We start from the raw sequence: 57,671 nt of genomic DNA, 5'->3' as shown, positions 1-57,671 counted from the left end.
CACCGTCGGCCGGTTCTGCGGCGGCGCGCAGAGCAGCTTGCGCTTCTCCATCCGGCCGTCGTCGGGCAGCATGAGGCGGGTGGCGTTGCCGAACGGCACCTTGCTGAAGATCGCGATGCCGCTCTGCGAGTAGTTGCAACTGCCGTCGTCCCCGGTCGGGTTCGTCTTCTCGAAGCGTGAGAAGTTTTCCGGGTCCTGCATCCAGTTACGGCGACGCAGCTCCTCGATCACCGCCGTGTACTGGCCCCGGCAGAGCTCGTTGAGTGCGAAGAAGTCGACGTTGGCGTTCTGCGCGGCGTTGACGACGACCTTGGCGAGTCCGTTGGTCGTGGAGCCCCGGTGCAGCTTCCAGCCGGCGACGTTCCAGGTCATCACCCGGTAGGTCACCTGCTCGGCGGCGGACGCCGGCGCGGATTGGACCGCGACGACGTTGAAGGGTGTGATCAGGGCCAGGGCGGCGACGATCACCGCGGCTCTCCTGGGCAGGCGCATCACGTTCTCCGTTCTCTCCTGCTCGGGTCGGTCTATCGCACAGGAAGTCGACAGTGGACACCGGTGAGCCCGCGGAGGACCGCAGCGAATCGAATGACTGGTCGACGTCCGGGGTGGTGCTCGGAGTGGCAGGGCTCGGCTCCACCCGTGCGCTGGCAATGGTCGCAAACCTGAGCGCCCTTGGCAATATCCTACGTAGAGCTCCCGCTCGCTGAAGGAAAGCTTAAAGCGACGAAGTCGACAATTCACCATCGCCTGGTCCTTCCTGGTCCGCCGTCCCCCTGGTCACCATTGATCATCTTTGCTGGTGGGTTGCGTCCACAGGTCCCGTAACTGCAAACTACTGCCAGTGCTAGGTCGACCCCGGTAAATATTCTCCACCGTTGGCCTATGGTGATTGGGAGCATCGCAATGACTGTCTCTCGCGCACGCTCCACTCGTGACCCCGACCTCGGGGAAGCGGACTCGATGGACTTCCGAATCCTGGGCTCCTTCGAGTTGCTGATCTCCGGTCGGCCGGTCGAGCTGACCTCGCCCAAGCAGCGGGCACTGCTGGTTGCCGGGCTGCTCCAGGCCAACCAGGTGATCTCGGTCGCCCGGCTCGTCGACGCCATCTGGGGCGAGAACCCTCCGGCGACGGCCCCCGCACTGGTGCACACCTATGTCTCGGCCCTGCGTCGGGTGCTCCGTCGGCCGACGCGACAGCCGGTGATCGTGACTCGGTCACCGGGTTACGTCGTCTCGGCCGAGCCGCACCAACTCGACCTGCACCGGTTCTCGGTGTTGCTGGAGCGAGGTCGCGACGCCGCGAAGCGTGGCGATCACCAAGCCGCCGCGACAGCGCTGCGCCTCGCGCTCGACCAGTGGCACGGTCCCGCGTTGGACGGCCTGGACACCCCCCTGCTGCGCACCGAGGCCGTCCGACTCGACGAGTTGCGGATAGCCACCGTGGAGGAGCGGATATCCGCCGAACTGAAACTCGGCCACCTCAGCCCGCTCGCGGCCGAACTCACCGGGCTGGTGGCCACGTACCCACTGCGGGAAACCCTGCGTCTCCAGCTGATGCTCGTACTGCACCAACTCGGCCGCCGGGCAGAGGCGTTGCAGGTCTATCAGCAGGGGCGCGACGTACTCCGGCGCGAACTGGGTCTGGATCCCAACGCGGAGTTGCAACGGCTGCACCGGGCGATCCTGCGCACGGATCCCACCGCGCTCCTCCCGGTGCCACGGGAAACGGCTGTCTCACCCATCCCCGTACCCGTGGCGGCGCGACGGGTCGGTGGTGCCGACCTGCCCGGCGCCCCGGTGCCGCCGACGGACCGCCGCAGCCGCACCGGCACCCCCACCCCGGCGCAGCTGCCTCCGCCGGGCCCGCCGATCCCCGGCCGGGACAGAGCGCTGTACGAGGTGTGTAAGGCGCTGCTCTCCGCCGGCACCGCGCACCGGCCGGTGGTCTGCTCGATCTCCGGTCGAGCCGGCGCCGGGAAGACCGCCCTCGCGCTACAGGCTGGGCACCGGGTCCGACAGGCGTTCCCCGACGGGCAACTCTTCGTCTCACTGCGCGCCGGCTCGCACACCGCCGATCCCCGCGCGGCTCTGCACCGGATGCTGGCCGCCCTCGGGATCGGCGAAGAGAGCCTTCCCGGCGGCCAGGACGAGGCAGCCGCGCTGCTACGCAGCCTGCTCTCCGGGCGCAGGGTGCTCATCGTGCTCGACGACGCGGCGGGAGAGGCCCAGGTCCGGCCGTTGCTGCCGGCCCAGCCGGGCTGCGCGCTGCTGGTGACCAGTCGTCCGGCGCTGCCCGGACTGGACTGCCAGGCACGGCTCGTCGTCGACGCGCTGTCCGAGGCGGACGCGGTGGTGCTGCTCGGCCGGTTGGCGGGCGAGGAGCGTGTCCACCTCGACTCGGCCGCCGCCGCCGAGATCGTGCGGCTCTGCGGAAACCTGCCACTCGCGGTACGCATCATCGGGGCCCGGCTCGCCGCCCGGCGGGACTGGCCGTTGTCCATACTCGCAAACCGGTTGCGGGACGACCGTCGCCGGCTGGACGAGCTCTGTGTGGGCGATCTCGCCGTACGGTCCAGTCTCGACCTCAGCTACCAGGCCGTTCCCGAACCGGATCGTCTCGCGCTCCGGCGGCTCGGGCTGCTCGACGTGTCGGATTTCGCTGGCTGGCTGCTGGCGCCACTGGCGAGGGTTCCGATCGTGGAAGGCGAACAACTGGCGGAACGGCTGGCCAACGCCAGGCTCCTGGATCACATCGGAGTCGGGCCGGACGGGCATGCCCGGTACGCCATAGACGACCTGGTCCGGCTCTACGCTCGGGAGCGGGCCGAGGCCGAGGAACCGGCGGACGAGCGAGCCCGGGCGGTACGGCGGGTGCTGCGATGCGCGACGGATCTAGCCCTCGCCGCCCGGGGCTGTTGGCTACCGAACCGGGCCGGTCACACGTGGTGGCGGGGATTCCGGCGGGGCACCCGGTACCGGTTCGACCGGGAATCGGTCGCCCGTCTGGTCCGTAGCCCGGACGACTGGCTCCGCGCCAACCGCAAGACCCTTGCCGACCTCGGCCGGCAGACCGGCGGTTCGGGTCTGACGCGGGAGGCGAGGTCACTGGAGAACGCGCTGTCCTCGCCGGCATCCGCCGTCGGTGCGGACGGCGGGTGCCTGTCCCAGGCTCCGGGCGCATCCTCCGTGCCGTCAGGCCGGTGGGAGAGCCGGCTGGAATGGCCGTCGGCCCGGTCCAGGGGGTTGGACCGGGCCGACGCCACCGGCCGAGACGCCTGTTGTAATACCTGACGATCAGCGGAAGTTGCCGACGCCGGCCCAGTCGGGGGCGCCGATGCCTGGGCCTCGGCGTTGGGTCCAGTTGGTGAAGGTGGTGCCGTTGGATTCGGCGCTGTGGATTGTTTCGTTGGGGTAGAAGTAGAAGAGGTCGTCTTTGCCGTCGTGGTTGTGGTCGCCGACGCCTGCCCATTTGGGTATGCCGATGCCGGTTACTTCGCCGACGGTGGCGAAGGTGGGTCCGCGTAGGGTGAAGACGGTTCCGCCTTGTTGCCAGGCGATTTCGTCTCGTTGGCCGTCGCCGTTGAAGTCTCCGACGCCGGCCCAGTCGGGGGTTCCTAGTCCGGGGCCTCGGCGGCGGGTCCAGTTGATGAAGGTGGTGCCGTTGGATTCGGCGCTGTGGATTGTTCCGTCGGAGTAGTAGTAGAAGAGGTCGTCTTTGCCGTCGCGGTTGTAGTCGCCGACGCCTGCCCATTTGGGTATGCCGATGCCGGTTACTTCGCCGACGGTGGCGAAGGTGGGTCCGCGTAGGGTGAAGACGGTTCCGCCTTGTTGCCAGGCGATTTCGTCTCGGAAGCCGTCGCCGTTGAAGTCTCCGACGCCTGCCCAGTCGGGGGCGCCGATGCCTGGGCCTCGGCGTTGGGCCCAGTTGATGAAGGTGGTGCCGTTGGATTCGGCGCTGTGGATTGTTTCGTTGGGGTAGAACCAGAAGAGGTCGTTTCGGCCGTCGCGGTTGTAGTCGCCGACGCCTGCCCATTTTGGTATGCCGATGCCGTTGACGGAGCCGACGGTGGCGAAGGTGGGTCCGGTGAGTGTGTAGATCGTGTCGCCCTGCAACCAGGCCACATCACCACCGGTCCGGCTCCGACCGGTGTACGGCCACACGTTGTCGACGATGATCTGCGCGTCACCGGCCTGCGGCTGGTACCGGCTGGGATACGCCGACACCTGGACCCGTTGGCAGATCTCACCGATAGGGGCGCTCATCCAGCCGTTGTTCGGGTACAGCGCCAGCATCCGGTTGAGGAACGCATTGGTGGCCCACGTCGGATCGAGGCGCTGGGCGGCGGAACCCCAGGACGCGCGCTGCTGGAAGAGACCGAGGCTGTCGTGATCGACCGTCTCCGCCACGTTGTCGATGCTGCTCTCGACGATTGTCGTCGTGATGGCGATGACCGCCGCCCGCTGGTGCAGGCCACGGTCCCGTACCGCCCTGACGACCATCCGGGCACAGGAGACCCGGTACGCCGTCATGTAGCCGCGCATCTTGGCGCCGAGCTGCTGGTTGAGTCGATTGGCCACAGTGGCGTCGGCTGCGGTGGGTCCGGCCGGATCGCACGGTGCCGTTCGGTACGCCACCCCGATGTCTGTGATACCCGGGACGTCAGGATGGGGTTCGGCCGCGGCCGGGGCGGCGGGCAGGACCAACCCCGCCGCGATCAGGACGCCGGCCAACGCATGTCGGACGAGATGGTGCCGGACCATGGGTGCCTCCCGAGGTCAGATCGGGCGCCGTCCCGGCGCCCGGATGCCGTTCCCCGCGACCGGGGACGGGATGTGCCGGGGAAATACTGGGGCGCGACCCTCCAGCGCCCCTGTATTCCGGCGGTAGCGTCACTGCAGGCGATTTCCGGGTCGGTAGGTAGGGCTCGGATCCGCCCGGCTGCCACCGGCTCTGCCGATCCGGGCGCCCGCCATTTCTCAGGCGCCCGGAGGGGATTCAGCGGAAGTTGCCGACGCCGGCCCAGTCGGGGGCGCCGATGCCTGGGCCTCGGCGTTGGGTCCAGTTGGTGAAGGTGGTGCCGTTGGATTCGGCGCTGTGGATTGTTTCGTTGGGGTAGAAGTAGAAGAGGTCGTCTTTGCCGTCGTGGTTGTGGTCGCCGACGCCTGCCCATTTGGGTATGCCGATGCCGGTTACTTCGCCGACGGTGGCGAAGGTGGGTCCGCGTAGGGTGAAGACGGTTCCGCCTTGTTGCCAGGCGATTTCGTCTCGTTGGCCGTCGCCGTTGAAGTCTCCGACGCCGGCCCAGTCGGGGGTTCCTAGTCCGGGGCCTCGGCGGCGGGTCCAGTTGATGAAGGTGGTGCCGTTGGATTCGGCGCTGTGGATTGTTCCGTCGGAGTAGTAGTAGAAGAGGTCGTCTTTGCCGTCGCGGTTGTAGTCGCCGACGCCTGCCCATTTGGGTATGCCGATGCCGGTTACTTCGCCGACGGTGGCGAAGGTGGGTCCGCGTAGGGTGAAGACGGTTCCGCCTTGTTGCCAGGCGATTTCGTCTCGGAAGCCGTCGCCGTTGAAGTCTCCGACGCCTGCCCAGTCGGGGGCGCCGATGCCTGGGCCTCGGCGTTGGGCCCAGTTGATGAAGGTGGTGCCGTTGGATTCGGCGCTGTGGATTGTTTCGTTGGGGTAGAACCAGAAGAGGTCGTTTCGGCCGTCGCGGTTGTAGTCGCCGACGCCTGCCCATTTTGGTATGCCGATGCCGTTGACGGAGCCGACGGTGGCGAAGGTTGGTCCGGTGAGTGTGTAGATCGTGTCGCCCTGCAACCAGGCCACATCACCACCGGTTCCCCGCGTACCGCAGTTCCGGCTGGTGATGGTCTGTCCGGCGCCCACCCGGATGGTGACCTCGCTGCCGTTGAAGATGGATCGTACGGTGTTGGACGGACTGTCCGCCCACTGCTGGTAGTGCAGGTGCGGTCCGCTGCTGTCGCCGGTACTGCCCACCCGGCCGATCTGCTGGCCCTGGGCCACGTTGTCACCGGCCTTCACCGCCGGTCGTTCGATCATGTGCAGATAGGTGGTGCCCCATCCGTTCGCGTGGGCGATGTTCACCATGTTGCCGCCGCCGGAGTCCCAGCCGGCGTACGTGACCCGGCCGGCCGCGGACGCCACGATGGGACTGCCGTTCGTCGTTCCACCTACCCGGGTGAAGTCGATGCTGTTCACGTTCGGGGAGTGGCCGTTGTACGTCTGGCCGAGCCATTGCTGGCCACACGGGAACGGCATCTGGAACAGGGGCCGGACACCCGCCGCCGATGCGGGCGCCACCGGTGCCGCCACACCGATCATGGCCGCCACGACGGCGAATGCCACCCGTTTGAGCGTTCTCACCTTCACCGATCGACTCCTCTCCTCGCCGGGATCCAGGTTCTGGCCCCGTCAGTGAAGGGGAGGAGACTGCAAGCGCACTCCAGTCGTCATGACGGCGCCTGTAGTCGCGCTACCGGGAGATTGCAGAGTTTCGCGACAGGATCCCGCCCACAGCAGTCGGTGCGTGCCGTGGGGCGGAGGCTGCGTGCCGTGGGGCGGAAACCAGGACACCGTCGACAACGGTTACCGGAACGGCCTCGGTTCAGGTTCGTGTCCAGGCGACGACGCCGTCGGGGCCCGGCCCGGCATGCCGTGGCTCCGATACCGCTGGCGGCCGGCGAGCAGGGCCGCGAAGACCTCGTGGAGCGCGGGTGCGGCACCGTCCGGCGGCCGGGAGACCGTTCGGGTCAGCCGCCGCTCGGAGAGCGGCCCGCCGAAGAACGGTCCGACGTTGCGGAAGACGACGTACCGCTGGCGGTCGGCGTACACCCGGACCTGGCCGTTGCGAATCCCCATCAGCAGGTCGACATGGGCGATCCGCGACCAGTCCAGGTGCTGCCGGCGGACGATCCCGGTCCAGGTGATCCCGGCTCCGTCGACATACAGGCGGCGCTGGGAGGCCCGCCAGCAGAGCACGGCCAGCGCCGAGAACAGCACGGCGAAACCGGCCGTCATCGCCGCGTCCGCCGGGGTGAAGTCCGGCGCCCAGATCGACGGTGACCGCGAGTCGCGCCAGCTCCGGACTCCGGCGACGACGGCGGTCCCGGCCAGCAGGAGCAGTGCGGTGGCGACCAGTCGGTAGCCGAAGTCGAGGGTACGGCTGCGGAAGATCAACATGGCCCGGCCAGCTTAGATCCGGGCCCGGCTCCAGCGCACGCGCAGGTGGGCACGGACCGGGGCCAGATTGTCGGCCGGCGGTCCACTGCCGTCAGTCGTCCGCGGTGGCGGATGCGTAGACGCCGGCTCGGGCCGCTGCCGCCGCCGCCTCGGCGGCCCGGTCCGCCGCTGCCTGGTCGACGGGATCTCCGCTGACCAGCAGGCGGTAGTAGAGGGGCGCCGAGACGGCACGGACGACCTCGGCCGCGTCCGTACCCGGTGGCAGTTCCCCCCGTTCCACGGCCTGTCGCACGCAGGGAGCCCACTCGGCGATGCGGACGGCGTAGAAGCGGTGCAGCGCCTCGGCGGCCCGGTCGTCACAGGTCGCGGCGACGATCACCGCCCGGAACAGCGCGCCCTGGCGTGGGTCGGCCAGGGTGCGCTGCACGAGCCGGGCGTTTGCGCGCAGATCCTCGATCAGCGAGCCGTTGTCGGTCCGTGGCAACGACTGCTCCGCCATCTCCACGAGCAGGTCGGCGACGAGACCGGCGACCGTACCCCAGCGGCGGTAGACGGTCGTCTTGCCCACCTCGGCCCGGCGGGCCACGTCGGCGAGGTCGAGACGGTCGAACCCGTGCTCGACGAGCGCGTCGCCGGCGGCGCGGAGCACGGCGGCGCGGACCCGGGCGGTGCGTCCTCCGGGCCGGATCGTGCCGAAGGTCATAACGGGTCTCCAGTTCCCTTAAGTGCCGGTCGCCTGCTAGCGTACCCAGCGTCTTAAAGGAACTGTAGTTCTATTAGCAACCGGAGGGCGTTATCGTGGAGTACCGACGACTTGGGGCATCCGGGCTCACCGTGCCCGCGCTGAGCTTCGGCGCCGGCACCTTCGGCGGTTCCGGACCGCTCTTCGGCGCCTGGGGCAACACCGACGCCCGCGAGGCACGACGCCTCGTGGACATCTGCCTGGACGCCGGCATCACCATGTTCGACACCGCCGACGTCTACTCCGACGGCGCCTCCGAGGAGGTGCTGGGGCAGGCGATCAAGGGCCGGCGCGACGCCGTTCTCATCTCGACCAAGAGCGGCCTGCCCACCGGGGACGGGCCGAACGACGCGGGCACGTCACGAGCCCGGCTCATCGGGTCGGTCGACGCGGCGCTGCGCCGACTCGGCACCGACCACATCGACCTGTTCCAACTGCACGCCTTCGACGCCGGAACCCCGGTGGAAGAGGTGGTGTCGACACTGGACGACCTGGTCCGGGCCGGCAAGATCCGCTACCTCGGCGCCTCCAACTTCGCCGGCTGGCAGCTCATGAAGTCGCTCGCCGTCGCCGACCGGGACCATCGCCAGCGGTACGTGGCGCACCAGGTCTACTACTCGCTGATCGGCCGGGACTACGAGTGGGAACTGATGCCGCTGGGTCTGGACCAGGGCGTCGGAGCCGTGGTGTGGAGCCCGCTCGGCTGGGGACGACTCACCGGCAGAATCCGGCGTGACACGCCACCACCGTCCGCGAGCCGGCTGCACGCGACCGCCGCCTACGGACCGCCGGTCGACGACGAGCAGCTGTTCCAGGTCGTCGACGTCCTGGAGGAACTGTCCAGGGAAACCGGCCGGGCGGTACCGCAGATCGCGGTGAACTGGCTGCTCGGACGACCCACTGTGGCGACCGTCATCATCGGTGCCCGCAACGAGGAGCAACTGCGGCAGAACATCGACGCCGTCGGCTGGGCACTCACGCCCGAGCAGACAGCCCGACTCGACGCCGCCAGTGCCCGGAGCGCGCCCTACCCGTACTTCCCCTACCAGCGGCAGGAGGGCTTCGCGAGGCTCAACCCCTCGCCGGTCCCGGTGGCCAGCTGAATTCGGCACCGGCCGGCGCCCACCCGCGTACCCGGTGGGCGCCGGCCGGCGTGGTCGCGGCTGACCGTGCGGTCGGACGGCGACCCGTGGCTCTGCCGGCGCGGTGTTCAGTCGCGGGCCACGGCGTAGCCGAGCATCACGGCGGCGGAGACGACGATGTGGTCCGGGCGAGATCCTGGTACAGCTCGGCCTCTGCTCGGGCAGCGGCGACGGCCTTGCGTCGGGCCTCGGCCCGTAGCTCGCGCTTGGCGACGACGTCGAAGTCGACCCCCTCGATCTCGTTGGCGCCGGGCGCGACCCGGTGCGGGAAGGCGGGAGTTCTCAGTGCAGGCCGAGGCGGAAGACCTCGAACCCGGCCGCGTACCTGACGCCCAGGCGGTTGCCGGTCTGCCGGGAGATGCCCTCCAGGAACTCCTCGGGGTCGAAGTCACCGGTGCCGAGGCCGCGCAGGTAGGCACCGTGCGCCTCGAGTGAACGGACACCCAGCTCGAACGTGTCGGTGGTGTCGACCGCGTGCCTCGACAGCGGTGAACCGGCCGCCCACACCTCCCGGACCCCGCCCCACCGCTCCAGACCCTCGTCGAGCTGCTCGCGGAACACCCAGCGGTTGGCCGCGTCGCGCACCGCGTCGAGTACGGCCCGACCGGTGACGATGTGGTCGGACATGTTCAGCGCGTCTCCGCCCTCGTCCCAACTGTCCCGGAAGTTGTTGGTGATCACGATCTCCGGCCGGTACCTCCGGATCACCCGGCTCAGGTCGCGGCGCAGCGCCACACCGTACTCCAGTACGCCGTCGGGCAGCCCGAGGAAGTCGACCTGGGACACCCCGACGATCGCCGCGGAGGCGCGCTGCTCCTCCTCGCGAACCGGCCCGGCCTCGGCCGGATCCATCCCGTCGATGCCCGCCTCCCCGCTGGTGAGCAGCACGTAGGTGATCTCCTTGCCCTGCCGCGTCCAGCGGGCGACGGCCGCGGCGGCGCCGAACTCCAGGTCGTCAGGGTGGGCGACGATGGCGAGCCCGCGCTGCCAGTCCTCGTCGACCGGTCGCAGCGGGTTGGGGACCGTGGGCGTGTCAGCAGTCATGGGAACCATCTTTACTCGATGCCGGCCCGTGCCCGTGCCGTGGACCCGTGCTCGGCGGCGGTGCGGATCCCTGCTCGGCGGTGGGGATTCGTGCCCGGCGGTGCGGATCCGTACTCAGCGGCGTGGGTCGACGTGGATCTTCGGGGCGGCACCCCAGGCGGGATCACGCTCGCCGCGCAGTATGCCCGCCACCTCCGGCAACCCCACCGTCGCCGCCACCAGCGGGCGCGGGTCGACCGCCCCCGAGGCGTACAGCTCGATGGTGCCGGCGAGTCCGCCGGAGGCGCTGAGTACCCCGACCGCCGTCACGTCAGTGAGCACCAGTTCGCGGGTGTCGAGCAGGCTCGGGCGCTCGGCGAGACCGATGTAGACGATCCGGCCACCGGGCTCCACCCGTCGCGCCGCGTACCCGGGCATCCGCTCGTCGTTTGTGGCGTCGACCACCGCGTCGAAGGCGAGTTCCGCCGGACCCGGCAGGGTCTGCGCCGTCCAGGCGTACCCGAGGCCGAGCCGGCGGGCGAGGTCGAGTGCGGGCTCGTCCCGGCCGAGCAGGTGCACCTCGGCGCCCCGGGCCGCCGCGATCTGCGCCACCAGCAGCCCGATGGTGCCCGGTCCGAGCACCAGCAGCCGGCGGTCGGGACCGACCTGTGCCGCCTCGACCGCCCGCAACGCGTTGCCGCCCGGCTCGACCAGCGCGCCGAGCGTGGCGTCGACCTGGTCGGGGAGCGGGTGCAGGGCACGGACGGGTACCGGCAGCCGCTCGGCGAGCGCACCCGGCCAGCCGCCCCGGATACCGATCTCGTGCCGGTCGGCGCAGAGGTGCTGCCGCCCGCCGAGACACCGCGTGCACCGGCCGCAGCCGAGCATGGTGTCTCCGGTGACCCGCCGCCCCAGCCAGTCCTCCGGCACACCGGGTCCGACCGACGACACCACACCGCACCACTCGTGGCCGATCCGCAGTGGATAGTGGGCGTCACCGCTGTGCAGGTACGCCATCTGCCCGGAGAAGAACTCGGCGTCGGTGCCACAGACACCGGCCCGCAGTACGTCGACGACGACCTCGCCCGGACCGGCGACCGGGGCCGCGACCTCGCGTACCTCGGCGACACCCGGGCCGGTCACCACGAAGGCACGCACCGTCAGACCACCGCCCCGGACCCGACCCGACGCTGCGCTGCCGGTGCGATCCGGCGAGGACGGCGTAGCCCGTACCCGAAATTGTTCTTGATAATGGAGAGTATGCCTGCACTCCGGAGCGACCAGTGGTACGCCGGCTCGGACCGCAACGCCTACCTGCACCGCGCGTGGATGCGCCGTGGTGTGCCGGACTCGGCGTTCCAGGGACGGCCGCAGATCGCGATCGCCAACACCGCGTCGGACCTCACCCCCTGCAACCGGCACCTCGACGAGGTCGCGGCCAGTGTCGCGAACGGGATCTGGGAGGCCGGCGGTGTGCCGCTGAACCTGCCTGTGGTGTCGATCGGGGAGACGCAGGTCAGGCCGACCGCGATGCTGTGGCGCAACATGGCCGCGATGGCGATCGAGGAGATGATCCGGGCCAACCCGATCGACGGGGTGGTGCTGCTCGGCGGCTGTGACAAGACGATCCCGGCGCTGCTGATGGGTGCCGCCTCGGTCGATCTGCCGGCGGTGGTGGTGCCGGGCGGCCCGATGCTGACCGGCACGTTCCGGGGCGTGCCGCTCGGCTGCGGCACCGATGTGTGGCGGCTCTCCGAGGAGGTACGTGCCGGCACGCTCTCCCCGGAGGGCTTCCTCGACTCCGAGTCGTCCATGATCCGCAGCCGGGGCCACTGCAACACGATGGGTACGGCCTCCACGATGGGCCTGCTCGCCGAGGTACTCGGGATGACCCTGCCGGGCACCGCCGGCCTGCCCGCCCCGGACAGTCGGCTGCTGGCCCGGTCGCACGGCACCGGCAGGCTGATCGTGGAGATGGTCGCGGCACAGCGCCGGCCGAGTCAGGTGTTGACCGAGGCGTCCTTCCGGAACGCGATCGTCGCGCTCGCCGCGCTGGGCGGTTCGACGAACGCGGTCGTGCACCTGCTGGCGATCGCCGGTCGGCTGGGCGTGCCGATCACCCTGGACGACGTCGACCGGCTCGGCAGCGGGGTACCGCTGCTGGTCGACCTGCAACCGGCCGGCCGCTTCCTGATGGAGGACTTTCACCGGGCCGGTGGGCTGCCGGCGGTGCTGAACCAGGTTGCCGAGCTGCTGGACCCGGCCGCGCTGACGGTGACCGGCCGGCCGATCGGCGACTATCTGGCCGGGCACGAGATCAGTGACCCGGAGGTGATCCGCACCCGCAGCGCGCCGCTGATGCCGGACGCGGGGATCGCGGTGCTGCGCGGCAGTCTGGCACCGGCCGGCGCCATCATCAAACCCGCCGCCGCCTCGGCACACCTGCTGCGGCACCGGGGCCGGGCGGTGGTCTTCGACTCGGTCGAGGACCTGCACGCCCGGCTCGACGACCCGGATCTCGACGTGGACGCCGACTCGGTACTGGTGCTGCGCGGCTGCGGACCGAAGGGCTATCCGGGGATGCCGGAGGTGGCCAACCTGCCGCTGCCGGAGAAGCTGCTCCGCCAGGGGGTACGCGACATGGTGCGGATCTGCGACGGCCGGATGAGCGGTACCGCGTACGGGACTGTGGTGCTGCACGTGGCGCCGGAGGCCGCCGCCGGTGGGCCGTTGGGTCGGGTACGGACCGGTGACCCGATCGTGCTCGACGTGCAGGCGCGCCGGCTCGACGTGGACATCCCGGCGGCCGAGTTGGCGGCCCGGCCGGTCGCCGAGGCGATGGCGAACGCGTTCGCCCAGCCGACCCGGGGCTGGGAACGGCTCTACGTCGACACCGTGCTCGGCGCCGACACCGGTGCCGACCTGGCCTTCCTCGTCGGGGGCAGCGGCGACCGGGTGGCCCGCGAGTCACACTGACCCGCGGGCTCCGGGGTCGAGCGGACCGCCCGGACACCGCCCGCTGGCCACGGCGGACGGTGTCCGGGCGGTTGCCCTCGCTACAGTCTGGCGCCGGTGTTACCGGTAGGTGAGGTCGGACGAGGAGTAGATGCAGTTGGTACCGTCGGCGCCGGTGCCGACCTGGGTGGGTTCGTCACCGTCGTCGTTGCCGTTGTACTTGCGGCAGATCACCATCGACCGGCCGGAGTCGTTGACGATGGTGATCCCGCTGAACCGGGCGGTGTCGCCGTAGTTCACGTTGATTCCGGCGATCGTGTTGCCGGGCCGGGTCAGCGTGACGTTGCGGATGACGACGTTGCGCCGGTGCTGGGTCGAGCAGTTGCCGCAGGACCGGTAGAAGGTGCCGAAGTTGCTGGCCTGGAAGTTCTGGATGGTCAGCGTGCCGGGCCCGTTGTGCTGGAAGACCTTGTCGCTGGCGCTACGCGCGCCGCCGCCGTCGACCAGGAAGCTCGGCGAACCGCTGCCCCGGAAGGTGGCGGCGTCCTCGCCGACGTCCTCCCACCAGACGTTGCGCAGGGTGCACGGGCCGGAGCAGTGCACCCCGTCCCCGGCGGGGGCGCCGATGATGACGTTCTGCAGTGTGGCGCCGGAGGCGAGGCTGAACATCGGATCCTGGTCCTCTTCCTGGCCGCCGTCGCCGATGCAGCAGTACCGGCGCATGCCGCCGTCGAGGGTGCCGGAGACCGAGATGGTGCCGTTGACCCCGACCTGCCCGGTCGGGGTGGGCCAGCTACCGGTCGGCGGGGGGTTCGTCGGCGTACCGCCGCCGCTGACGGTGTTCAGCCGCCACTGCTGGTTGGCGCCGTTGAGGTCGGCGAACTGGGCGATCGGGGCGCCGTCGGCGGTCGACCACTCCCAGACGTCGAGTGCCTTGTTGCTGTGTCGGTTGATGAACCGGACGTGGCCGCCGTCGGAGTCGGCCAGCCGGAAATGCTGCCGGGTGTTGTTGTTGTCGGTCATCTGGACCAGCCGGGCGCCGTCGTCGGCGTTCGGCAGTTCCAGCACCTTGCCGCTGTGCACGGAGCGGATCCGGTAGTAGCCGCTGCCGGCGTCGACGAACCGCCACTGCTGGACGGCCAGGTCGTTGCGGGCGTACTGGACGATCGGCGCACCGTCGTTGGTGGCCCAGTTGTAGACGTCGAGCGCCTTGCCGCTGTGCCGGGAGACGATCACGTAGGTGGCGTTGGTGTCGACGGTCGCGGCCGAGGCGGTACCGACGTCGACGACGCCGATCGTCGCCACCGCGGCGAGTGTGGTCGCGCCGGCCAGGACTGCCGCCCGCCAGCGTCTGGCGGGCCGGGCGATGCCGGCCGGCGCCATGGACTGTGTCATTTCGGAGGACCTCCGGGAGCGTGGGTGGTGGGTCGGGACTAGGAACGCGCTTTCCTGTCGATGTCGGAATTTCCCCTGGCGATCAACCTCCATTGCTGGTCGTGCGGCCCGGAGCCGGGACACCGGCTCGTCAGCTGGCCGGGGCGTCGGACCTGATCCTCACCCGGTGGTCCGGCCACCGATGGTGGCGCCGGGACCGACCGTTCAGGGCGGCCGCCGTGTCGGCGCCGCTGGAGCGGGACTGTAGTAGAGCCATCGACGGTCGTCCAGATGACAGCAAACTTTCACCTGCTAGGCGACGTGGTCCGAATGGGACGGACCGTCGGGAACGCCGCCCGCGCCGACCCGGGTGGCGCCGCAACGGCCCGCCGGCTACGTACGACATGGACCGACATGCAGGCCGTTGCCCGGTTGGACGGTTGTGTGATGTCGAAAGGACAACGGTGGTTGTCCATGGCCGTGACGTCGCATAACGTCCCTGTCGTTGCCCGAGTATCCGGACGGATGCGGGCGGTGATCGCTTCGCCACACACGCGCGGAAGGGGAGGGACGTGCAACGACTGACAGCCAGCGGGGGGAAGAGATGGGCAGGCGGGCGAACGCGCCTGCTCGCGGCGTCGGTGCCCGTGCTCCTGGTCGCGGCGGCCGGGATGGCGGTCAGCGGCGCCGGGCCGGCGAACGCTGACCGGGGGGCCCGGTTCACGCCGACCGAGCGGGACTACTACATCAACTACGTCGACCCGAAGGTCGAGCGGCCCAGCGACGGCCCCGAGGTGGTGGTGAAGGACGGCAAGCGCGAGGTCAAGCGGGCCAAGCCGGACCCGGTCACCGCGTTCGGCCGGAAGTTCGCCGAGGGCAACCCGGTGGCGGCCCGGAGCCTGGCCAGGACCGAGGCCGAGGCGATCCGGACCGGAAAGAACCCCCGGCACATCCGCTACAAGCAGGCCGAGGAGACACAGGTCGCGAAACTGCTGACCATCCTGGTCGAGTTCAATCCCGACGCGGACGACGACTTCACCGGCGTGATGGTGCCGCGGGCCACCTTCGACGACGCGACCACGCCGGAGAACGAGCGCGAGTGCGTGCCCGGCAACGTCCAGAACGGGCCGCTGCACAACAACATCCCGAACCCGGCGAAGGCCTCCCACCCGGACAACAACTCGATGTGGGTGCCGGACTTCTCGACCGAGTTCTACAACAAGATGCTCTACAGCCGGGAGGGCATCACCGAGCGGGTCCGCACGGACCTGCGCGGCCCGGACGGCCGGCGCGGCATCGACCTGCGCGGCTACACGATGCGCAACATGTACCTGGAGATGTCCAAGGGCGCCTACACGGTCGCCGGCGAGGCGACCCCCTGGGTGACCGTGCCGCACTCCGAGGCGTGGTACGGCGCCGACACCTGCACCCAGGCCGACGGTGAGTGGGTGGCCGGAGCCAGCCAGGACATGAACGGGCACCCGGACAACCCGGCCGGCCCCGGCGCGCTCGGCGTCGACGCGGTGAACGTGCTGGCCGCGCAGAACCCGGACTTCCCGTGGGCCGACTACGACATCGAGGACGTGGCGGACGCCGACGGCGACGGCAACCTCAACGAGCCGGACGGCGTCATCGACCACCTGGTGCTGGTGCACGCGGGTGAGGACAAGTCCGGCGGTGGCGGCGCCGAGGGGCCGTACGCGATCTGGGCGCACTCGTCCGCGATCGTGCCCGGCCACACCATTCCGGGTACCGACAAGATGATCAGTAACTACATCGTCCAGCCGGAGGACTCCGGCGTCGGTGTCTTCGCCCACGAGTACGGCCACGACCTCGGCCTGCCCGACCTCTACGACGTCGGCTCCGGCGGTGACTCGGACGTCGACTTCTGGGACCTGATGTCGTCCGGCTCGCACACCGGCCCGATCTTCCAGGGCATCCCGACCCACATGGGACTCTGGGACAAGTTCGTGCTCGGTTGGGCCGACCCGGTGATCCTCAACCCCGGTGACGACCCGGCCCGGGTCAAGATCGGGCAGACCTCGCGGACCCCGGTCGGCACCGAGGACGGGGTCCGGGTGAACCTGCCGACCAAGCAGATCACCCTCTCCACCCCGCACAGCGGCGAGGGGCAGTGGTGGACCAACAACGACCAGTCCTGGGCCGACGTCCGGCTGACCCGCACCCTCCAGGTGCCGGCCGGCTCCGACGTGCGGTTCTGGCTCTGGAACAACTACTCCATCGAGGAGGACTGGGACTACGGCTTCGTCGAGGTCTCCACCGACGGTGGCAGCACCTGGGCCGAGCAGAAGGTCTTCGACGCGGCCGGCAACCTCGTCTCCACCGACGACGGTGACCCGGACCCGAACGGCCGGCTGCACGACTACGGCGACAAGAAGTACGGCCTGACCGGCAGCACCGGCGGGCAGTGGCGGCACGACTACGTCAGTCTGAGCGGCTTCGCCGGCCAGACCGTCCAACTGCGGCTGCGGTACGCCACCGACGCCGCGTTCGAGGACACCGGCTGGTTCACCGACGACTTCTCGGTCACCGCCGACGGTACGACCGTCTGGTCGGACGACGTGGAGAGCGGTGCCAACGGCTGGACCGCGACCGTCGGCACCTTCACCAACACCACCGGCACCGGCTGGGCCATCTCGCCCGGCGAGTTTTCCTACGCGCACTACTACCTCGCCGAGTGGCGTAACCACGACGGCTTCGACGAGGGCCTGAAGTACGCGTACCAGACGAACTACAACCGGGACGGTGCCTGGAAGGTGGACCGGGTGCCGTACAACGCCCCGGGCATGCTGGTCTGGTACCGGGACACCAGCTACGGCAACCTCAACCTGGTGCTGAACAACCTGTACGACCCGCCGAGCATCGGTGCCAAGGGCGGTCTGCTGATCGTGGACTCGCACTTCGACCCGTACCGCCGGCAGGGCACGGCTGCGGAGAAGGACCCGTCGGGGCTGAACAACCTGCCCTCCCGGCCGCAGTCGTCGAACGCGGCGTTCGGCTTCGGCAGGACCTATCCGTTCACCGAGTGTTACGAGGCGCCGAACGAGCCGTTCAGCGCGTACTGCACCAAGTTCAAGGCCCAGCCCGGAGTCAGGGCGTTCACCGACGCCAAGGGCTGGTACCCGGGCATCGAGTACCGGCCGGACCTGGACGCGGAGAGCCCGCTCTTCTTCCGGGACGCCGACGCGTCGGTCGTGGTGCCCTCCGAGGGCAACGCGCCCTACTCGGTGCGGACCGTGGACCGCAACGGCAAGCCGGCACGCAGCCAGTACGGCCTGGACCTGGGTGGCGGTGTCGTCACCGGTACCGGCAACCCGGGTGACGCCGGAGTGAACCTCGGCGTCCGGTTCGAACTGCTCCAGCCCGGTCACCGCAACCAGTGGGCGGTGGTGCGGGTGGTCCCACCCGCCGCACCGTAACCACCCACTACCGGCCAGATCCACCGGTCTCCAGGGGCCGCCGCCAGCATCCAGCCGGCGGCGGCCCCGCCCGTTCTGCGTTCCTCGTGTCCGGCCGGCGGCGACGGTGCTTCCAACACCGGTCAGGAGTTGCCGCTTCTCCTCGGCGCTTCAGGTCGCCTCATCCGCCCGGCCCCGGCCGCCCTGGTGTCCTCGGCACCTCCCGGCGACGGGGGAGGTAGCGGCAGCGCCCGGGGCGGCACCGGGGTGGAGACCACTATCGAGGTGGTCGTCTGTCCGAAGAGGAGGAACCGGTCGATGATCTCCTCCAGCTCGCCGATCGACGGGGCGTGCACCTTGAGGACGAAGCAGTCCTCGCCGGTGAGCCGGTGGCACTCCACCACCTGCGGCGTCTCCCGGGCGGCCTGGCTGACCCGGGGAACCTGACCGGGGCCGGGTCGGATGCGCACCAGAGCGGTCACCGACATGCCGAGCGCGGCGGGGTCGACCTCCATCCGGTAGCCGGTGATCACGCCGGCCGACTCCAGCCGCTGCACCCGCTCGGTGACCGCCGGGGCGGAGAGCCCGACCCGGCGGGCGAGTTCCGACATCGACAGTCGCGGGTCGTCGTGCAGTTCCGTCAGCAGGCGCAGGTTGCGGTCGTCCAGGAGGCGCGACCGGGCGTCGAAAGAGTTGTCGCCATTCGGCCTGGGATCTGTAGGCAAGTCGCCTCTCCCGCCTTGATTTTGACATTCACAGCTCGGGCACTGGTTCGGAAGATACTCCTATGCAGGACGTACGGGAAAACTCTGGGCCGCCCCGACCCGCTCCACCGGCCGGCCGGCTGTACCGGCTGCCGGTCCCGGCCTTCGTCGCGGCGCTGCCGGTACCGGCGGTCCTTGCGGTCAGCGCCGTCTTCCACTATCTCGGTCCGGCGTTCGCCGTGCTGCTCTTCGCCCGGCTGGACGTCCTCGGGGTCGTCTGGCTGCGGATCGCCAGCGCTGCCGTGGTGTTCGCGGTCTGGCGTCGGCCGTGGCGCCTGCTGCGCAGGTCGACGGCACGGCAACGCCGGATCCTGCTCGCGCTCGGTGCGGTGCTGGCGGCGATGAACACCATGTTCTACCTGGCGATCGAGCGGCTTCCGCTGGCCACGGTCGGCGCGGTCGAGTTTCTCGGCGTCATCCTGCTGGCCGCCGCCGGGGTACGGAGCCGGCGCAACGCGGTCGCGCTCGGGCTCGCCGTGGCAGGCGTCGCCGTACTCACCGAGATCCGGCTGGCCGGCGAGCCGCTCGGGTTCGTCTTCGCCTTCGCCAACTGCGCGCTCTTCGTGCTCTACGTGATGCTCGGACACCGGGTCGCCAACCAGGACCTGGGCGACGGCCCCAGTGGACTCGACCAACTCGGCGCGGCGATGCTTGTCGCCGCCGTGCTGACCGCTCCGCTCGGCCTCGCCGCCGCCCCCGCGTTCGGCGATCCCACCCTGCTGCTCGCCGCGATCGCCGTGGGGATCTGCTCCTCGGTCATCCCGTACGTCGCGGACCAGTTCGCGATGGCCCGGCTGCGCCGGGCGACCTTTGCCCTGATGTTGAGCGTCCTGCCAGCCTCCGCCACGGTCGTCGGCCTGCTCGTCCTCGCCCAACCGCCGACCGGCGGGGACCTGCTCGGGGTGGCGCTGGTGATCGCCGCGCTCGTGGTGCACCAGCAGCCGGCCGAGCCCTCACCAGCCATACCGCACCGGCAACCGCGCAACCGCCCCGACCGGCGGCGCCCCGGTTAGTCCCCACCCGCCTACCGGACCGTTCGGAGGCCGTCGAGTGCCGCCCGGAGCAGGGCGACCGCCGGCGGGATCTCGGCATCGGTGATGTTGCCGTAGCCGAGGACGAGTGCAGGTGACCCGCCCCGCCGCACCCGGTACGCGTCGAGGTCGGCCAGCCGCAGTCCGGTCTTCTCGGCCCCGGCAACCACCGCCGAGGTGTCGGTGCCGTCCGGCAGGTGCAGCAGGACGTGCAGCCCGGCGGCGGTGCCGGCCACCCGGCCCTCCGGCACCCGGGCGGCGAGTTCGCGCAGCAGCAGGTCGCGGCGGGTACGGAACCGGCGTCGGGCAGCCCGCAGGTGCGTGTCGTACCAGCCACGGTCGATGAAGGTGGCCAGGGCGAGCTGATCCAGCACCGGCGGGGGTACCGCGACGGCGTTCGCCGCCCGCAGCGCCGGCGACAGGGCCGGTGGCGCCACTGTCCAGCCCAGGCCGAGGGCGGGGGAGAGGGTCTTGCTGACCGAGCCGACCAGGAAGACCCGGCGCGGGTCCAGGCCCTGCATCACCGCGATCGGCCGGCGGTCGTAGCGGAACTCGGCGTCGTAGTCGTCCTCGACGACGTACCCGTCGACCGCCCGGGCCCAGCGCACCAGTTCGGCCCGGCGGTCGGGGCTGAGCATCGCCCCGGTCGGAAACTGGTGTGCGGCGCCGACCACGACCGCCCGCACCCCGGCGGTCCGGTTCAGCTCGGCCACCCGCAGCCCGTCGTCGTCCACCGGGACCGGGACGGTGCGCAGCCCGGCGCTCACCGCCGCCTCCTGGAGCCGGCCCCAGCCCGGTTCCTCCACCGCCACCTCGGCGATCCCCTCCGCCCGCAGCATCCGGCAGATCCGGACCAGTCCGTCGGTGATGCCGGAGCAGACCAGCACCGACCCGGGCTGTGCGTCGGCGCCGCGTGAGCGCCGCAGGTATTCGGCGAGCGTGCCCCGCAGCGCCGGATGGCCGGCCGGATCGGGTGGGCCGAGGTCGTAGCGCGCGGCCGAACCGGTGACCGTGTGCACCGCCTCGGTCCAGCGGCGACGGGGGAAGGCGCGCAGGTCGGGCAGGCCGGGCGCCAGGTCGAAGCGCAGCGGTGGCAGTACCGGCCCGGGCACCGCGCGGCGGCGTGCCGGCGCGGTCTCCGGTGACCACGAGACCCGGGTGGCCGAGCCGACCCGGGCCGCGAGGTATCCCTCGGCGACCAGTTGCGCGTACGCCTCGGTCACCACCCAGCGCGAACAGTCGAGTTCCTCGGCGAGCGCCCGGCTGGGCGGTACGGCGGCGCCGGTGGCGAGCCGGCCGTCCCGGATCGCGGCCCGCAACGCCCGGGTCAGCCGGTCGTGCAGGGGGCGCCGGACCCGCTCCCGGGACTCGATCTCCAGCAGGGTGGCCCAGGCGGAATTGGTCTGGAAATCTGCCACGACATTGGAGCGTACCGCCCGTCCGATCGCGCCTACCGTTCCAGTCATGACCTACAACATCGCGCTTGGCGCCATGCTCTTCGGCACCGTCCAGGACGAGCGGCGTTCCTTCGAGCTCCTGGACCACTTCGTCGAGGCCGGCGGCACCTGGATCGACACGGCGAACTGCTACGCCTTCTGGGCCGACCCCAGCGGGTACGGCGGGCAGAGCGAGGAACTGCTCGGGCGCTGGCTGGCCCGGCGCCCTGGGGTACGCGACCGGATCAAGATCAGCACGAAGGTGGGTTGCGAGCCCACCGTGGCCGGCCGGTTCCCGGAGACCGCGGAGGGCCTGTCGGCGTCGGCGATCAAGAACGGTATCGACGGCAGCCTCCGCCGGCTCGGAGTGGACCACGTCGACCTCTACTGGGCACACATGGAGGACCGCCGTACCCCGTTGGCGGAGACGGTCGCCGCCTTCGACGAACTCGTCTCCGCCGGTACGGTCGGCGCGCTCGGCTGCTCCAACCACGCGATCTGGCGGGTGGAGCGGGCCCGGGAGATCGCCCGGTCGAACGGGATGACCGGGTTCACGGCGGTGCAGCAGCAGCTCAGCTACCTCAAGCCACGCCCCGGGACCCGACCGAGCGTGGTGCACCGGTTCGGTGCGGTGAGCGACGAGGTGGTCGACTACCTGGAGTCACACCCCGAGATGTCGCTCTGGGCGTACACGCCGTTGCTCGGCGGCCAGTACACCCGGGCGGACAAGCCGCTGCCGCCGGAGTACGAGCACCCGGGCACCGAGCGCCGGCTCGCGGTACTGGACGAGATCGCCGCCGAGACCGGCTCCACCCGCAACCACGTCGTACTCGCCTGGCTGACCGGTGGGAACCCGGCCGCCACCCCGATCGTCGGGGTGAGCACCGTCGAGCAGTTGCGGGAGGCGCTGGCCGGAGTGGCCCTGGTGCTCACCCCCGAACAGCGGGCCCGGCTCGACGCCGCCGCCTGACCGGGCTGCCTGGCCCGGTGCATCGGGGGCGGGCCCAGGCCCTGGCTCGGCGGATCGGGGGCGGGCTCAGGCGCGCGGCACCGGATGCCAACCGGGTCCGGATGGCCACCTCGACGGTGACCATCCGGACCCGGTGTCCAGCGGCCGCGCCGCGCCCGACGAGGCGCGACGGATCACGAGAGCCCGGCCGGGCTCGGTCACCCCGTCGTCGGTCGACCGTCGCCGTCCTGCTCGCCCGGGTCGGCGGGTGGGATGGGAAAGTTGCGGTCGAAGACGTTGTCGGGGTCGTAGGCCGCCTTCACGGCACGCAGCCGGCCGAGGGTGGGCTCGGGAAACGCGTCCAGCAGCCGCTCGGGTGCGGTGTCCACCTCGAAGCTGAGGTACATGCCGTCGAGGTGCGGGTAGAGCTCGGCCCAGAGCCGGTCGAGCCGCGACCGCCGCTGCGGGATGGTGGCGGCCAGCACCGAGAAGTTCTGCGTCCGGTGTGGATAGGCGGTCTCGTCCCGGCCCACGTCGTTCACGGCGCCACCGACCGAGCGGAGTTGCATCACGAGTACGTCGCCGGAACGGATCATCCCCGCCATCGCGCTCGCCGCCGCCGGGGTGACGTGGTGCAGCAGCCCGCTGTGGCTGTCCACCAGTCCCTGGCCCCGGTGCTGGTTTCCGGGCGGGGTGACGATCGCCGGATAGGGGAGCAGTTGGGCCTGCTGGTCGAGGACGGGTCCGATCTCCAGGAACGGGCTCAGCGCGGCCTCGGCCGCCCCGACGTCGTCACCGGCGTAGACCAGCGTGACCTGGGCCATCGGCGGGGCGCCGCGCCGGGCCGGGAAGAGGGAGAGGAAGCTGGTGATCTCCCGGGGGGACCGCTCGACCAGCCCGCCCCAGCGTTGGAGCAGCTCGGCGGGTTCCGAGGCGTCCAGCACGAGCTGGGCGTAGCCGACGTCGCCGACCTCGTACGCCTCCAGCTCCAGTGCGGTGACCACGCCGAAGTTGCCGCCGGCACCGCGTACCGCCCAGAAGAGGTCGGGGTGGTTGTCCCGGTCGACCCGGAGCTGTCGCCCGTCCGCGGTGACGATCTCGGCGGCGACGACGTGGTCGATGGTCAGCCCGTACCTCCGGACCAGGTAGCCGATCCCGCCGGTGGTGGCGAGGCCGCCGACGCCGACGTCACCGTAGTCGCCGGAGCTCATCGCCAGGCCGTACGGGGCGAGTGCCCGGGCGACGTGTCCCCAGCGGGCGCCCGGTTCCAGCCGGATCCGCCGGGTGGCCCGGTCGAGCACCTCGACCCGGTCCAGTTTCGACAGGTCGAGCACGATCCCACCGTCGTTCGTGGAGCGGCCACTGATGCCGTGCCCGCCGCTGCGTACCGAGATCGTCACGCCCTGCGAGCGGGCGTACCCGAGCGCCTGCACCACCTCGGCGGCGCTCTCCGGCCGGATCACCAGCGCCGGTGAGCCCTGCCGGCTGTAGGTGTGCCGGACCCGGTCGTAGTCCGGGTCGCCGGGTTCGACCGCCCGCCCGGCCAGTGCCGCCGGCAGCGCGTCGTAGTCGATGCCCCGGTGCCGCCTGGCCAGCGCCACGGCCGGCCGGACCGGTCCGGCCGCGGTGCCGTTCTTGCGCCGTTCCGTGGCGACCGCCTCGCGCAGCGCCGGTGCCACCTCCTGACCGAAGGTCTGGAGCAGGCGCGGGTCGTCCCGGCCGATCAGGAACGCGCTGAACCCCTCGTCGAGGACGAGTGGAAGCAGTTGGTCGACCCACTGCTCGGGCGGCCCCTGGAGGAAGCCGCGTCCGGTGCTGGAGAAGTCGACCCGCATGATGTTGAGCAGTCGGCGGATCTGCCGGGGATCGCGCCCGGCCGCCAGCGCCGCCTCGTCGATCAACCGGTTGGCGGTGACCCGGTCCGGGGTGTCCAGGTATTCCTGGGTCGGCAGCCAACCGTCGGCCTTCTGTCCGGTCAGCGCCAGCATCCGTGGCTTGTACGCACCCAGCCAGATCCCGATCTCGTGCGCCGGTGCGGGGCCGCGCCGCATTCCGGGTACCGGATAGTGCTCGCCGGGCAGCCGCAGCGGTCCCGCCGTCGTGGTGTCCCACACCCCGCGCAGTACGTCGATCGCCTCGCGCAGCGCCGCCACGCCCGGCCCGGCGCCGAGCCGGCGGCCGCCCATCCCCTCGATCGCGTCCCAGAACGCCCCGGCGCCCAGCCCGAGTTCGAACCGTCCCCCGGAGAGCAGGTCGAGGCTGGCGGCGGCCCGGGCCAGCACAGCCGGCGGGCGCAGCGGCAGGTTGAGTACGTTGGCCGAGACCCGGATCCGCTCGGTACGGGCGGCGACCCAGCTCAGCAGGGTCCAGGTGTCGAGGAACCCGGGGTTGTAGGGATGGTCCTGGAAGGTGGCCAGATCGAGTCCGGCCGACTCCGCCAGTCCGGCCAGCTCCACCACCCGCTCGGGCGCCTCCGCGCTGGGCGTGATGAACGCGCCGAAGAGCAGCTCATGGCCGTGATCAGGCATCGCTTACCTCCGCGCCCCCGTCGAGGAATCGACAGGAACTCTAGATGGAATATCTTCTGTCCTACAACTCATATTGTAAGCAGCGTATTCCGTGGGAGGCTGGGGTGAGCGGGGCGGCCGGAGGGGACGACACCGGGCAAACCACCCCGAAGCGTCGGTTCGGTGTGACACAGTCGTCGGAAGTCGGTACGGAACCTGCGGGAGGGCCGGGTGCAGACCAACATGACCGAGCGGCTGCTGGACGCGCTCAGGCAGGCCGCGGATGCGCACGAGGAGCACGAGAAACAGCTCGGCCGCAGCGACCCCGACTGGCCGCAGTGGTATGCCGAGCACATGACCCGGACCCTGACGGCGGACGGCTACGAGCTGTCCCGCACCCCGCTGTCGTAGGCGCCGGCCCGGCGTACGCCCACCGTCACCTCAGCACCAGCACGCCGTAGTAGTCGAGCCGGTCGACAGTCACCGCCAGGCGGCCCTGCCGGCAGGACCAGTCCGGCACCCGCGACCCGGCGAAGTCGGGGGAGACCAGCGTGATCCGCCGGGGACAGGACGGCAGGTCGACGCGTACGCCGACGCCGGTCTGCGGGACGATGCCCCGCTCGTAGTTGTGGTTGACCAGGTGCAGCGTCCGCGCCCCACTGCCGCGCTGCACCAGCAGGCTGGCCGCGACGTTGCCGGTGCCGACCCGTACCTGCTGCGCGGCGTGGTCGTTCTCGCGGTAGAGCGCCCGGTGCTCCCGGTAGAACCGGGTGTACGTCCGGAAGAAGTCCAGCATCCCGGACTGTTCCGCCGTCGGGCCGCCGACGGTGTCCCTGAGGTGGAAGGCCGGAAAGAGCCCGTTGGCGTACGCCTCGGCGCCGAAGATCTGCCAGTAGTCACGCTTCTGCGCGAGCGGCAGGTTCTGGTAGTTGGTCATCATGTCGTTGGGCCAGTCGATGAAGATCGCCGCCGGTACGCCACCGGCGATCTCGCGGTTCTTCTCCTTGAGATAGCGGTAGTTGGCCTGCAACGACTTGGCGCCGTTGAGCTGCCCGTCGACCACCGGCACGTAGTCGGCGCCCCGGAAGTCGGGGGTCTGCTCGTCGGGGTTCCACGGATACATCCCGACGCTGTTGAAGTCGACGTACGGCAGCAGCCCGTTCGAGCTGATCAGGAGCCGGCGGCCCGCGCTGTCCCGGGCGTACGCCCGCAGTTCGTCCACCATCTCCTTCCAGTACCGCCGCAGGTAGCTGGCGGTGAACGAGTGGTCGTCGGCGTACATCCGGTTGGGAGTGACCCGCCCCCACTCGGCGGCCAGCGGGTTGGCGGCGTTGAGCGGGTCGAGGTGCCAGCCGCCGGCCCGCAGGTGGTCGCGGTAGTTGAAGTTGCGGGTCAGGTCGTCGGCGGGTACGTCGGCACGGACGAGGTTGTCCTCGGTCATGCCGAACCGGGACCGCCAGTCGGCGGCGGTGAAGGTGGGGTACTTCGCCAGCAGGTAGCGGTTGAAGTCGGCGATCGTGTGGTCGTCGAAGCCCTCGTTGCCGTTGAAACCGTACTTCTGCCCGCCGCTGAAGCCGGCGTTCACCTCGTCGAGGTTGATCCCGTCCACCCCGCCGTCGATCTGGATCTTCGCCCAGTCGAGCAAGTAGCTCCGGTACCTCGGATTGAAGATGTTGCCCCGGCGGGCCGGCTCGGGGAAGCCGAACTCGTCGTGCGGCACCGGATTGTTCTCCGCGTCCCGGGTCGACATGTCGTCGAAGATCTCGGCGGTCGCGAAGTCCTGCGGGAAGATGACGCTTGCGGTCCCGCTGCCCATGAAGGTGATGCCTCGGGCGTGGTAGCGACGGATCTGGTCGAAGTTGTAGTCGGCCGCCTCGTCACCGTTCGTCGACCACTTGCCGATGGCCCGGATGGTGACGTCCGGGGCGAGCCGGTAGACCTGCGCGTCCTCCTCGTGCACGTCGGACTGGCTGAAGCCGAAGACCGCGAAGTCCGCCGCCCGGGGCGTCGGCGGTGCGGCGGCGGCGGGTGGCACCGGCGGCACCATCGCGAGTACGACGGCAGCCAGTGCCCAGCGGGTTGTTCCGGATCGCCGTCGCATCGGGTTCCTCCGGTGGCCATGCATTTCCCAGCGTCCCCGGCCGGCCGGGTGTGGCGCCGTGCACCGGCAGGGCACCGCGAGCATATGCCCGGAGGGTCAATATAGAAAGACGTCTATTGAGGGCAGTTCCCGCTGGTCCGGGTGACGGTGTACTCGGTGTCGTCGTGGGTGATGCCGGAAGGCTCACCGTCGAAGTACGCCTCGACCTTCTGCAAACCCCGCCGCTGTTCGTAGTGCAGGTGTGGGGCGCCGGAGTTGCCGGTGCTGCCGACCCGCCCGATCTGCTCGCCCTGCTCCACCCGCTGACCGACCTCGACCAGCGGCGGTTCGAGCAGGTGGAGGTACTGCGTCTCCCACCTGCCGCCGTGGTCGATCTTCACCCAGTAGCCGCCGCCCCGGCCGCGCGGACCGTCCGGGTTCTCCGGGGTACGGCCGCCGAGCGAACCGTTGATCCCGGCGACCGTGACCCGGCCCCCGTACGACGCCAGCACCGGCCGCCCCCACGCCTCGCCCTCGGTGGGGAAGAGGTCGACGTCGTAGTCGTCGTGCCCGGGATAGGTGCCGAGCTGCCACTGCTCGCCGCAGGCCACCGGCAGTTGGAAGAGTGGACGCGGCCCGGCCGGCCGCAGCAGCAGCACGGCGACCACGCCCGCCGCGAGCAGGGTCACGGCCGCCCCGATCGCGGTGAGGATCAGCAGCACTCTGCTGGTACGGCTACGTGGGCGGCGGCGGGCACGGCGTCTGGTCGGCTGGCCGTTCGTCACCGCCCCGAGGATGGCAGACGGCGCCAACCCGCCGGCCGGCGGGTACGCCCGCACCGGAGCACGAACCGGTGGCCGGCGCCGCACTGCGGGCGGGGTCATCGATCCACTTGTCCTGACGCCCTGGCATAACCTGTTGGTCCAGCGAGGTCGTTTCGGCGGGGTCCCGGTGGTTCCCCGCGTCGAGTTCGATCTTCGGTCGATCGGGCGGTATCGTTGCACGCCGCACCCCTGCTCATGTTTCCGGGACGCCGCCGACGGCACCCGTCCCGAGACGACGAGTGGATCCTCGGCACCCTGGGAGTCGCCTCGTGACCCTGCCACCGCCCGAGGCGACCGCCGACTGGTTCGGGACCGCCGCCGCAGCGCTGCCGGACGACGCCGAGCAGGCCATCCTGGTCGGCCGGATCTGGGATCCCGCCGTCGGTGGACCGTCGCCGGTGGTGGTCCGCGACGGTGACGTCTTCGACCTCAGCGCCGAGTTCGCCACCGTGCGGGACATCTGTGAGCTGCCGGAACCCGCCACCGTGGTCGCCGGGCTCGGTGGCCGGCGGGTCGGTGGCTTCGCGGAGCTGCTGGCCAACACGGGCCGGGCCGACCGGGACCGCGACCGGCCCTGGCTGTTGGCGCCGGTCGACCTCCAGGCGCTCAAGGCCGCCGGGGTGACCTTCGCGGTCTCGCTTGTCGAACGGGTCATCGAGGAGCGGGCTCGGGGCGACCTCGGGCGCGCGGCGGAGATCCGGGAGCGGCTGCTCGCCGAGGTGGGCACCGAGCTGGCGGACCTGACGCCGGGCTCCGAGGAGGCCGCGCGGCTGAAGGAACTGCTCGTCGCCGAGGGGGTCTGGAGCCAGTACCTCGAGGTGGGGATCGGACCGGACGCCGAGATCTTCACCAAGGGGCAGGTCCTCTCCGCCGTGGGTACCGCCGTGCCGGTAGGGGTACTCGCCGGGTCGACCTGGAACAACCCCGAGCCGGAGGTGGCGCTCCTGGTCGCGTCGAGTGGGCGGATCGTCGGGGCGACCCTCGGCAACGACGTGAACCTGCGGGACGTCGAGGGCAGGTCCGCGCTCCTGCTGCCCAAGGCCAAGGACAACAACGCGTCGTGTGCGCTCGGCCCGCTGGTCCGGCTCTTCGACGACCGGTTCGACCTGGATCGGGTACGCCGGATCGAGGTGGCCCTGGAGATCGAGGGGCCGGACGGCTTCCGTCTCGACGGCGTCTCGGAGATGTCGCGGATGTCGCGTGACCCGGCGGAGCTGGTAGGGCAGTTGCTCGGCCCGCACCACCACTATCCGGACGGCGCGGTACTGCTGCTCGGCACCATGTTCGCGCCGATCCAGGACCGGGACCGCCCGGGGGAGGGGTTCACGCACAAGGTCGACGACGTGGTCCGGATCAGCTCGGCGTCGCTCGGCACCCTGGTCAACCGGGTACGGCACAGCGAGGAGTGCGAGCCCTGGGACTTCGGGATCCGTGACCTGATGGGCAACCTGGCCGGGCGGGGACTGCTGTGAACCGGGCCGGGGCCCGGTGCGGTGGCTGGACGCCGCCACACCGGACCCCGGAAGGATCCCCGGGTACGGGAACTACCGGGCCGAGCAGGTGGGACTCATCCCCGTCCCGGTGCCCGACCCCTGGAACCCGAACTCGGTCGACTGGCCGGCGGCGATCGAGCCGTTGAAACTGACGTTCGTGAACTGCACCGCCCCGGTGTTCCCGCTGCGGTTGGCGTTCCAGACGTTCGTGACGCTGGCACCGGACGGCAGGGTCATCGAGACCGTCCAGCCGTTTACCGGCGCCGAGCCGGCCGTCACCCGGACCGTGGCGACGAATCCGCCCGTCCACTGGTTGAGCGACACCGTCGCCGAGCAGGCGCCGCTGACCGGCGGGGTCGTCGGCGGAGTTGTCGGCGGCGCGGTGGTGGGCGGGGTGGTGACCGGAGGCGTCGTCGGTCCACCGGTCGGCGGCGTGGTGGGCGTCGTACCGCCGTCGGTCAGGGTCGGCGTCTGCCAGTCCCGCCACTCGGCCAGGTTGCCCGCCTTCCGGCTGGAGATCCGCATCGTGCCGGCGGCGTTGCCCGTCTTCAGCAGGAACTTCTGCAGGTTCTGCTGGAGCGGGGTACGCCACTCGGACCGGACAGCACAGTGGGTGCCGTCCTGGACGTCGGACCAGTAGGTGATGTTGTCGCCCGCACCGAGTGCCTTGTAGACCTCGGCACCGCCCAGCGCCGCCACGCTGCCGGACCGGGCGCCCAGCCAGTCGACGTGCGGGTTGTCCATGATGAACAGGCCGCGCGGGGCCACCATGCCGACCATCTGGTGGGTGTCGACCGGCAGGCTGCTCGGGTTGCCGGTGAAGGAGCTGAACGCGTCACCCAGCCACGGCTGCTCGCCGTACGCACTGCTCAGCGGCTGCGCCCCGCTCTCGGTGGCGATCGAGCGGAAGGCGCCGACGCCGCCGCTGCCGGACTCGATCGGCATGGTCAACGCGATGCGCTGGTCGAAGACGCCGATGGTGAAGGCGCCCTTGCCGTACCGGGAGCAGCCGGTGACACCCATCGCGTCGGCCCGGAGGATGTTGCCGCCGGAGGACTCGATCACGTCGATGATCCGGCTCACGCCCCAGGCCCAGGCCATCAGGATGCCGGTACTGCTGGAGGCGCCGTAGATGCTGTAGAAGGCGCCCTGCTTGTTGTTCCGGGGAGTGCCCTCCCGGCCCACCGCGAGGGGGTCGAAGCTGATGGTGGCGACCCCGGCGGACCGGATCGTGGAGGTGTCGGCGCCGAATCCGCCCACGACGATGACGGCCGGGAACGGGCCGGTACCGCTTGGCAGTTGGACCCCTGCCGAGAAGCTCGCGCTGCGACCCTGGTCCGACACGTTCACCGTGATGCTGGAGTTCGACACCGTCCCGGTGACGGTGGCCGGCTTCGCCGGCTTCTGGCCATAGACGTGCCGCTCCGCCAGTTCCCTGGTCTCGGCCCGCAGGCAACGCCAGTCGGCCTTGCTGGTGATCCGGGTACCGTTCATCTTCCGGAACGGGTCGGGAAGCCTGGAGCTGGAGGTCGAGGAGCCGGAGCCGGGTACCGGGCAGTCGGCACCCTCGTCTTCGACGCTCGATGCGGTCGCGCCGACGTCGGCGGCGGCTTCGGCGCTGGTTGTCGTTCTCGCTACTACAGTTACCGTTCCGACGACCGCGAGCGCTGCTACCGCCAGCGTGACGACCGTCGAACGGATCGTAGAGCAGCCCGAGTTGGTGGCCACCAGGGCTCTCCTTCCGAGGTGGGGGTGGTGGATGCGGCGGCAAGTGATCGATGATCACCGATGCCAACCTGATAAGTTTCAGGCAGGGCGGTGAAACATGTCAATGTCACAGCCGGTGCCCGCCGCTGCCTCGCCGTCCGCCTTGGAGCCGCTGCCACCCACTTCTGAGGGACGAGCACGGCGAAGGCGCCGCGCAGGGCGGCGCCTCGTGCCAACCACCAGCGACGACAGCCGCCGGCCTGCCAGGTGTTACCGGTACGCGTGCCGGCGTCGCCGGCCGGAGCGGATGTCGCGCCTGTCGCCCCGGAGGAACGCGCCGCCATCCGGGGCCGGAACCCTCACACTGTCCGCTCAGTGCACCGCGTCGGGGTGCCCGGTCGTCGCCGCACCGCCACCGCTACCGCCGGACGCCCCGCCGGCCATCCCCGAGTTGTCGTCCTCGGTGACGATGTCCGGTCTCTCGTCGGTGTCCGACGGCGCCGGGACCTCCGTGTCGGCGACCACCTGAGTCAGGCTGGCCTGGCCGTCCTCGTCCTCGGCGCGCTCCGGATCGACCGGCTGCTCACCCTGACGCGCCCGGTATCCCATGACCGTCCTCCCGACTGCGCTCCCGGACGCGGCGGTCGCCCGCCGCTGCCCACCGAGGGCACGTCCGCGCGCTGCGCATACCCACGTCAGACCCGGAGTCACCCACCGGCCCCCGAAGTGCCGGGTCGACCATCCCGGGAGGGCCGGCGAAAGGGACATCCGCGCATCGACGGAGACAACGGCACATCGACGGGACAACGGTCGCTCGCCGGGTGGAGCCATCTGACAGCCGGCCGGCGGTGTGCTCAGGCCGGCGGTGCGCTCAGGCCAGCAGCGCCGGTCTCATCTCCGCGCCGAGGTTGATCGCGCTGACCACCCGGTGGCCGGTGGGGTCGTAGACGTCGATGTTGTTGTTGCGCCGCATCAGCTCCCGCGCCGGGGGCGGCAGCCGGGGCGGGTCGTCCATCGCCGCGCGGACCTGCCGGGCGGTCGAGATCAGCCGGTTGGCCAGGGCGGCGGCGTCGACGTCCGCCCGGACGCGGCCGTACTCCCAGCCGGCGGCGGTGAGGTCGAGTACCTCGAACACGTGCCGCAGCAGCGGGCTCGGGTCGGTCATTCGCACCAGCCGGGGTGCCCGGGCACCGACCACCGCCACCGCCCCGGCCACCTGGGCGTACGGGTGGAAGTCGCACTGCAGCGTCAGCAGCGGCCAGCGCAGGTGCGGCCCCGCCTCCCGCCACAGCGGCCGGTAGTTCCGCCGGTCGACAACGAGCCGGCGCCCGGTACGCCGGTAGAGCTCGGTCGCCTGGGCGAAAAGATCCGCGTGGGCCGCGTCGGCGAACTCCCGGAGCACCCTGGTCGCCACGACCAGCCCGTCGTCACCATCAAGTAACCGGGTGACCGCCTCGGCCTGGTCGGCGAACCGGACCTGCCCGACGGCACCGAACCGGTGCCGGAGATCCTGGAGAAGGGCCTCCTGCCGGGCCGGATCGTGCTGGATCTGCCTGCGACCCAGCAGGCGCTGGAACCACCGCATGTCGTCTCGTTTCAGCAGCCGACTGACGAACGCGGCAATGCTACAAGGTGTCGGCGGCGGAAGCGGACACCACCACGACACCGGTTCGGCGGTTCGGCGAAGACCGGTTCCGCGTCAGCCCCGCTGTCCCTCGTGGGAACGGCGGGGCCTCCTTGGCGCTGGATCCCAGGCGCACCACGGCAATCCCGCGATCCTACCGGTGATCCAGCCCTGACGATCTTCCCGGTGGGCGGCCCGGAACGCCGGCGATGTGTACCGTCTCCGTCGTGCTGGACGGACTCGACCGGGTGCCGTGGGCGGAGCTGACGCACGCGTACGGCCGCGCCGGTGACGTACCCGACCTGATCCGCGAGATCGGCGGTCCCGACGAGGAGGACGCGCTGCACGCGCTCTACGAGCTGCGCGCCCGCATCCTGCACCAGGGCGGCGTCTGTGCGGCGACCGCCCCGGCGGTGCCGTTCCTGGCCGCTCTGCTGGACGACCCGGCCACCACCGATCCGGGCGGCATCGCGCACCTGCTCGGCGACATGGCGAACGTCGTCGACCCGGACGATCCGGTGCTGGCCGCCCTCCGCCGTACGGTCACCGCCGAGGTCGACCGGCTGCTTCCGCTGCTGGCCGCCGCCGACCCGTGGTGCCGGCTGGCCGCCGCCTTCGCCCTGGGACAGTGCCCGGGGCGGGCCGGCGACATCCTGGCGGCACTGCGCCAGCGGTGGCGGGTCGAGACCGACGATCAGGTACGCGGCGCACTCGTCATCGCGGCCGCCGCCCTCGACCCGGGCACCACCCTGCTCACCGAGGCGCTCGCGGAGAGCCAGCCGGGGACCGTACGCGCCGCGGCTGCGCTGGCCGCGGCCCGGGCACCGGCACCGTGGCCGGGTGACGTGGCAGTCGCGGCGGTACGGGCCGGCTGGGCCGACGGGGACAGCTGGCTCGACCGCGCCGGCAGCGAGTACGGCGTCGAGATCGGACCGTACCTGTGGAACTGGGACCCGATCGAGGACCTGCTCGACCATCTCACCCCGGCCGACCAGCCCGCCGTGGTCGCCGCACTGCTCGGCTCGACCGATCCGGCGGTACGCGCGAAGGCGGTCGACTGTGGCGGCGAGCTCGTCGACCGGTACCCGTCGATGCGCCGGTCGATGGCGCTGGTGCTCGCGTCCGCGCTCGACGACCCCGACCCGCAGGTCCGGGCGGCGGCGGTACGCGGGCTGCACCGGGCCGACCCGGCCGCCGCCTCCGTCGCGGCCGACCGACCTTTGCCGACCTCGGACGGCAATCTCAAGTAATCCTCAAGATCCGGTTCTGCTCGCCCGTCGATGCGAAAAATGCGCATACGCTCACCGCACCCAGCCCGTCCACCGGCCGTACCACGCTTCTCGGGTCGACGACCGTCGTCGTCACCAAGGACCGTCGTCGTGACCAGGGCTCGTCGCACCAGGGCTGACACGGCGAGCCCAGCACGACCGCGCGCAACGGGACAAGCAGCTTCTCCCACGCCCGGGCCGACCCGGCAGCGACCGCAGGCCGTAAACAGAAGGAGGGAGCATGCGACGCAGACGACTGCGCATCGCGCTCTTCGCGCTGCCCGCACTGGTGGGGACCGTCCTGATGGCTACCGCACCGGCGGGCGCGGATCCCACCGGGTCCGCCGGCACCACCGGGCGGTCCGCACTGGAGAACGAGGAGTCGGTGGGCCTGGTACGCATCCAGCTGACCGGCGCCGACATGCTGGACAGGGTGGTCGCCGCCGGCTTCGACCTCGAACACGGCCTCCGGCGCGTCCCGGCCGGCATCGAGGGTGAGGCGGTGCTGACCGCCCGGCAGGTCACCGAACTACGGGGAATGGGCGTCAGGATCCTCGGCGGCGAGGAGTCCTTCTCCTGGAGCGACGAGGCCGACGGCGGGTTCGCGGCCCTCGGCGCGCGGGCGGTCCAGCCGCAGACCCACGAGAAGACGGTACGGGTCGTCCGCGCCGACTGGTTCACCACCAAGGGCCAGGGCTTCCTCTACGTGGAGGCGCGGACCACCGAGGGGCAGCAGTCCGACCCGGTGGTGCAGATGCAGTTGGAGAACGACTCGGGCCGGGGTACGCCGTTCGGCTTCGCCCGCACGATGAGCCGGTTCGTGGACTCCGGGCAGTACATGTTCCACCGGAACCTGTTCAAGCTCGACGTACGGCCGAAGCAGATCCGGGTGACGAGCTCGACCGGCGGTGTCACCACGGGTGACGTCTCCGACTGGCTGGAGAACGCCCCGCCGCCGCTGACCGCGCGTCCCGGTTACAAGTCGAACTTCGTGGACGGTTACCGGCACCCGCAGCAGCTCTACCGCCGTGCCGAGGAGATCGCCCGGCAGTACCCGGACATCGCGGAGATCGTCTACCTGCCGAACAGGACCAACGGCTACCAGCGCAAGGCGCAGGCCACCATCGGCGGTACCGGGCAGGAGGCGGTGGTCGTCAGCTCGGCGGCCTGGGGCCACGAGGGCGGCAACGACGTGACCGTCGAGTTCGTCGAGCGGCCGGGCGCCAACCTCCCGCTCGGGGTCGAGGTCTCCGGCAAGGCGGTCCGGGTACTCCTCGCCAAGGACGCCTCCGGCGCGCTAGCGAGTACCGCGGCCGAGGTGGCGGCGGCGCTGGAGAGCGGGTCCCAGGGTCTCGTCGACCGGGCGCACCCGTACCGGACGAACGCCGGCACCGGAATCGTCGCGCCGACGGCTGGTCCGGTCGCGCTCACCGACTTCCTCGACCAGAAGCGTGCCGGCGCGCCGGAGGGTGAGGTGCCGCGTGGCCCGGCCACCATCCCGGTACTGCGGATCGGCAAGCACCGCGACGGCAAGAAGCCGGGCGTGCTGATCCAGGCCCAGGACCACGCCCGCGAGTGGGTACCGGCGACGACCACGCTGGAGACGGCCGAGCGGCTGGTGCACAACTACCGGACCGACCGGGAGACGAAGAAGATCGTCAACGACACCGACATCTTCCTCATCCTCTCCAACAACCCCGACGGGGCGAACTACAGCTTCTACAACTTCGCCTCGCAGCGCCGGAACCTGACGAACCACTGCCCGGACGAGAACGCCGATCCGGCCCAGCGGAACGCCTGGGGCGTCGACCTGAACCGCAACTACCGGGTCGGGTCGGGGCACGACGGCTACGCGGGCGGCTCGACCAACTGCGTCAGCAACAACTTCCAGGGGCCGGAGAAGCTCTCCGAGCCGGAGTCGAAGAACATCATCTGGCTGGTCGAGAAGTACTCGAACATCAAGTTCATGATGTCGGTGCACTCCAACGGCGGCCAGCTCTTCTGGCAGCCCGGCGCCTACATCGCGGACGGGCGGATCACCACGCCGCGCCCGCCGCTCGGTGACGAGGCGTTCTACTGGCAGTCGGCCGCCCGGATCCTGTCGCAGGTCAAGGCGCACCGGGAGACAGTCGTCACGCCGGAGAACGTCGGCGGGTCGTCGGACGTCCTCTACTCCTCGGCGGGCAACGTACGCGAGGACCTCTACCACACGTACGGGATCTACGCCTTCGGCTGGGAGGTCGGTGGCTCGGTCTACAACCCGGGTACCGGCAACTGGCAGGGCGGTTCGTTCCAGCCACCCTGGGCGGGCGACCCGAACCTGGTCAGCGGCCACGCCGAGACGATGGAGTACGCCAACGGGATCATGGAGATGTTCCGGATCGCGGCGGAGTGGGGCAACGACAAGCGGGATCCGACCTCCCGGCTCCTGCCCGGCGGTGGGACGTACCGCGACTCCGTCGACGTGCGCTTCGAGACCGACGAGCCGGCCACCATCTACTACACGACGGACGGCAGCCGCCCCACCCTGGAATCCCCCCGCTACGAGGCGACCGAGTTCCGTGAGCCGGGGCAGGTGTTCCACGTGACCGAGACAACCACGTTCCGCTGGTTCTCGGTCGATGCCGCCGGCAACATCGAGAACAACTACGACCCGACGAAGAACGACCGTCGGGAGAAGTACCGCACGGCGACGATCAGGATCGTCAAGCGGTAGTGCCGGATCCGGCCGTCGCCCCGTCAGTGCGGTCGCTGCACTGACGGGGCGACGGCCGAGCGGTTTCCGGCCCTGCCGGTCGGGTCAGCGCCGCCTGGTGGTGACGAACCCGAGAGCGATCATCCCCACACCGAGGAAGAAGTGCAGCCAGTTGTCGGCACCGTTGACCGGGACGAAGTTGGCGGCACTGTCGTGGCCGATGACCAGGCCGTACAGCCAGAGGACCAGGTAGACGGCGCCACCGCCGATCAGGTACAGCCGGGCCCGTTCGACGGTACGGGCCATCGCCAGGCCGACGACACCGAACAGCAGGTGCACGATGTTGTGCAGCGCGGAGACCTGGAAAACACCGAGCAGAAGCGCGTCGGACTCGTGTCCGGCGAAGGTCATGCTGCCGTAGTTGGTCGTGACGCCCGGGACGAAGCCCAGGACGCCGACGAGCAGAAAGACCGCGCTGACCGCGACCGCGGCCTTGCGAACGAGCGCGGTATCGTCCGCTGTCCGGCCGACCGGCTCGGATCTGCTGGCCATGATGTACCTCCATTTAAATAGTTAGCTGCATATTCTCCGGCTGGTGATCCGGCAAACCCGTAGCCGCTGACGGAGAATCACTTTTCAATCGTCCACTTCGTCCTCAGGCGTTGAAAGAACTTCACGACACAGCGAAGCGAGCCCTGTTCGCGCCTGCCGTGGTGGTGCCTGGCGCGGTCCACATCGCGGCGGCCGCAAAAAGCCTGGACGTCGTGTTTACCGGCAGGTCGCCAGGGTAGGGGGACCGAACTCGACCGCTGGAGGAGAATCGTGTTCAATCCCTTGGAGCACCAGGGCGTGCCACTGGACAGGCAAATTCGCAACTGGCGTGAGCTGAACGTCGAACCCATCGACCCGGAGGCGGTCGACCCGTACACCCGCTGTCGCATCATCACGATGAACGGCATCGAGGTCGAGGCGATCATGTTCCAGCACAATTTCGCGCGCAACTGCGCCGACCCGGAGGTACGACGCCAGCTCGCGTACGTGCGGTACATCGAGAACCAGCAGCAGCGGGTGGTGAACTGGCTGCTGCCCGGGGTGGCCAGCGTGCTGGAGACCACACTCGGTTACGAGCAGGTCGCGGTCGACCTCACCGCGTGGGTGGCCCGGCACGAGCCGGACCCCTACCTGAAGCAGGCGTACGAGTTCGGCGTCCTGGAGGACTTCGATCACCTCTACCGCTACGCCAACCTGTACGAGATGGTCGAGCGGCGCAAGGCGGAGAAGATCGTCGACGGGCTGACCGAGGTGATGCCGGGCCGGCCGACCGTGGCGGAGCACCGGCACCCCTTCGACGAGGTGCGCACGCCCTACGACAAGGACGCCGTCGACCCCCGTTCGAAGCTGAACGCGCTGACGATCCTCTCGGCCGAGCAGCAGGTGTTGATGTACTACATGAACGTCGGGCCGCAGTACATGGAGCCGATCGCCCGGCAGCTCTACCAGGAGATCAGCCTGATCGAGCAGGAGCACGTCACCCACTACGAGTCGCTGCTCGACCCGGGGGAGAACTGGTGGGAGCGGCTGCTCACCCACGAGTACAACGAGTGCTGGCTGTACTACTCCTTCATGGAGCAGGAGAGCGACCCGCGGATCAAGGCCATCTGGGAGCTTCACCTGCAGATGGAGCTGGCTCACCTGCAACAGGCGGCGAACCTGCTGCGGGTGCACGACGGCCGGGAGCCGGAGGAGGTCGTCGGCAGCACCGGGGTACCGGAGCCGCTCACCTTCGAACCGAACAAGGACTACCTGCGGCATCTGCTGGCCACCCAGATCGACGTGAACAAGCTCGGCGAGGGGTACGTGCGGGAGGCACACGAACGGTTCGAGTGGATGCAGCAGCAACTCCACGACGGCCAGAAGCCGCCGAGTGAGGAGGTCATCGACCTGCACCGGGAGAAGTTCGGCGACGAGTACCGGATCGAGACCGAGGGTCCGCACCCGGTCGAGTCCCTGCGCGCCCAGGAGGGGTCCCGCCGTGCCTGACCACAACGGTGCCGCCGCCGCAGGCTCGGCCCCGGCCACCCCGGGACCCGAACCCGACGTCGTAGACCTGCTGCTCGCCCAGCACGCCCGGATCGAGGAGTTGTTCCTCCTGGTGACCGGCGGCGAGGGCGAGACGCGGCGGGACGCCTTCGACGACCTGGTCATGCTGCTCGCCGTGCACGAGACGGCCGAGGAGGAGGTGATCCACCCGCTGGCCCGTACGCTGCCCGGCGGTGGCGCCGACGAGCGGGTCGACGACCGGCTGGCGGAGGAACGCCAGGCCAAGGAGATGCTCAAGGAACTCGTGAACGGCGGTGTGCAGGCGGACGGCTTCGACGAGGGGGTGCTGCTGCTGCGGGAGGCGGTGCTCAAGCACGCCCGCCACGAGGAGCGGTACGAGTTCCCGCTGCTGCGTCAGCACGTCCCGGCCTCCCGGCTGCGCCGGCTGGCCACCGCGCTCCAGGCGGCGGAGGCGGTCGCACCGACCCGGCCGCATCCCGGGGCCGAGTCGGCCACCGCCAACGCCACCCTGGGGTTGCCGCTGGCCGTCCTCGACCGGGTCCGCGACTCGCTCCGGCGCGCCGCGGACGGCAAGGACTGAGCCGCACAGGTACGCCACCCACCGGCGCGAGGAACGACGCGGTCGGCTCTCCGGGGTCGGCCGCGTCGCGCGTCCGTGGCCGTACGCAGGGTCGGCCGCCGTGCCCCGACAAGCAGGGTCGGCCGTCGGTGGCCCGGTGGGCAGCCGTCGGCTGGGCGTGGACCCTCCGGTAGCGGCCTCACCAGGCGAGGGTAGGGTGAGCGCTGGGTCAAGCCATGCGCCCGGATCGCTTCGTCGTGCCGCTCACCTTGCAACCAAGGCGGGCGGTTCTTGCGGATCACCGGAGGCGGCATGTCGGCTGAGCAGCGAGCACCCAGTTCCCGAAACAGCGGATCGGGGCTGGTGGCGGCTTCGCCCATTTCAGGCGGCGACGCAGATGCCTGAGACGAACCCGGACAGGTCGGCCAGCGCCCACCCGCCCGCGCCGGACCGGGCGGGGACGCGTCGGGACCGTTTCGACGCCCACCCGCTGATCGGCCAGGAAGCGCCGCTCGTCGTAACGTTGGATCCCGGTACCGCCGGGACACTCACCGTACGGGTGGCCGGGGATCTCGACCTCGACACCGTCGACCTGCTGAGCCGGACCCTCGACCAGGTGTCGGGGCACCGATTCACCAGCGTGGCGATCGACCTGTCCCAACTGCGGTTCTGCGACTCGTCCGGAATCAGGGCCCTGCTGATCGCCCACGCCGAGGCGGAGCGGCTCGGCCGCCGGATGTACGTGGTGAATCCCCGACCCTTCGTCCGGCGGGTGTTCGAGCTGACCGGAGTGGCGAGCCTGCTCGGCCTGCCGTCGGACCCTGGTGCCTGACCGGCCACTGGATCGTCAGACAGCGGTCCCGGCGGAGCGCTCACAGGTCCCGACGTTGGAAGGAGAGCGCCGCCAGTCCGAGGGCGAGGACGATCCAGAGGCCGGCCCAGCCGACATAGGTGGGGGTCAGCGCCGCCTCGCTCAGGAAGGGATGCCCCTTGAACGCCTGCTGGAACTGCATCAGCAGGCTCGGGTCCTGGAAGGCGTTCATGGCTCCCCGCCACAGGCCGTCGGTCGGGAGGAGCATCCTGGAGACGGTGCCGATCCGGGCCACGCTCTCGTTGCCGAGCGCCTCGCCGAACGCCCCGACCACGCCGCCGATCCAGGTGGCGCCGAAGAGGCCGACGGCGACGACTCCGGACGCCATCGGGGAGACGGCGGTGGAGAGCAGCAGGCCGAGGGTGAGCAGTACCGCCGCCTGGGCGGCGAGCAGCGCCAGGCCGGTCACCGGGCGCGGTGGCCAGTAGCCCGTGGTGGTGTAGACGATGATCAGTTGGGCGAGTCCGGCCGTGGCCACGAAACCGCTGCCGAAGGTGACCAGCCCCAGCCACTTGCCGAGCAGCACCGCCGAGCGGCGCACCGGGCGGGCCAGGACCGCCAGGGCGATCCCGGTCTCGGTCTCACCGGCCAGGGTGGGGCCGGCGAGGAACGCCGTACCGAGGGCGGCGGTCAGGCTCAGGCCGAACATCACCAGGTTGAGCACCATGGCGGCGGCCAACCGGGCCTCGCCGGTGGTGAGCCCGCCGAAGGTGGCGTCGATCCGGGAGAAGCCGAAGGCGCTGACCCCCAGCAGTACGACAGTCAGCGCGACGAGCGCCAGCAGTACCCGTCGGCGGGCGGCCTCCCGGACGGTGAGCGTGGCGACGGTGAAGACGGTACGGGCGGTCATCGGTGCTCCTCGGTCGAGCCGGTACGCAGGATGTCGAGCAGCCGCTCCTCCAGGCTGATCCGCCCCGGCTCGACGGCGTGTACCCGTACCCCGAGGCGGACCAGATCGGCCACCAGCTCGGGTACGGCGACGCCGTCCTGCTCGGCGGGGAGGGTGACGGTGAAGGTGTCTCCGCTGCGGGCGAGCGGGCCGGCGGCGGTGAGCCGGGCCTCGGCCTGCACGCTCACCGCGTCGAGGCGTAGCCGCAGCTCACGCTGGCCGAGCAGCTCCGCGAGGGTACCGGAGGCGGCGACCCGGCCCCGGTCGAGGATGACGACCCGGTCGCAGACCCGCTCGACCTCGCCGATGAGGTGCGAGTTGAGCAGTACGGCGATCCCACGGGCCTTGAGCGAGAGCAGCAGGTCCCGCACGTCGGCCCGGCCGACGGGATCGAGGGCGCTGGTCGGCTCGTCGAGGATCACGAGTTCGGGGCGGGCCACCAGGGCGACGGCCAGTCCGAGGCGCTGCTGCATGCCCTTGGAGAAGCCGCCCACCCGGTCTGCGGCACGGTCGGCGAGGCCGACCTGGGCCAGGCACTCCTGCTGCTCGGCGGCGGGCACCGGGACACCGGCGAGCCGGACGTGCAGGGCCAGCACCTCGGCGGCGGAGAGCCAGGGCTGGTACCGGAAAAGCTCCGGCAGGTAGCCGACCCGGGCCCGGGAGCGGGGGTCCCGCCCCGGTCGCCCGAGCAGCAGCACCTCCCCGGCGTCGGGCCGGACGAGCCCGAGCAGCATCTTGATCACGGTGGTCTTGCCGGCGCCGTTCGGTCCGAGCAGGCCGAGCACCTCGCCACGGCCGACGGTGAGGGAGACGTCGTCGACGGCGATCCGGCGCCGGTACCGCTTGCGCAGCCCCGAGCACCAGACGGCCGGTGAGGGGGGCAGTTCGGTGCTGAGGCCGTCGGCGGGCTCGTCCTGCTGGGTGGTGGTCGGATCGGTGCTCATCGGTGCCACCTCAGCCCTCGGGCCACCGACAGCACCTCGTCGGTGCTCAGCGGGCCGGCCACCGCGTTGAGGACCCCGTCCCTGACCCAGAACACGGCGGCGAGCGTGCCGTCCCTGGTGGTGAGGACGGTGGCCGGTGCCCCGTCGACGTCGGCCGGGAAGGTCGTCTCCCGACCGGTCTTCACGATCAGTGGCAGGGTCGTGCCGTTGTCGGTGAAGCGGCGCAGTTGGGACGCCACGTCCTCGGGCAGGCCGGGCAGCGAGAGCAGATAGTCGCGGGCGGTGCCGAACGGTATGCCGGAGGAGTAGACGGTGGGTGCGACCGCGCGGCCGACGATCATGGAAGGTGCGCCGTGCGCCTTCGACGACCAGACGGCGGCGATGCCCGGACCGGCGGTCATCCTGAACGGGCTGCCGTCGAGGCCCGGGGGAGGCGGGGGGAGTGGTTCGCCGACGGCCGCAGCGGTGCGCGCCGCCTTCTCCGCCGAGAAGGTGAAGGTGGCGCTGACCTGGTTACCGACGTGGAACACAGGTTCTCCGGTCACGCCCCGGGGCAGCTTCGCCACCCGTGGCGCGGTGAGGCCGGTGACCCGCTCCGCCGCGTCGGCGTCGGCGACCGGGCGTACGTCGGCGATCCTGGTCACCGTCGCCTCCCCGTACGCCGAGAGGTCGGGCAGGCGCAGCAGATCCGCCTGGGTGATCGAGATCGGGGCGACCCGCTCGGCACGGAAGATCGGCAGCCAGTTGGCGGCGGCGGCGGTGGTGGCCCCGGTCAGCAGCGCGACGGCGGCGACACCGGCGAAGAGTGGACTGCGCAGCCTCGTACGCCATCGGGGGGCGCGGGCGGCCACGGTCGCCTGCCGGGGCGGGTCTGCGGCGACCGCCCGGGAGAGGCGGTGCCAGCCGTCCTCGACGTCGCTGGCGACGTCGACCTCCAGGGCTGCGGCCGCGAGCGCGGCGTCCCGGCGGGTGGCCGAGAGCCTGGACAGGCACGCCGGGCAGTCCGCGACGTGCTGGCGGTCGGCGTCGGCGACGCCACCGGGCTCGTCCAGAAGCCGGCGCAGCATGCCGTCAGTCGGATGACGCATGACGGTTCAACTCCTTGCGTAGGGCGGACTCGGCGCGGCGCACGACGGTGCCCACGCTGCCGGGGGAGAGGTCGAGAGCGGCGGCCACCTCGGTGTAGCTCAGGCCGCTGTGTCGCAGTACCAGGGCCACCGCCTGCCTGCGGGGCAGCCGGGCCAACGCCGCCCGGACCCGGCGGCGCTCGTCGCGCGTCACGACCATGTCCGCGACGTCCGGGCTGGTGGCGTCGCCGACACCGACGGCCTCCTCCCGCCAGGCGCGGCGCCGCCCGGTTCGGAGATGGTTCAGCGCGGTGTGCGCGGCGGCCACGCACAACCACCCCGCCGCCTCGCCCGCCGGCACCGTGGATCGGCCGAACGACAGGAAGACCTCCTGCGCCACGTCCTCGGCCTGGTCCCGGGAGCCGAGCACCCGGGCCGCGACCGCCACCACCCGGGGGTAGGTGGCGCGGAAGACCTGCTCAAGATCGTTGCGGACGCTCTTCCGTCCCAGCGGCGTCGACACGGCCACGGCATCCTTCCGTCCGGCTCGCCCGGCCCGCCCGCCGGTGGACGGCACGGCGGCGACGACCGAGGCCAGCACCGTCGCACCCCGTCCGACGAACTCCACATTTTCCTCCACGTCTACGAAGCACCGCCGGCGGCCCGGATGTGACACCGGGCCGCCGGAACGCGCGGCGCGGCGGCCACCGGGCCGGAAGTCGGCCGGATCGGCGTGGTTGGAGGCTAATTGTCGGGTTACGCCCGGTGGGTAGGAATCGGGGCCGTCGCGCCCGGATCCGCCGCTCGGGCCGCCCATTCCTCGTCGGCGGCCCGCTTCCTGGCCAGCCCGTCCCGGCCGTCGTAACGCAGGAACGACGGCAGGGCCGCCGCCAGCGCCAGCGTGCCGACGACGCAGAGCACACCGCCGGAGACGATCGACCCGCCGATGCCCATGAACCGGGCGGCGACGCCGGAGCGGAGCTGGCCGAGCAGCGGCCCGGTGGCGTACGAGAGCATCTCGATTCCGGCCAGTCGGCCACGTAGATGATCAGGGATGGTCTGGTTCCAGATGATCATCCGGAAGATGCCCGAGACCATGTCGGCGGCACCGGCGAAGGCGAGGAAGAGCAGCGCCAACCAGAGCCAGCCGCTGAGGCCGAAGCCGATGATCCCCACACCCCACAGGCCGGCGGCGAGCACGACCATCAACCCGTGCCGGTGCACCCGCCCGGTCCACCCGGAGGTCACCGTCGCGAGCAGCGACCCGACGGCGGGTGCCGCGTAGAGCAGGCCGAGTACGGCAGGGCCGCCGAGCTTGGCCGCCATGAAGGGGTAGAGCGCCTGCGGCATCCCGAAGAACATCGCGTTGATGTCCACGAGATAGGTGCCGAGCAGTTCGGGGCGGCTGCGCGCGTAGCGCAGACCGGTCACCACCGAGCGCAGCGACGGGCGCTCGGCGGCCGGCGGCGGTGGTACGGCCCTGACCAGGTAGAGGCAGACCATCGAGAAGGCGAACGTACCGAGGTCGACCGCGTACACCCAGGGCATCTCGACCGACGCGATCAGCAGGCCGGCGATGGCGGGTCCACCGAGTTGCGCGATCTGCATCCGCAGCGAGTTGAGCGCGCTCGCGGCCGGGATCTCGTCCGGAGTGACGACGCGCGGGGTCAGTCCCTCCAACGCCGGCCGCTGGATGCCGTCGATCGCGGCGGTGAGCCCGGCGATCACGTAGAGCAGCCAGAGGTGCGGCCGGTCGAAGACCGAGTTGACCAGGAGCACGCCGCAGAGCGCGGTGAACGCGATCTCCGCGCCCAGCACCAGCGCCCGGCGGTCGAGGTAGTCGGCCAGGGCACCGCCGACGAAGGCCATCACCAGCAGGGGTACGAGTTCGCAGACGCCGAGGAGACCGACGAGCAGCGGATCGTCGGTCAGCGCGTACACCTGGAAGGGGATGGTCACGTACGTGATGAACGACCCGAAGCCCGAGACGCCGCTCGCCGCGAAGAGCAGCCGGTAGTCCCGCGACGTGCGCAACGGCGTGACGTCGAGCGCCATCCTGCGGAACAGGCGTTTCACGAAGCGTGATGGTGCACCAGCGGCGGGGGCGGTGTCGACCGGATTACCCCGGTCCGGTGCCGCCCCGCCGGGCAGGGGCGACCGGCGCGGCGACGAGGCGTTTTGAGCCGGACCGCGACGGGGCATATCCGTCCGGCAGAGGAAGGAGCGGACGAGATGAGCGACGTCACCCGTGGCAGCGCGGCCGACCCCGACCAGGCGCCGACCGCCGAACTGGTCCGCCAAGCCGCCGAGCAGATCTCGCGCCTGGTCCGGGCCGAGCTGGCGCTGGCCAAGGCGGAAATGACCGAGAAGGGCAAGCGGGCCGGCGTCGGTGTCGGCCTCTTCGGGGGCGGCGGGCTGGTCGCCCTGTACGGGGTGGCGGCACTGCTGGCCAGCCTCGTCCTCGGACTGGCCGAGGCGATGCCGGGCTGGCTGGCCGCGTTGATCGTGGCCGTGCTGCTCTTCGCCGCCGCCGCCGGACTGGCCCTGGTCGGCCGTCGACAGGTGCGGCAGGCCGGTCCACCTGTCCCGGAGGAGGCGATCCGCAGCGTGCAGGCCGACATCGACGAGGTGAAGGAGAGGGCACACCGATGACCACGAGTACCGGTAGGGCGGGTGCGGAGCCCCGTACCACGAGTGTCGCAGGCGAACCCGGGTCGACCGGTCCGGAGGCGATCCGCGCCGACATCGCCCGGACCCGGAGCGAGCTGGGCGACACCGTGCAGCATCTGGCGGAACGGGCGGACGTCAAAACGCGCGCCAAGGAGAAGGTTGCCGAGGTGAAGGACCAGGCCGGACAGGTGCGGGACCTCGCGGCGGAGACCGCACAGGTGGCGGCGGTACGGGCCGGAGAGGTCGGCCGGCGGGCCGCCACGAGGGCGCGGCAGCGGCCGGCGCCGTACGTCGGCATGCTCTCCGCGCTCGCCGCCGCGGTGGTGACAGTGGTGCTGCTGCGCCGTCGTGCCATGGCCAGGCCCGGTGCCCGGCTGTGGCGCTGGCGTACGCGGTAACCACCCGACGGTTCAGGCAGCCGGGGCGACCCAACCCGAGAGGCAGGCTCCGCGATGGTGGAGAAGAGCACGGACCGCGCGTACCGCGACGACGAGGTGACCGACGGCGGGACCGTACCCGCGAGTCGTCGCCCCTCGGCGCCGCAGGCGGGTACGCACGGCGCAGGTGGCGCCCCGGACCAGCCGACGAAGCTCGGTCCACGCGGCTGGTGGGGCGTACTGCGGCGCACCGTGCGCGAGTTCGGCGACGACAGTCTTGCCGACTGGGCCGCCGCGCTCACCTACTACGCCGTCCTGTCGATCTTCCCGGGCCTGCTGGTCCTGGTCTCGGTGCTCGGCCTGATCGGCGACTCGGTGATCCAGCCACTCATCGACGACATGGGCAGGATCGCACCCGGCCCGGTCGGCGAGATCCTGACGACCGGTGCCCGGAACCTCACCGAGGCGCAGGGCACCGCCGGCCTCTTCGCCATCGTCGGTCTGGTCGTCGCGCTCTGGTCCGCTTCCGGGTACATCGGGGCGTTCATGCGCGCCTCCAACGCCATCTACGAGGTGCCCGAGGGCCGCCCGATCTGGAAGACCCTGCCGATCCGGGTCGCGGTCACCATCGTGGTCGGAACCCTGCTGGCGGTCAGCGCCATGATGGTCGTCTTCACCGGCCGGCTCGCCGAGTGGGCCGGTGACGCGCTCGGTGCGGGCTCGACACTGATCACCGTCTGGAACGTGGCGAAGTGGCCGGTGCTGCTGGTGCTGGTCAGCCTGATGTTCGCCATCCTGTACTGGGCCGCGCCCAACGCCCGGCAGGGCGGCTTCCGGTGGATCACTCCCGGCGGCCTGCTCGCCGTGGTCATCTGGATCATCGCCTCGGCCGGATTCGCCTTCTACGTGGCGAACTTCGGCACCTACAACAAGACGTACGGCACCCTGGGCGGTGTCGTCATCTTCTTCGTCTGGCTCTGGATCTCGAATCTGGCGGTCCTGCTCGGCGCCGAGTTCGACGCGGAACTGCACCGGGGCCGCGCGATCGCCGGTGGGCACCCGGAGGACGAGGAGCCCTTCGTCGAACTCCGCGACACCAGGAAGATCAAGGAGGGTAAGGGCCGGGGCCTGTCCTGATCGGCCAACCGCGCCACGGCGCGGCGGGGCGCGACGACTACGCTTGCCACCTGTGGATGGTCAGCACGCGGACGGGTCGGGGGCGCGGGCGGCAGCGCCGACGGCGGCAACCACCTCGAGACTGTTGCTTCCGGTGCTCGCGATGCTGCTGCTGGCCGGCGGCTGCTGGTCGGCGGATCCGCCCCGCCGACCCGCCGCCACTTCGCCGGCACCCTCCGCCGGCGCCACCCCCGATGCCCTGCCCGTCGGGACCAGCTCGCACGAGCTCACAGTGGACGGCCAGCGACGCACGTTCCGGGTGTACCGGCCGGCCAGCCTCGCGCTGTCGGCGCCGGTGCCGCTGGTAGTGATGCTGCACGGCGCGCTGGGCACCGGAAGTCAGGCAGAGTCGTCCTACGGTTGGAACGCCGAGGCGGACCGTGCGGGGTTCCTCGTCGCGTACCCGGATGGGATCCGGCGGGCCTGGGCGGTCAGTCCCGGTTGCTGCGGCCCGGCTGTCAGGTCCAAGGTGGACGATGTCGGGTTCGTCGAGCGGATGGTGGCGGCGATCGGCTCCGAGACCCCGGTCGACCCGGCCCGGACGTACGCCGCCGGGATCTCCAACGGCGGGATGCTCGCGTACCGCCTCGCCTGCGACACCACCCTGTTCGCGGCGGTCGGGGTGGTGTCCGGCACCCTGTTGGGCCCGTGCCCCGCCCCGTCGCCGACGTCCGTCATCCACATCCACGGCACGGCGGACCGCACCATCCCGTACGGCGGCGGGCCGGGTCGGCGGGACAACGGCGGCCAGGGTACGGCGCCGGCCGACACCGCGGGTCCGCCGGTCACGGCGCTTGTCGACACCTGGCGGCGGGTCGCCCGGTGCGGTGCGGCCACCGTCCGCGTGGCCGGGGCGGTGACGACCTCCGCCGCCAGTTGCCAGGACGGGCGGGAGGTCACCCTGGTCACCATCGCCGACGCCGGTCACCAGTGGCCGGGCCAGCCGGGGTCGGACGGCCCGGCGGCACGCGCGCTGCTCGACCCACCGTCGTCGGCACTGGACGCCACGGCGGTGATCTGGGCGTTCTTCAGCACCCATCCCAGACCCTGACCGGACCGTCCGGGCCGCTGGCCGCCGTACCCAGAGATCGTCCGGGGCCGACGACGACGGCCAGCCCGGGTACCGGTCGAACCGGTTCCCGGGCTGGGGTGTTCGAGGTTTCCTCGCTATCCGGCCGGGTTTCCTCGCTATCCGGCGCGGGACAGCGCGCTGCGCGGCACGGTGAGGATCACCACGCCGGGGTCGGCCTCCGAGACGCTGGCCACCTGCGGAGCGGCGACGTAGGCGTCGGCGCTCGTCATGCCGTCGAGATCGATCCTCAGGTACCCGGCGTCCATCAGGTGCTCCGCCTCCCCGGCCGGGGCGTCCGGGCGTACGTCGGTGCCGGGCTGCTGGACGGCCGAGACCGTTCCGACGTGTTCACCGGTGGCGTCGATCACGGACATTCCCGTGTTGACCTGGGCGATCGGTAGCGGCTCGGTCGGCATGCCGGGCGCCGCGGGCGTGTGCGGATGCATCCTCGCCTCCTTCCCGGCACCACAGGCACCGAAACCTCGACACCACAGGCACCGAAACCGCGTCTCCTTCCCGGCACCACCGGTGCCGAAACGTGACCGGGTGCGGATCGGGTCGCGGCGGCTGTGCCTGCCGGCCCGGCGCTGCCGCTCAGGGGGCACCGACGGAGGCTTCGGACGGCTGCCGCCCAGCCGTCGGGCCGCCACCTGTGGCGTTCCAGAAATCGGCGTACCGGCCACCACGGCCGACGAGCTCGTCGTGCTCTCCCTCCGCCACGATCCGACCGCCATCCAACAGCACGACCCGATCGGCGCGGCGGACGGTACGCGGCCGGTGTGCGACCATCACCACCGTCCGGCCCGCCATCAGCCGCTCGACCCCCTCCAGGACGGCCGCCTCGTTCAGCGGATCCAGCGCCGAGGTCACCTCGTCCAGCAGCACGATGGGCGCGTCCTTCAGCAGCGCCCGCGCGATCGAGACGCGTTGGCGCTCACCGCCGGAGAGCAGTGTGCCGCCCTCGCCCACGTTCGTCGCCCACCCGCCGGGAAGCCGCTCGATCACCTCGTCCAGCCGCGCCGCGGTGGCCGCCGCCCGTACCTGCGCATCGTCGGCGTCGGGACGGCCGAGCCGCACGTTCTCCTCGATGGTGCCGTCGAAGAGGTAGACATCCTGGAAGACGAAGGCGATCCGGGCCATCAGCTCGTCGGTGTTGATCTCGCGTACGTCCACCCCGCCCACCCGTACCGCTCCGGCGTCCACGTCGTAGAACCGCGCGAGCAGCCGCAGCACTGTCGTCTTGCCCGCGCCGGAGGGACCGACGACGGCGAGTCGCTGTCCCTGCGGCACGTGGAGGGAGAGGCCGTCGAGCACGGTCCGGTCGCCGTGCCGGAACGACACGGAGTCGAACCGCAGGTCGTGGCGCTCCGGCCGGAGCGGCTGGCGAGGCTCCGGCAGCGGCGCGACGCGCAGCAGCGTGTCGAGCCTGGCCAGCTCGGCACGCGCGCCGCGAAGCTGGCTACCGATGTCCGACAGCGACAGCAGCGGGTCCGCGCACCGGGCGGCCAGCACCAGGATCGTCAGGACCTCCGCCGTGCCGATGTGCCCGCCCAGCGCGAGATAGCCACCCAGCACCAGCAACAGGGTGAACACCGCCTGCACCACCAGGGTCAGCCCCAGCATGCCGGGCAGCGCCGACCGCATGGCACGCCGGGAGGCGCGCTCGATCTGCCGCAGCGAGTCGTCGAGCAGTCGGAAACGTTCCACGGTACGGCCGCCGGCCCGCAACACCGGCTGGGCCTGGAGGTACTCGATGACCCGCCCGGTGGCCTCGTGGTCCCGCTCGGCACGCTCGGTGTCGGCGGCGGCCATCGCGCGTCCCGTCCAGAACTGGATCGTCGCCACCAGCGGTACGGCGGCCAGCGCGGCGAGCCCCATCCGCCAGTCGAAGGCGAGCATCACGGCGACGATGGTCAGCGGGGTCACCGCGGCGGAGATCGAGGGTGCCAGCAGATGCGCGATCACACCCAACGCCTGTAGTACGCCCCGGCTGGCCAGTACGGAGACCTCCCCGACCCGGGCGGCGCTGTACCAGCCGACGGGCAGCCGGGCCAGGTGCTCCCCGAGCCGGTGGTACGTGCCCCGTAACAGCGAGGTGGCGGAGCGGAAGCCGGAGACGTCGCTCACGTACCGCAGTACCGCGTAGCCGGCGACCAGGGCACCGAACGCGACCAGCCACGGCCGGGCGCCTTCCGGGGTACCTCCGAACAGGTTGCGCAGCACCGGCACCAGCAGTGCGTAGCAGAGGCCCTCCAGCACCGCGGTCGCCGTCATCAGCGCCACGGTGCGACGTACCGGCCGGGCGTGTTCGCGGCCCAGCACGCGCAGCAGCATTCGGATCATCGTCACTCGCCTCCCTGCGGTACGTCACGATGCGGTTCGGGTCCGTCGACGAGCGCCGCCTGGTGCGATCTCCAGTACGCGGCGAACCGTCCGTCCCGGGCCAGTAGTTCGGCGGGGCTGCCGCGCTCGACGATCGACCCGTCCTCCAGCACCACGACGTTGTCGGCGTCGGCGATGGTCTCCAGGCGGTGCGCGATCACCAGGATGGTCCGGCCGCCCCGCAACGTGGCCAGAGCCCGGCGTACCGCCAGTTCGGTGGGCGGATCGGCGAAGGCGGTCGCCTCGTCGAGCACCAGTACCGGGGCGTCGGCGAGCAGCGCGCGGGCGATCGAGATCCGTTGAGCCTCGCCACCGGAGAGCCCGACCTCCTCGCCGAGCACCGTCTCGTACCCACGGGGCAGTTCGAGGATCCGCTCGTGGATGTTGGCCAGTTCGGCGGCCCGGACCACATCGGCCAGGTCGGCGTGCGGTACCGCCAGCGCGATGTTCTCCGCGACCGACGCGCGCAGCAGCCGGACGTCCTGGAAGACGAAGGAGACCCTCCGGTAGAGGTCCCGGCTGCCGATGTCGCGCAGGTCGACGCCGCCGAGCAGCACCGAACCGTGGGTCGGGTCGAAGAACCGGGGCAGGAGCTGGGCCAGTGTGGACTTTCCGCTTCCGGACGGTCCGACGACCGCGGTCACCGTACCGCTGGGCAGCACCAGGTCGATTCCGCGCAGTACCTCGTGGTCGGGGTCGTAGCCGAACCGGACGGCACGCAGCTCGACCAGGTGTCCGCGCGGTGCGACCGGGTGGGCGGGTTCGGGCAGCGGTGGCACGTCGAGGACGTCCCGGATCCGCCCGACCGCGCGCCGGGCGGTCTGCAGGTCGTCGAAGCCGTGCCCGAGAGCCGCCACCGGAGCGGTCAGGCCGAGCCCGAGCAGCAGGAACGGCAGCAGGTCCGCCGGGGGCATGGAACCGGCCGTGATCAGCGTCGCCCCGCCGATCAGCACGGCCAGCAGCACGAACGGTGGCGAGAGCGCGACCTGCATCCCGGCGGCGATGCCGGCGAGGCCGCGCACCATCTGGTGGAACGCGCTGACGAAATCGTCCACGGAGGTCCGGAAGGCCCGGTGGGCACGCCCGGTTCCGCCGAACGCCTTGACCACCGAGATGCCCTGCACGAACTCGACGACTGAGTTGGCGATCCGGCCCATGGCCGTGTCGAACTCTCGCTGCTCGCGGAGCCGGGTCGGGGTCATCATCAGCGGGACCAGCGCCACGGCGAGCAGCACCGGGACCAGCGTGACGAGGGTGAGCCGCCAGTCGACGGTGAGGAGATAGCCGAGCGACACCAGCGGCACCACGAAGGCGGAGACGAGTTCGCCGGGGGTGTGCGCGATGAACGGGTGTACCGCGGTGACGTCCTCGCCGACCACCTTGGCCAGCTCGCCGGTGCGGCGTCCGGCGAGCCAGCCGATCGGCACCCGGCCCAACCGGTGCGCCAGTTGCCTGCGGAACGACAGTTGCACCCGGGTGTCGACGAGGTGCCCGACTCCGGAGGACACGCCGGTGAAGAGCAGCCGGACGAAGAGACCGGCCACGCCCGCGAGGACGACGGTCCGGACGTGCCCGGCATCGACCGGGCCGGGGGAGAGCAGGGTACGACCCAGCTCGACGACAGCCAGCAGCGGTACCAGACCCGCGACGGCACCGATGATCTGAAGTACCACCACGGCGGTGAAACCGGTGACGAAGGGGCGCAGCAGTCCGGCGATACTCCGTTCCGGAACCGGCTCGGTGGTCGGGGTGGGGCGCTGCGTCGACTCGGCCAGACCGACGGTGCTCATCGCCGGCCCGTCCGCAGGTACCCGGGCACGCCGCAGGGTGGACGGCGCCGGCACAGTGCCGGACGGGTGGCTGGCGCCGCGTTCCGGAGCCGCATCGGCACGCGACGGTCGAGCGCGGGCCGGGCGCGGGTGTCGGCACGGGTGTCGCGGCCCCGGTCGGCCGGGCAGAGATCTCTCGTCATGCCGTCGATAGTCGCGTCGAGGGGCCGGGCGTCGCTTCCGGCGACGGATGGCGCCGGTTACGTAAACGCGCGTACGGAGCGGATGACCGGCTACGTCGGCGGGCGTAACAGGTGACGCTTCCGGCCGGAGTACGCGTGGTCGCGGCTCCCGTACGATCACGCCATGGAGCTGCGGGCGGTGACGGCACACGGCTCCGCCTGGCTTTCCCGCCGGCCCGCCTGGTTCGCGGATCTCCTGCTCGCGCTCTTCGTCACCGTGATCCAGATTCTGAGCGTCGCCGACTACGCGGTCGGGCTTCCCGAGCCGGTGTCCAGGCCGGTCTCGGACTTCGGCAATGCCGGCTACCTGCTGCTGGTGGTGAGCGGGGTGGCCGTCGCCGCCCGTCGCCGATGGCCCGTCGCGGTCTTCACCGTGACGGCGCTGGCCAGCCTGGTCTACTTCGGACTCGGCTTTCCCGACCGGCTCTCCTATCTCGGCCTCTTCGTCGCCCTCTACAGTCTCGCCGCCTACGGTGACGGCCGGCGGTCGCTGCGGATCGCCGTCCTGGGCACCTCGGTGCTCGCCGTCGGCTGGTTGATCGCCGCCGTGGACATCGAGCCGCGGGCGGCGCTCGGCTGGGTCTTCTTCCGGATCGGTGGGTCGGTGATCAGCACGACGCTCGGCGAGTCCGTCCGGTCCCGCCGGGTCATCGCGGCCGACGCGCAGGAGCGGGCAGAACTCGCCGAGCGGTCCCGGGACGAGGAGGCCCGGGCCCGGGTCGACGCCGAACGGCTGCGGATCGCCCGCGAGGTCCACGACACGGTCGCGCACGCCATCGCCATCATCAACGTGCAGGCCGGCGTCACCGCACACGTGCTCGACAAGCGACCGGAGCAGGCGCGCGAGGCGCTGCAGACCATCGAGCAGACCAGTTCGCGGGCCCTGCGCGAGATGCGTGCGATCCTCGGTGTCCTGCGCGACGGCGACGATCGCGAGCCCTATCCCGGGCTCGACCAGATCGACGAACTCGCCGGTAAGGCCCGCGACGCCGGGCTGGAGATCGCAGTCGAGCGGAACCTGCCGGTGACACCGCTGCCGAGTGCGGTGGGCAGTGCCGCGTACCGCATCGTGCAGGAATCGATCACCAACGTGATCCGCCACGTCGGCCCGGCCCGGGTGACGGTGGTGCTCGAAACCGGCGTAGACGCCCTGCTGGTACGGGTGGTCGACGAGGGCGGCCGTGAACCGTCGTACGCCCCGGCGCGCTCTGGCGGCTCACCGGCCACCGGCCGTGGGATCACCGGGATGCGCGAACGCTGCCGGCTGCTCGGCGGTGACCTCGAGGCGAAGCCCCGCCCGGAGGGTGGGTTCGAGGTCGCCGCCCGACTGCCGCTCGCCCCGGCCGGGTCGCGCTCGTGAACTCCACGCCGCCGATCAGGGTCCTCATCGCCGACGACGAGCGGCTGGTCCGTTCCGGCTTCCGGGTCCTGCTCGACCTGGAGGAGGACATCACGGTGGTCGGTGAGGCCACCACCGGTGCCGAGGCGGTGGAGCTGGCCCGGGCCAACCGCCCCGACGTGGTCCTGATGGACATCCGGATGCCCCGGCTGGACGGGATCCGGGCCACCGGGCAGATCGCCGGGACGATCGGGTTGGAGCGGGTCCGGGTCCTCATCCTCACCACCTACGACACCGACGAGAACGTCTTCGAGGCGCTACAGGCGGGGGCGAGCGGGTTCCTGCTCAAGGACGCGGGGCCGGCCGAACTCCTGCACGCCATCCGGGTGGTCGCCGCCGGTGACGCACTGCTCGCACCCCGGATCACCCGCCGCCTCATCGGCCAGTTCACCGCGCAACGGCAGACCGCCAGGAGCGGCGCGGACCGGCTCAAGGTGTTGACCGACCGCGAGCGCGAGGTGCTCGCCCTGGTGGGGCGGGGCATGAGCAACGACGAGATCGGCGCCGCGCTCTTCCTCAGCCCGGCCACCGCCCGTACGCACGTCAGCCGCACGATGGGGAAGCTGGGCGCGCGCGACCGCGCACAGCTTGTCGTGATCGCGTACCAGAGCGGGCTGGTTCCGCTCACCGGGTAGCCCGGCCCCACCGCGCCCGCCCGCTGGCACCCGGGCCTGGTCCTGGATCGCGTCGGCTCCGTCGTCCCCGGTCACGCCGTCGGCTCCCTGCCGGCGACGCCGCGTGCCCGACAGCGCGGACGACGGCCCCGTCGACCGGCCGAGGGAGATTCCGCCTCTCCTCTCGGCCGGTCGTCGCAGGCCGCGCTCGCCCCGAACGCAGGCCGCGCTCGCCCCGAACGCAGGCCGTGCTCGCCGTGGCGCAGCGATCCGTTCAGCAGGTCGAGTTGGTCTGGGTCAACAGTCCGAGGCGCCAGGGGAGGCTGTTGTAGTCGCCACCGGCGTTGGGGTCCATCCCCTGGTAGAGGTAGCGCAGGTTGCAGGGGCTGATGGTGAGGGTCTGGTCGACCTCGGTCCGGACCATCTCGCCGTGGCTGATGTCCCGGGTCCAGGCCCCGTTCGGGAAGCTGACGTTGTTGGCCCGGGCGAACGGGTTGTTCTCCTCGGCGGCGAGCACCTGCCACGGGCCGGCGATGTTGGTGGAGGTCCAGGAGCGGAACCAGCGCCGGCCGTCGGAGCCGATCGCCTCGTGGATCAGCAGGTACTGGTTCTGCCCGGCGATCCGGTAGACGTTTGCGGCCTCGAAGAGCCGGTTCCGGTTGGCGTCCTGCATCGCGATCACCGGCTGGGTCATCCCGTTCGGGAAGTTCGCCACCGAGGTCTGCGACCGGTAGAGGTGGCCGTTGTCGTCGGAGGAGAAGAGGTGGCAGTTGGCGCTGTCGCAGATGACCCACATGTCGACCCAGTAGCCGTTGCCGATGTTGTCCTGGATGATCTGCGGCATGCCGCTGTAGAAGTGTCTCGGCGCGGTCCAGCCGTTCGGGTTGCTGATGTCGGGGTTGGTGGAGTACGACGCGTTGCCGGTCTGGTAGACCAGATACCAGAGTCGCTGCGGGGCGAAGTAGAACACCTGCGGCGCGGCCCGGTATCCGGTGCCGAGCGGTGCCTGGTCGAGGTAGTGGAAGGTCGCGCTGCCGGCCTGGGACCAGTCGGTGAAGTTGAGGTAGACCAGGTTGTATCCTGCCGTCTTCGCCGTGCTGGCAAAGACGTGGTAGCGGCCGTTGTGATAGACCACCGAGGGGTCCTTGATGCCGGCGATGGCGCGGCCGTCGTTCTTCGGCCCGACCAGAGCGCCCGTGGAGTTCCATCGGAAGCTGGTCGGCAGGTTCCCGGTCGGTGGGTTGGTGGGTGGGTCGGTCGGCGGGTTGCTCGGCGAGCCCGTCGGGGGATCGGTCGGCGGGTCGGTGACCCCGCCGGTGCAGGTCGTGCCGTTGAGCGTGAACGACGAGGGCGTCGGGTTGCTGCCGGTCCACGATCCGTTGAGCCCGAACGACACGCTCGCGTTGCTGGCGATCGAGGCGTTGTAACCGACGTTTCTCGCGGTGACCTGGTTGCCGCTCTGTGTCACCGACGCGTTCCACGCCTGGGTGACCTGCTGCCCCGCACCGTAGTTCCAGGTCAGGGTCCAGCCGTTGATCGGGTCACCCAGGTTGGTCACGGTGATGTTGGCGCCGAACCCGCCCGGCCACTGGGACGATATCGAGTAGTTCACGGAGCAGCCGGTCGCGACGGCGTGTGCGGGAAGGATGCTCGTCGCGCCGGCGGCGGCGACCATTCCGGTGACCGCCACGAGCAGGCCCACTCGTAGTCTGGCTGGTTGTCGCACTGGGGGAACTCCTTACAGTCGCGCTGGGTGGCGCCGCGCTGGGATACGCGGCGGCTGGACGAAGCCGCATCACCCCCGCGCCACCGCCGGCCCCGGGTCGCTGCCGAGGGTCCCCGCGCCCTCGTTCGGGCCCGCGTCAGCGCCCGGCCCGGCCCGGCGCCGCCCGTTCGGTGGTACGGGGGCGCCGGGCCGCCCGGCCGGTGCGGCAGGAGAGGGTTGGCGGTGCCCGGACGATCGCCAACGATGGGACCGGAGCGATGTGCGCTCGTGGACGGGCGCACCCTGCGGTGTGGCCCGGTGGGTCCGGCTCGGCGTGGCCGAGTGGCCGGATCGACGGCGCCCGCGCGCGCCTGTTCGGCGCCACCCCCGGATGTGGTCCACACCCGTGCCCATGGGTGGCAGCTCATGTGAGCGGTAACATACCGCGTACCGGGCGGCCGCCGCAAGAAGCCATTCCCGATTGCCCGAAGAAATGTGCCGAGCGGCTCGAACGAGGGGTTCGCGAGTTTGCTTCATCGGCGTCGCCGACTTCTTCGTCGGCGGCGAAAACCTCCCGTGCCGGCTCGGCATGCCCGCCCAGTCGTGGGTGCTTTTCCCGTTACTGTCCCGCCTCGCCGGTTCGTGAGCGGACCTCGGAGAATCCCGGCAACTTCTTGACTCGGCCGTCGACGTCCATCACAGTCAACCACCACACCATTGGCCCCTCGACTTCGCCGGGTACCCATCGGCGTGCGACGGCTCGACACGGTCGTGCCCGTACGCCCGGCGTTCCGCGGCCGATGTCGGACCGGGGTCCAGCACCACCCTCCGACACCTGTGACGGCGATGGAACATGCGAGCTACCCGCACGAACGAGACGAGCCTGGTCGTCGCGGCACAGTCCGGCGACCGGCGGGCGCTGGACGAACTCGTCGTCGGGTACCTGCCGATCGTCTACACCATCGTGCGCAGGGCGCTGAGCGGCCATCCGGACGTCGACGACGTCGTGCAGGAGACCATGCTCCGCGCCCTGCGGGAACTGCGGACGCTGCGGACCCCGGAGAGCTTCCGGCCCTGGTTGGTGGCGATCGCGCTGCGGCAGGTGAGCACGGCTGCGCAGCGGCAGCAGGTGGCCGCCGAACGCGCGGTCGCCCTGGACGAGGTGGCCGGGGAACCGGAGGCCGGCTCCGACCTCGAGGACCTGACGCTGCTGCGGGTGGACCTCTCCGACCAGCGCCGACAGGTGGTCCGGGCCAGTCGCTGGCTGGATCCGGAGGACCGCGCGCTGCTGTCGCTGTGGTGGCTGGAGACGGCGGGCCGGCTCAGCCGGGCGGAACTGGCCGAATCGCTCGGGGTCGGGGCCGCACACGCCGGGGTACGCGTCCAGCGGATGCGCCACCAGTTGGAACTCAGCCGGAGGCTGGTGGCGGCGTTGGACGCCCGCCCGGGCTGCGACGGTCTCCGGGCGGTGCTGGCGGACTGGGATGGTCGACCGAGTCCGCTGTGGCGCAAACGCATCACCCGGCACACCCGGTCCTGCCCGGTCTGCGCCCTACACGGTGACGCGCTTGTCGCACCGGAGCGCCTCCTCGTGGGCCTGGCGCTGGTCCCCGTACCCACGGCACTGGTGGCGGCGCTGGCCG

46 protein-coding genes and 1 pseudogene (2 of these 47 cut by a window edge) are annotated in these 57,671 nt (G+C 71.1%); 20 read left to right on the top strand and 27 right to left on the bottom strand.

Annotated elements, in window-relative coordinates; all coding sequences use genetic code 11:
• Positions 1-492: the 5' portion of an endonuclease/exonuclease/phosphatase family protein gene (locus CLT71_RS07690; protein WP_101366499.1), read on the bottom strand. It extends 462 nt beyond the left edge of the window; the window shows 492 of its 954 coding nt (coding positions 1-492); the start codon lies at positions 490-492; the stop codon falls past the left edge of the window.
• Positions 493-960: 468 nt separating this feature from the next.
• Between CLT71_RS07690 and CLT71_RS07685 the strand changes: the two genes are divergently transcribed.
• The gene (locus CLT71_RS07685; RefSeq protein WP_158242202.1) at positions 961-3,291 is read left to right on the top strand and encodes an AfsR/SARP family transcriptional regulator; all 2,331 of its coding nucleotides are present in this window, start codon (positions 961-963) and stop codon (positions 3,289-3,291) included.
• A gap of 3 nt (positions 3,292-3,294) precedes the next feature.
• Here the strand turns inward: CLT71_RS07685 and CLT71_RS36395 are convergent, their stop codons facing one another.
• The 4 genes from CLT71_RS36395 to CLT71_RS07665 all read right to left on the bottom strand — a co-directional run bounded on the left by CLT71_RS36395 (position 3,295) and on the right by CLT71_RS07665 (position 7,901).
• Positions 3,295-4,500 carry an FG-GAP repeat domain-containing protein gene (locus tag CLT71_RS36395; RefSeq protein WP_486483125.1) on the bottom strand — a complete coding sequence of 402 codons (1,206 nt, stop codon included), beginning with the start codon at positions 4,498-4,500 and terminating at the stop codon, positions 3,295-3,297.
• A gap of 496 nt (positions 4,501-4,996) precedes the next feature.
• Positions 4,997-6,388: a VCBS repeat domain-containing M23 family metallopeptidase gene (locus CLT71_RS07675; protein ID WP_143743401.1), complete on the bottom strand. Its 1,392-nt coding sequence runs from the start codon at positions 6,386-6,388 to the stop codon at positions 4,997-4,999.
• Between the two features lie 216 nt (positions 6,389-6,604).
• Positions 6,605-7,198 (bottom strand): hypothetical protein, encoded by a 594-nt coding sequence (locus CLT71_RS07670; protein ID WP_101366496.1) that lies wholly within the window; start codon positions 7,196-7,198, stop codon positions 6,605-6,607.
• Positions 7,199-7,289: 91 nt separating this feature from the next.
• Positions 7,290-7,901 carry a TetR/AcrR family transcriptional regulator gene (locus CLT71_RS07665; RefSeq protein WP_101366495.1) on the bottom strand — a complete coding sequence of 204 codons (612 nt, stop codon included), beginning with the start codon at positions 7,899-7,901 and terminating at the stop codon, positions 7,290-7,292.
• 95 nt (positions 7,902-7,996) lie between these two features.
• Here CLT71_RS07665 and CLT71_RS07660 point away from each other — a divergent pair, with 95 nt between their 5' ends.
• The gene (locus tag CLT71_RS07660) at positions 7,997-9,043 is read left to right on the top strand and encodes an aldo/keto reductase (RefSeq protein WP_101366494.1); all 1,047 of its coding nucleotides are present in this window, start codon (positions 7,997-7,999) and stop codon (positions 9,041-9,043) included.
• 136 nt (positions 9,044-9,179) lie between these two features.
• On the opposite strand, the gene CLT71_RS36390 is transcribed toward CLT71_RS07660, so the two are convergent.
• From CLT71_RS36390 to CLT71_RS07650, 3 genes are all read right to left on the bottom strand, one after another.
• Positions 9,180-9,368, bottom strand: coding sequence for an SIMPL domain-containing protein (locus tag CLT71_RS36390; RefSeq protein ID WP_143743773.1), 189 nt, complete (start codon positions 9,366-9,368; stop codon positions 9,180-9,182).
• Entirely contained in the window at positions 9,365-10,126 is a 762-nt protein-coding gene (locus tag CLT71_RS07655) for a PIG-L deacetylase family protein (protein WP_101366493.1), read from the bottom strand. Before CLT71_RS07655 ends, CLT71_RS36390 begins: the two co-directional genes overlap by 4 nt.
• Positions 10,127-10,240: 114 nt before the next feature.
• The gene (locus CLT71_RS07650; protein ID WP_101366492.1) at positions 10,241-11,263 is read right to left on the bottom strand and encodes an alcohol dehydrogenase catalytic domain-containing protein; all 1,023 of its coding nucleotides are present in this window, start codon (positions 11,261-11,263) and stop codon (positions 10,241-10,243) included.
• A 102-nt stretch (positions 11,264-11,365) separates the two neighbouring features.
• Between CLT71_RS07650 and CLT71_RS07645 the strand changes: the two genes are divergently transcribed.
• A complete protein-coding gene (locus CLT71_RS07645; protein ID WP_101366491.1) occupies positions 11,366-13,081 on the top strand; it encodes a dihydroxy-acid dehydratase in 1,716 nt (571 codons plus the stop codon).
• A 99-nt stretch (positions 13,082-13,180) separates the two neighbouring features.
• On the opposite strand, the gene CLT71_RS07640 is transcribed toward CLT71_RS07645, so the two are convergent.
• Positions 13,181-14,455: a pectate lyase gene (locus CLT71_RS07640; protein ID WP_486483124.1), complete on the bottom strand. Its 1,275-nt coding sequence runs from the start codon at positions 14,453-14,455 to the stop codon at positions 13,181-13,183.
• A 620-nt stretch (positions 14,456-15,075) separates the two neighbouring features.
• Between CLT71_RS07640 and CLT71_RS07635 the strand changes: the two genes are divergently transcribed.
• Positions 15,076-17,874 (top strand): M6 family metallopeptidase, encoded by a 2,799-nt coding sequence (locus tag CLT71_RS07635; protein ID WP_486483123.1) that lies wholly within the window; start codon positions 15,076-15,078, stop codon positions 17,872-17,874.
• 230 nt (positions 17,875-18,104) lie between these two features.
• Here CLT71_RS07635 and CLT71_RS07630 read toward each other — a convergent pair.
• Positions 18,105-18,578, bottom strand: a pseudogene (locus CLT71_RS07630) (Lrp/AsnC family transcriptional regulator); the annotation flags it as partial.
• 62 nt (positions 18,579-18,640) lie between these two features.
• On the opposite strand from CLT71_RS07630, the gene CLT71_RS07625 reads away from it, so the two are divergent.
• Positions 18,641-19,630 carry a DMT family transporter gene (locus CLT71_RS07625; RefSeq protein WP_199187545.1) on the top strand — a complete coding sequence of 330 codons (990 nt, stop codon included), beginning with the start codon at positions 18,641-18,643 and terminating at the stop codon, positions 19,628-19,630.
• Positions 19,631-19,641: 11 nt separating this feature from the next.
• On the opposite strand, the gene pdxR is transcribed toward CLT71_RS07625, so the two are convergent.
• On the bottom strand, positions 19,642-21,066 hold the full coding sequence (pdxR, locus tag CLT71_RS07620; RefSeq protein WP_486483122.1) for an aminotransferase-like domain-containing protein: 1,425 nt from the start codon (positions 21,064-21,066) through the stop codon (positions 19,642-19,644).
• A gap of 46 nt (positions 21,067-21,112) precedes the next feature.
• Here pdxR and CLT71_RS07615 point away from each other — a divergent pair, with 46 nt between their 5' ends.
• Positions 21,113-22,054 carry an aldo/keto reductase gene (locus CLT71_RS07615; RefSeq protein WP_101366488.1) on the top strand — a complete coding sequence of 314 codons (942 nt, stop codon included), beginning with the start codon at positions 21,113-21,115 and terminating at the stop codon, positions 22,052-22,054.
• 197 nt (positions 22,055-22,251) lie between these two features.
• On the opposite strand, the gene CLT71_RS07610 is transcribed toward CLT71_RS07615, so the two are convergent.
• Positions 22,252-24,561: an LLM class flavin-dependent oxidoreductase gene (locus CLT71_RS07610; protein ID WP_101366487.1), complete on the bottom strand. Its 2,310-nt coding sequence runs from the start codon at positions 24,559-24,561 to the stop codon at positions 22,252-22,254.
• 210 nt (positions 24,562-24,771) lie between these two features.
• Between CLT71_RS07610 and CLT71_RS07605 the strand changes: the two genes are divergently transcribed.
• Entirely contained in the window at positions 24,772-24,951 is a 180-nt protein-coding gene (locus tag CLT71_RS07605; RefSeq protein WP_101366486.1) for a hypothetical protein, read from the top strand.
• Positions 24,952-24,976: 25 nt separating this feature from the next.
• On the opposite strand, the gene CLT71_RS07600 is transcribed toward CLT71_RS07605, so the two are convergent.
• Both CLT71_RS07600 and CLT71_RS07595 read right to left on the bottom strand, forming a co-directional pair.
• Positions 24,977-26,641, bottom strand: a complete 1,665-nt coding sequence (locus CLT71_RS07600; protein ID WP_143743400.1) for a hypothetical protein — start codon at positions 26,639-26,641, stop codon at positions 24,977-24,979.
• Between the two features lie 113 nt (positions 26,642-26,754).
• The gene (locus tag CLT71_RS07595; protein ID WP_486483121.1) at positions 26,755-27,405 is read right to left on the bottom strand and encodes a M23 family metallopeptidase; all 651 of its coding nucleotides are present in this window, start codon (positions 27,403-27,405) and stop codon (positions 26,755-26,757) included.
• Positions 27,406-27,713: 308 nt separating this feature from the next.
• Between CLT71_RS07595 and CLT71_RS07590 the strand changes: the two genes are divergently transcribed.
• On the top strand, positions 27,714-28,916 hold the full coding sequence (locus CLT71_RS07590) for a fumarylacetoacetate hydrolase family protein (protein ID WP_486483120.1): 1,203 nt from the start codon (positions 27,714-27,716) through the stop codon (positions 28,914-28,916).
• 72 nt (positions 28,917-28,988) lie between these two features.
• On the opposite strand, the gene CLT71_RS37870 is transcribed toward CLT71_RS07590, so the two are convergent.
• The 3 genes from CLT71_RS37870 to CLT71_RS07570 form a co-directional block, all read right to left on the bottom strand.
• Positions 28,989-30,665 carry a glucuronyl esterase domain-containing protein gene (locus CLT71_RS37870; protein WP_486483119.1) on the bottom strand — a complete coding sequence of 559 codons (1,677 nt, stop codon included), beginning with the start codon at positions 30,663-30,665 and terminating at the stop codon, positions 28,989-28,991.
• Between the two features lie 351 nt (positions 30,666-31,016).
• On the bottom strand, positions 31,017-31,253 hold the full coding sequence (locus CLT71_RS07575; protein ID WP_101366482.1) for a preprotein translocase YidC: 237 nt from the start codon (positions 31,251-31,253) through the stop codon (positions 31,017-31,019).
• Positions 31,254-31,515: 262 nt separating this feature from the next.
• On the bottom strand, positions 31,516-32,229 hold the full coding sequence (locus tag CLT71_RS07570; RefSeq protein WP_101366481.1) for a hypothetical protein: 714 nt from the start codon (positions 32,227-32,229) through the stop codon (positions 31,516-31,518).
• Between the two features lie 266 nt (positions 32,230-32,495).
• On the opposite strand from CLT71_RS07570, the gene CLT71_RS07565 reads away from it, so the two are divergent.
• Positions 32,496-33,518, top strand: coding sequence for a HEAT repeat domain-containing protein (locus CLT71_RS07565; protein WP_143743399.1), 1,023 nt, complete (start codon positions 32,496-32,498; stop codon positions 33,516-33,518).
• 259 nt (positions 33,519-33,777) lie between these two features.
• A complete protein-coding gene (locus CLT71_RS07560) occupies positions 33,778-36,252 on the top strand; it encodes a M14 family zinc carboxypeptidase (RefSeq protein WP_101366479.1) in 2,475 nt (824 codons plus the stop codon).
• Positions 36,253-36,336: 84 nt separating this feature from the next.
• On the opposite strand, the gene CLT71_RS07555 is transcribed toward CLT71_RS07560, so the two are convergent.
• Entirely contained in the window at positions 36,337-36,783 is a 447-nt protein-coding gene (locus CLT71_RS07555) for a DUF4383 domain-containing protein (protein WP_101366478.1), read from the bottom strand.
• Between the two features lie 270 nt (positions 36,784-37,053).
• Between CLT71_RS07555 and CLT71_RS07550 the strand changes: the two genes are divergently transcribed.
• From CLT71_RS07550 to CLT71_RS07540, 3 genes are all read left to right on the top strand, one after another.
• Positions 37,054-38,271, top strand: coding sequence for a hypothetical protein (locus CLT71_RS07550; protein ID WP_199187544.1), 1,218 nt, complete (start codon positions 37,054-37,056; stop codon positions 38,269-38,271).
• Positions 38,264-38,872, top strand: a complete 609-nt coding sequence (locus CLT71_RS07545) for a hemerythrin domain-containing protein (protein WP_101366476.1) — start codon at positions 38,264-38,266, stop codon at positions 38,870-38,872. The genes CLT71_RS07550 and CLT71_RS07545 overlap by 8 nt, the downstream gene beginning before the upstream one ends.
• 376 nt (positions 38,873-39,248) lie before the next feature.
• The gene (locus CLT71_RS07540; protein ID WP_101366475.1) at positions 39,249-39,683 is read left to right on the top strand and encodes an STAS domain-containing protein; all 435 of its coding nucleotides are present in this window, start codon (positions 39,249-39,251) and stop codon (positions 39,681-39,683) included.
• A gap of 40 nt (positions 39,684-39,723) precedes the next feature.
• On the opposite strand, the gene CLT71_RS07535 is transcribed toward CLT71_RS07540, so the two are convergent.
• The 5 genes from CLT71_RS07535 to CLT71_RS07515 form a co-directional block, all read right to left on the bottom strand.
• Positions 39,724-40,572, bottom strand: a complete 849-nt coding sequence (locus CLT71_RS07535; RefSeq protein ID WP_101366474.1) for an ABC transporter permease subunit — start codon at positions 40,570-40,572, stop codon at positions 39,724-39,726.
• Positions 40,569-41,555, bottom strand: a complete 987-nt coding sequence (locus CLT71_RS07530; protein ID WP_101371236.1) for an ABC transporter ATP-binding protein — start codon at positions 41,553-41,555, stop codon at positions 40,569-40,571. The genes CLT71_RS07535 and CLT71_RS07530 overlap by 4 nt, the downstream gene beginning before the upstream one ends.
• On the bottom strand, positions 41,552-42,643 hold the full coding sequence (locus CLT71_RS07525; RefSeq protein WP_101366473.1) for a hypothetical protein: 1,092 nt from the start codon (positions 42,641-42,643) through the stop codon (positions 41,552-41,554). The genes CLT71_RS07530 and CLT71_RS07525 overlap by 4 nt, the downstream gene beginning before the upstream one ends.
• Positions 42,627-43,250 carry a sigma-70 family RNA polymerase sigma factor gene (locus CLT71_RS37400; protein WP_486483118.1) on the bottom strand — a complete coding sequence of 208 codons (624 nt, stop codon included), beginning with the start codon at positions 43,248-43,250 and terminating at the stop codon, positions 42,627-42,629. The genes CLT71_RS07525 and CLT71_RS37400 overlap by 17 nt, the downstream gene beginning before the upstream one ends.
• A 128-nt stretch (positions 43,251-43,378) precedes the next feature.
• Entirely contained in the window at positions 43,379-44,698 is a 1,320-nt protein-coding gene (locus CLT71_RS07515) for an MFS transporter (protein ID WP_486483117.1), read from the bottom strand.
• 156 nt (positions 44,699-44,854) lie between these two features.
• Here CLT71_RS07515 and CLT71_RS07510 point away from each other — a divergent pair, with 156 nt between their 5' ends.
• The 4 genes from CLT71_RS07510 (at position 44,855) to CLT71_RS07495 (ending at position 47,896) form a co-directional block, all read left to right on the top strand.
• Positions 44,855-45,274, top strand: a complete 420-nt coding sequence (locus tag CLT71_RS07510) for a phage holin family protein (RefSeq protein ID WP_101366471.1) — start codon at positions 44,855-44,857, stop codon at positions 45,272-45,274.
• On the top strand, positions 45,271-45,690 hold the full coding sequence (locus CLT71_RS07505; protein WP_101366470.1) for a DUF3618 domain-containing protein: 420 nt from the start codon (positions 45,271-45,273) through the stop codon (positions 45,688-45,690). The genes CLT71_RS07510 and CLT71_RS07505 overlap by 4 nt, the downstream gene beginning before the upstream one ends.
• 54 nt (positions 45,691-45,744) lie before the next feature.
• Positions 45,745-46,806 (top strand): YihY/virulence factor BrkB family protein, encoded by a 1,062-nt coding sequence (locus tag CLT71_RS07500; protein ID WP_101366469.1) that lies wholly within the window; start codon positions 45,745-45,747, stop codon positions 46,804-46,806.
• A 142-nt stretch (positions 46,807-46,948) separates the two neighbouring features.
• Positions 46,949-47,896, top strand: coding sequence for an extracellular catalytic domain type 1 short-chain-length polyhydroxyalkanoate depolymerase (locus CLT71_RS07495; RefSeq protein ID WP_101371234.1), 948 nt, complete (start codon positions 46,949-46,951; stop codon positions 47,894-47,896).
• 137 nt (positions 47,897-48,033) lie between these two features.
• Here the strand turns inward: CLT71_RS07495 and CLT71_RS07490 are convergent, their stop codons facing one another.
• From CLT71_RS07490 to CLT71_RS07480, 3 genes are all read right to left on the bottom strand, one after another.
• Positions 48,034-48,363 carry a PRC-barrel domain-containing protein gene (locus tag CLT71_RS07490; protein WP_486483116.1) on the bottom strand — a complete coding sequence of 110 codons (330 nt, stop codon included), beginning with the start codon at positions 48,361-48,363 and terminating at the stop codon, positions 48,034-48,036.
• A gap of 148 nt (positions 48,364-48,511) precedes the next feature.
• Positions 48,512-50,260, bottom strand: coding sequence for an ABC transporter ATP-binding protein (locus CLT71_RS07485; protein WP_101366467.1), 1,749 nt, complete (start codon positions 50,258-50,260; stop codon positions 48,512-48,514).
• Positions 50,261-50,262: 2 nt separating this feature from the next.
• A complete protein-coding gene (locus CLT71_RS07480; protein WP_101366466.1) occupies positions 50,263-52,089 on the bottom strand; it encodes an ABC transporter ATP-binding protein in 1,827 nt (608 codons plus the stop codon).
• 345 nt (positions 52,090-52,434) lie between these two features.
• Here CLT71_RS07480 and CLT71_RS07475 point away from each other — a divergent pair, with 345 nt between their 5' ends.
• Together CLT71_RS07475 and CLT71_RS07470 are read left to right on the top strand one after the other, a co-directional pair.
• On the top strand, positions 52,435-53,670 hold the full coding sequence (locus CLT71_RS07475; protein ID WP_101366465.1) for a sensor histidine kinase: 1,236 nt from the start codon (positions 52,435-52,437) through the stop codon (positions 53,668-53,670).
• Complete coding sequence (locus tag CLT71_RS07470; RefSeq protein WP_101366464.1) at positions 53,667-54,344, top strand: response regulator transcription factor; 678 nt, start codon at positions 53,667-53,669, stop codon at positions 54,342-54,344. The genes CLT71_RS07475 and CLT71_RS07470 overlap by 4 nt, the downstream gene beginning before the upstream one ends.
• A gap of 253 nt (positions 54,345-54,597) precedes the next feature.
• Here the strand turns inward: CLT71_RS07470 and CLT71_RS07465 are convergent, their stop codons facing one another.
• Complete coding sequence (locus tag CLT71_RS07465; protein WP_486483115.1) at positions 54,598-56,049, bottom strand: glycoside hydrolase family 62 protein; 1,452 nt, start codon at positions 56,047-56,049, stop codon at positions 54,598-54,600.
• A gap of 832 nt (positions 56,050-56,881) precedes the next feature.
• Between CLT71_RS07465 and CLT71_RS07460 the strand changes: the two genes are divergently transcribed.
• Positions 56,882-57,671, top strand: the beginning of a protein-coding gene (locus CLT71_RS07460) for a sigma-70 family RNA polymerase sigma factor (RefSeq protein WP_101366463.1). It continues 833 nt past the right edge of the window; 790 of the gene's 1,623 nt are visible here — the first part of the coding sequence; the start codon lies at positions 56,882-56,884; the stop codon falls past the right edge of the window.

The organism is Plantactinospora sp. CNZ320, assembly GCF_002846275.1.
The sequence above is the reverse complement of the archived record's forward strand: the minus strand, read 5'-3'. Positions and strand labels throughout refer to the sequence as shown.

Bases quoted from the DNA above. Each gene is read 5' to 3' on its own strand.
- CLT71_RS07685 (WP_158242202.1), top strand. From the start codon at position 961: ATGGACTTCCGAATCCTGGGCTCCTTCGAGTTGCTGATCTCCGGTCGG.
- CLT71_RS36395 (WP_486483125.1), bottom strand. From the start codon at position 4,500: ATGGTCGTCAGGGCGGTACGGGACCGTGGCCTGCACCAGCGGGCGGCG.
- CLT71_RS07670 (WP_101366496.1), bottom strand. From the start codon at position 7,198: ATGTTGATCTTCCGCAGCCGTACCCTCGACTTCGGCTACCGACTGGTC.
- CLT71_RS07665 (WP_101366495.1), bottom strand. From the start codon at position 7,901: ATGACCTTCGGCACGATCCGGCCCGGAGGACGCACCGCCCGGGTCCGC.
- CLT71_RS07655 (WP_101366493.1), bottom strand. From the start codon at position 10,126: ATGACTGCTGACACGCCCACGGTCCCCAACCCGCTGCGACCGGTCGAC.
- CLT71_RS07645 (WP_101366491.1), top strand. From the start codon at position 11,366: ATGCCTGCACTCCGGAGCGACCAGTGGTACGCCGGCTCGGACCGCAAC.
- CLT71_RS07640 (WP_486483124.1), bottom strand. From the start codon at position 14,455: ATGACACAGTCCATGGCGCCGGCCGGCATCGCCCGGCCCGCCAGACGC.
- CLT71_RS07625 (WP_199187545.1), top strand. From the start codon at position 18,641: ATGCAGGACGTACGGGAAAACTCTGGGCCGCCCCGACCCGCTCCACCG.
- CLT71_RS07615 (WP_101366488.1), top strand. From the start codon at position 21,113: ATGACCTACAACATCGCGCTTGGCGCCATGCTCTTCGGCACCGTCCAG.
- CLT71_RS07610 (WP_101366487.1), bottom strand. From the start codon at position 24,561: ATGCCTGATCACGGCCATGAGCTGCTCTTCGGCGCGTTCATCACGCCC.
- CLT71_RS07600 (WP_143743400.1), bottom strand. From the start codon at position 26,641: ATGCGACGGCGATCCGGAACAACCCGCTGGGCACTGGCTGCCGTCGTA.
- CLT71_RS07575 (WP_101366482.1), bottom strand. From the start codon at position 31,253: ATGGGATACCGGGCGCGTCAGGGTGAGCAGCCGGTCGATCCGGAGCGC.
- CLT71_RS07570 (WP_101366481.1), bottom strand. From the start codon at position 32,229: ATGCGGTGGTTCCAGCGCCTGCTGGGTCGCAGGCAGATCCAGCACGAT.
- CLT71_RS07560 (WP_101366479.1), top strand. From the start codon at position 33,778: ATGCGACGCAGACGACTGCGCATCGCGCTCTTCGCGCTGCCCGCACTG.
- CLT71_RS07555 (WP_101366478.1), bottom strand. From the start codon at position 36,783: ATGGCCAGCAGATCCGAGCCGGTCGGCCGGACAGCGGACGATACCGCG.
- CLT71_RS07540 (WP_101366475.1), top strand. From the start codon at position 39,249: ATGCCTGAGACGAACCCGGACAGGTCGGCCAGCGCCCACCCGCCCGCG.
- CLT71_RS07535 (WP_101366474.1), bottom strand. From the start codon at position 40,572: ATGACCGCCCGTACCGTCTTCACCGTCGCCACGCTCACCGTCCGGGAG.
- CLT71_RS07530 (WP_101371236.1), bottom strand. From the start codon at position 41,555: ATGAGCACCGATCCGACCACCACCCAGCAGGACGAGCCCGCCGACGGC.
- CLT71_RS07525 (WP_101366473.1), bottom strand. From the start codon at position 42,643: ATGCGTCATCCGACTGACGGCATGCTGCGCCGGCTTCTGGACGAGCCC.
- CLT71_RS07510 (WP_101366471.1), top strand. From the start codon at position 44,855: ATGAGCGACGTCACCCGTGGCAGCGCGGCCGACCCCGACCAGGCGCCG.
- CLT71_RS07505 (WP_101366470.1), top strand. From the start codon at position 45,271: ATGACCACGAGTACCGGTAGGGCGGGTGCGGAGCCCCGTACCACGAGT.
- CLT71_RS07500 (WP_101366469.1), top strand. From the start codon at position 45,745: ATGGTGGAGAAGAGCACGGACCGCGCGTACCGCGACGACGAGGTGACC.
- CLT71_RS07495 (WP_101371234.1), top strand. From the start codon at position 46,949: ATGCTGCTGCTGGCCGGCGGCTGCTGGTCGGCGGATCCGCCCCGCCGA.
- CLT71_RS07490 (WP_486483116.1), bottom strand. From the start codon at position 48,363: ATGCATCCGCACACGCCCGCGGCGCCCGGCATGCCGACCGAGCCGCTA.
- CLT71_RS07485 (WP_101366467.1), bottom strand. From the start codon at position 50,260: ATGATCCGAATGCTGCTGCGCGTGCTGGGCCGCGAACACGCCCGGCCG.
- CLT71_RS07480 (WP_101366466.1), bottom strand. From the start codon at position 52,089: ATGAGCACCGTCGGTCTGGCCGAGTCGACGCAGCGCCCCACCCCGACC.
- CLT71_RS07475 (WP_101366465.1), top strand. From the start codon at position 52,435: ATGGAGCTGCGGGCGGTGACGGCACACGGCTCCGCCTGGCTTTCCCGC.